The following is a 57415-nucleotide window of genomic DNA, read 5'->3' as shown; positions in this document are numbered from 1 at the left end:
AGCCGCTCCTCCGGCGAGGGAATACCCACTGCCTTCAGCGCCTCGATGCAGCGCTCGTGCTTCTCCTTGCGGGAGACAGTCTCGTGCTCGCCGATCGCTTCGTACATCTGGTCGCGCACGCGCATCAGCGGGTTCAGCGTCATCAAGGGGTTCTGGAAGGCCATGGCGATCCGCCGGCCGCGATAGCGGCGCATCTCCTCGAAGTCGAGTACCGTCAGCTCCGTACCATCGAGCGAGATCGAGCCGGAAACAATGCGGCCCGGCTCATCGACCTGGCCCATGATCGACATCCCCGTCACCGACTTGCCCGAACCGGATTCGCCGACGATGCCGAGCACTTCGCCGCGGCGAAGGTCGAAGGAAATGTCGCGCACCGATCTCACCACACCTTGGCGAGTGAAGAACCAGGTGTTGAGGTGGTCGACTTGGAAGAAGGGTTCCGTCATTGCCCGGCTCCTCTAGCGGTCGAGCCGCGGGTTGTTGAGATCGCGCAACCGGTCTCCAAGCAGGTTCATCGCGACGATCATCACCAGCAGCACCACCCCCGGATAGATGCTGATCCAGTACTTGTGCGAGAAGATGAATTCGTAGCCGCTGGCGATCAGCATGCCGAGCGAGGGCCTGGTGAGTGGCAGGCCGACGCCGAGGAAACTCAGTGAGGATTCGAGCGAGATCGCCGCGGCGATGTTGAGCGTGAAGAGCACGATGATCTGCGGCATGCAATTCGGAAGCACGTGGCGCAGCATGATACGTGTGGGCGAAAGGCGCAGGCACCTTGCTGCCTCGACATATTCCTTGCTGAGTTCGCTCATGGCGAAGGATCGGGCCGTGCGCGCATAATAGGACCATTGCACGATGACGATGGCGAGCACGACCTTGCTGACGCCGTTGCCCAGGATAGCGAGGATCGCAAGCCCGACGAGCAGGGCGGGAAGGCCGAGCATGAAATCGACCGCACGCATGATGATCGCGTCTGTCACGCCGCCACGCCAGGCCGAGAGAAGCCCGAGCCCGGTGCCGAGCACCATTGCGGCGCCTGCCGCCACCAGCCCGACGAAGACGCTGATCCTGATGCCGTAGAGGATTGCGGAAAGCATGTCGCGGCCGAAGCTGTCGGTGCCGAGACGGAAGACGAAATTCGTCTCCTGCTCCAGAGATTTCGCGATGGCGAGGACGGTGAAGTTTTCAGGGAGCGTGCCGTTCGAAACGATCCTGACCTTGCCGCCCTCCGGGTTGTCGACGGTCCACCAGGGCTGGACGATATGCTTCTTGCCGCCTTCCACGGTGGCGCCGGCCGGCAAGTTGCGGATCTGCAGGCTGGCGAGCTTGGTGCCTTCCGGCAGCACGCCGACGCCGAGACAGTTCGCTCCGCAGGACTCGGCCGCGATACTATTGCGGGTCTGTGCCGGTGAAGCAGGTTCGACGGAGGCCGCACCCACCTGGAGGCGGATGTTGGCGCGGACTTCCTCTCCCGGCACCATGCGCTTCGAGCCGGCGGGCTTCAACGCATCGGAAAGCTGAAGCTGCGTCAGGTCGTAGGGGTCCGTTGGCGAGATCAGGGGCGCGAGGAGGGCGCAGACGACGAAAACGAGGCTGATTAGCAGACAGATGATGGCTGTGCGGCTTTCGGCGAAACGCCGCGCGAAATCGTTGAATCCGGTTAGGCTCATGCCGCCCGCCTCAGAATGGATTTCACGCGCGGATCGATGGCCATATGCAGGATGTCGACGATGAAGTTGATGGCGATGAACAATAGCGCCGTATAGGTGAGTTGGGCCACGATCAGCGGACGGTCCAGTACCTTGATCGAGTTGATTAGTAGCTTGCCAAGCCCCGGCCAGGAAAACACTGTTTCGGTGATCACGCCGTAGGCCAGTAGGTTGGCGAGTTCGATCCCTGTTACGGTGATGAGCGGAACCAGCGCATTGCGCAGGATATGCCTGACGACCACCTTACGGCTGCGCACGCCTTTCGCATAGGCGAACTTAACGAAGTCGAGGCGGGAGATTTCCATCGTCGCGGCGCGCGTGACGCGCATCAGCAGCGACATCTTGAGGAGCGCCAGGCTGAAAGCAGGCATGACGACATGCGACCAGCCGTCGAGCGTCCAGAGGCTGGTGGTGATTCCGAAATGGGTCGCCACCTGACCCCGGTCGCCGACCGGCAGGATTGGCAGAGCGATGCCGAAGGCGACGATCAGGAGCATGCCCTGCCAGAAGGTGGGGATGCTGACGCCGATCAGGGAGAAGGCTATGACGCCACGCCCGAGCGGCGATTCCGGTCTAAGCCCCGAATAAAGCCCGGCCGGCACGGAAACGGCAATGGCGATAATGAAGGCCACCAGACCGAGTTCGAGGCTCGCCGGCAGGCGCTGCAGCAGGATGCTGGTGACGGGTTCCTTGTAGACGAAGGAGGTGCCCCAGTCTCCCTGCACGGCATTGCCGAGGAAGATCAGGTATTGCTGCCAGAGCGGCTTGTCGAGCCCGAGTGCGGTGATGGCGGCCAGCCGGTCGGCCTCCGAAGCTTCCGACGAGATCAGGATGTCTGCCGGATTACCGATCAGCCACACTCCGACGAACAGCACGACCGACAGCACAAAGACCACGACCACGCTTTGCAACAGGCGCTGCAGCACGAAGGAGGACATCAGCGGGCAGCCTTCAGATAGGCGTTGATGTTGCGCTGTTCGACGGTCGGCATCGCCCCCGCCGCAAGATCCTGGACCAGCGATCCGAAATGCAACGCATATTCGGCGCATATGCCGCCCGTACTGCCGGTCTCAAGCCGGTTCTCGATCTCAGTGCGCAGTGCCTGGCCGCCCGGGAGTTGTGCCAGTTCGTCCAGGAAGGGCGCCTTGCCGGCTGCTGCGGCCATGGCGGCATCGTGGACCAACTCATGGCCCCTGTGTTTGCCGAGGGTCTCGCCAAGCCGCATCATGGCGAACTCGCCGAAGATCGCCCCGTGCGACAGGTCCAGATTGGTCCGCATCCGCTCCGTACTAACATAGAGGTCGCGCGCCAGAAGCTCGGTCCGCACGAGGATTTCGGAAATGGCGCTGATCACCTCTGCCAGTCCGTCCTCGAACATCTGGTTGGCGCTGCCGTCGGATTCGAACGGGCGATGGGCGGTCGCCATCAGCATGCCGGCGCAGGAATAGAGCTTGTTGCTGTTGGCGATGATGCCGTAGCAGAGGATCGGGTTGATCTTCTGCGGCATGGTGGAGGAGCCGATGGTGCCTTCGATACGACCTTCGTGCAGTTCCCCGTACTCCTCGGAGGAACTCTGGTAGACCTCTTCGGCGATCTTGTGGCAGATGGAAGCCGTCAGGCTCAGCGCATTGACATATTCGCACATATGCGTGCGGATCGCCCGCGAGGGAATGGCCATTTCGCCCATGCCGAGAAGTGCTGCCACGCGTGACTGGAAGGCCGGGCCCTGCCTGCCCAGAGCCGAGAAACAGCCAACTGCGCCACCGGTTATGACGACGAAGGCCCGCTTTTCGGCTTCCCGAAGCCTGTCCGAGGCCTGAAGGAATTCGTCGATCCATACCGCGACCTTGAAGCCGAAGGTGATCGGCACCGCATGACGGTAATGGGTGCGCCCCGCCATGACGGTTTTCGCGTGGGTGCGGGCATGGCGGCCAAGATGGCGCAGGATGTCGGCGAGCAGCCCGTCCAGCACCGCCTGGGCACGCTTGGCGAGCAGCAGCAGTCCGGTCTGGATGACGTTCTGCGTGGTGATGCCCCAGTGGACATAGCCACCGTGCTGTGGGCCGCAGAGCCGGACGAGCTCGTTGATCAGCGGCATGAGAGGGTGACGGGTCGTCCGGTACGACGTGTCCAGCCGGTCCATGTCCAGATACTCGTAACGGCAATGTTCAGCGACCACCTCCGCCGAGGCGATCGGGATCATGCCGAGCTCTCCCTGAGCGAGCGCTACAGCCTTTTCGACATCCAGGAAGGCCTGGTACATGGCCGGCGGAGCAAAAGCGTCCCGCAGTCCCCGGTAGTCGTATTGTGACGTGAGGGCGTCGTTGAATTCTGTACCCATCTGGCTTTCGCACTTTCATGAATGAGAAGGCAAGGCCGGCGTGCCCGCCAGCCTTGCCGGTATCGTCTTATTCGGGGCGCGCGGTGTAGAAGATGTTGGTCAGGTTGGCGTTGGGGTCGTAATGCACGCCATTGCGTACGCCCCAGACGCCGAACTCGTGGTAGAGCGGCACATAGCCGTCGTCCTCGTAGACTTCGGCCACCGCCGCAAGGATCAGTTCTTCCCGCCTTGTGTCGTCCAGCGTCGACTGTGCGTCTTCAAGCGCCTTGTCGGTGACCTTGCTGGAATAACGCCCACGGTTTGCGCCGCCCCAGCCGCGGTCGGGATTTCGGGTGCCGGCGAGGTTGATCATCTGGCTCAGGCCTTCGCCCGTGTCGGCGGCGGCACCGGCCAGATAGAGGCTGAACTCGTAGGCGCTCGCCTTGGTGAAGTAGATACTGAACGGGAAGGTCTCGAGCGTCACGTTCAGCCCGATCTGCGAGAGCATGGCGGTCACCGCCTGAGCGACTTGCGCGCCATTGACGTAGCGGTCGCTGGGGGCGTTCAGCGTCATCGAGAAACCGTTCGGATAGCCCGCGTCGGCCAGCAGGCGCTTGGCCTCCTGCGGATCGTAGCGATAAGGCTGCAGACCGGGATTATGGCCGAAGACACCGTCCACGATGATCTGGCTTGCCGGTTGAGCCATGCCGCCCATCACGGTTTCGGCGATCTGCTCGCGGTTGATGGCGAGGTTGAGCGCCTTGCGGACGCGCGGGTCAAGGAAGGGGTTCTTTCCGTCGGTTCCAGAAACCTTCGGCGTCTTTTCCTGACCCTGGTCGGGCAGCAGGAAGATCAGCAGCGTGGAGGGAATGGACGACAGGTGGTACTTGCCCGAGGACTGGATGCTGTCGATGCTGTTGATTGGCACGGCGTTGATGACATCCACCGAACCGCCGAGCAGGGCGGCGATGCGGGCGCTGTTGTCCGGCAGGGATTTGACCAGCACCGAATCGTAGGCGGCCGGCGTGCCGTAATACTGTTCGTTGCGCTCTAATTCGATCTCAACGTCGGGCGCGAACTTCTTGACGCGGTAGTGCCCGATGCCGGGCGATACCTTGCCGCTGTTGAAGCCGGCTGTCTCTAACCAGTTGTCGTTACCGCAGGTCTTGGCGTCATAGGCCAGCGTGCGGCCGGTCGAGTTCTGGACGATGCCGATATTACTCAAGCTGCGCAGCAGGTTCGGATCGGGTTTCTTGGTGTCTATCTCGATCTTGCCATCGCCGGCATCCTTGATATCGGCGATCGTGGCGATGAAGCTGCTGAAGAGGCCGGGGCTATTGGGCACATTGCGCACCCGGCAGATCGAATAGATCACGTCGTCGGCTCCGAGCGCATTGCCGTCGTCGAACTTCGCCTTCGGCTCGAGCGTGATGACCCACTTGGTATCACCTTGGATCTCCCATGATTTCGCAAGGCGCGGTTCGACGTTGCCGTTGACGCCATTGGTGTAGACGAGCGCGTCCGAGATGTTCTCGCGAAGATCGAAATTGTAGCCGGCGCGGTGGAAATGCGGATCGACCGAGGTGGCGAGCGCGGCGACACCCACGCGCAATTGTTCAGCCGCTGCCGGAAGCGGCACAAGCGATGTCGCGGCTGCGAGCGCAAAGCCAAAAGATGCCAGTGACAAGTTTTTCATAGGTCCTCCTCCCATTTATTCTGTGGGACCGTATCGCCGCACTATCTGGTGAGAAATCGAATTTTTCTGGACTCGATTGAGTTTTTCTCAATTGAACGATAGAGATGGCGGCGGGAGGAAAACACAAATGCAAACAAGGCGTAGGGACCTGCCACCCATGACCTCGCTTCCGGTGTTCGAATCGGTGGGGCGGCACATGAGTATTGCCAAGGCGGCCGACGAACTCTGTCTGACACCCGGCGCAGTTAGCCGGCAGATCCAGAATCTTGAATCATTCCTCGGTTGCGATCTCTTCGAGCGGTCGCATCGAAGGATCACATTCACGCCGGTCGGCGAAGTGTACTGGGACAAGATCCATGTTTCACTCGGCCAGATACGCGCGGTGACGAGCGACCTATCAGTCGGCGTCGAACGGCGACCGCTCGTCATCGGTAGCCCGCGCGTCTTTCTGCAGAAATGTATCATGCCGGTGCTTGGAACGCTTTATGCGCGCCGTCCCGACATCGTCGTAAAATTCGTCACGGGCGGGCATGATGTCGAGGGGGTGGACGGTGCAATCCATGTGGGCGAGGCAATCAGCAAAAAGGGATTCGTGTGCGAGATATTGGGCGACGCTGACCTCACACCGGTCTGCAGCCCTGCCTATCTTCGCCGCGCGCCACCCCTCGATACACCCGACGATCTGGAACGGCATACTTTGCTTCGTTCCGCGGAATTCACCCGCAACTGGGAGCGTTGGCTGGGGCAGCGCGCTCCAAGAATTTTTTCCAGCACGCGCTTCATCGATCTCGAAAGCTCCGGCCTGGAACTGACGGCCGCAATCGAAGGACTTGGCATTGCGATTGTTCGCCAGAAGCTGGTCAAGCAGGAACTGGCGGATGGTCAACTCGTTGCGCTGTTTGAGAAAGACATGGTGCATGAGCACTATTTCTTCATGTTCGCCGATCCGAAACTTCGATCCGACAGTTTCCGATTCTTTCGCAATTGGCTGAGGGACGCGGTTGTGGAATAGAACAGGCCGGTGTTCAGTCCGCGGCGCGCTAACATACCTGGATTCTTCTGGTGAAGGCGTGATCGGATCCGCTCTGGGGAGGCTGGACGATCAAAAGACGAAAACCTAAAAGAGATTAAGCCCAAACCCGCCTCTTGAAGGAGGAGAAAGAATGAAACGCATCGAGATGGAAGTGAGCGGCGGCTGCCAGTGCGGTACCGTCCGCTACCACGCAACCGCTATGCTCGACAATTCGCATCTCTGCCATTGCCGCATGTGCCAGAAAGCCTCGGGCAACATCTTTGCCGCGCTCGTCGCTGCGCCCGATGATGCGCTCACCTGGACACGCGGCAAGCCGAGCGTCTGGAAGAGCTCGGAGCTTGTCGAGCGAGGCTTCTGCGCCAATTGCGGCACGCCATTGTTCTTCCACCACCTCGAAAACGGTCGCACCAACCTGATGATCGGCTCGCTTGACGATCCGCACGCCTTCTCGCCGCTTGCCAATACCTGCACCGAGAACATGGTGGCATGGTTCGAGACGATCACGGGCATAGAAAATACCGGTGCGACCGAAAGCAACGGCGCCGACTGGGCCGCGGCGATCAAGGAGAGCAACAACCAGCACCCCGATCACGATACCACCTCATGGGCGGTGAGGGGGCGTGAAGGCTGAGTCCTATTCCTGCGGTTGCAGGTGCGGCGCTGTCCGTTGCTGCTATTCCGAAAAGCCGTCGTGCCGGAAACCGACGACAGCAACGGCTTACTTTCAAGATGATGCACGCAGGGTGCCTGAAGGTCTGCTCTTTAGCTGCCTCGAAGCAGCCCGTCAGCTTCCGATGTCAGCACTGGTGTCCTGCACCCAGAAGCGGCCATTCGTTCAGCTTCACGGGTAGAGGGCAACTGCGGCTTCGGCCTGTAGCCACTGCACGGTGGCAGCAATCTCGGGTGCTGACTCACCTGGCCGTGTCAGAACGTGATGACGGAAGCCGGCGATCAATGGGCCGAACGGTTGCACCAGTTGGCCAGCCGCGAGTTCATCCTTCACCAGCGCCAGGCTGGCCAGCGCGATCCCTTGCCCGGCGACCGCCGCCTGGATCGCATGGCTCTCATCGGAGAATCGGAGTTGGGCGGGCTCCCTGGGTTCCGGCAACCCAGCTTCGGCGAACCAGCGCGACCATGTCGGATTGTCGGGATGCCGCCGCCGCCATTGGAAGTCGATCAGCGGCCACTGAGCGAAATCGGCAACGCTCGCGACCTTCAGCATCGGGTTGAAGACCGGCGCAAAGCGATCCGCGAACAGGGGCGTGACGGAAAAGCTCGGATAAGGGCCCGTACCATAGCGGATCGCGATATCGACCCCGACGGAGTCGAGATTGACCACTTCGTCGGACGCCTGAAGTTGCAGGTCGATATTCGGATGCAGCGCGCGGAAAGCGGTCACGCGCGGGACGAGCCAACGCGCCGTGAAGGCGATTGTGGCGGAAATCGTCACCTGCGCGCGACTCCGGCGGCGCGTGAGGCGCTCGATTACCTCCGCAAACGCATCGAAGCCGTCCCGCAACACAGGATAGAGCTGTGCCCCGGCATCGGTCAGCACGACCTGCCGGGTACGCCGCTCGAACAAGGCGATCCCGACATGTTCCTCTAGCGCGCGGATCTGATGGCTGACCGCCGTGGGCGTCACCGCCAGTTCGCTCGCCGCCCGCTTGAAGCTGCCATGGCGCGCAGCGGCCTCGAAGGCGCGAAGCGCGGACAAAGGCGGGAGGCGTCGGATCATGGATGAATTCACCTAATCTATCGGATGACGATTTGGAGTTTGTCGTCAGAGCTTTAACGCACGATCTTCCAGTCATCAACCTGGGTATCGGTTAGTTTTTCTTCACCGTAGCCCCAAATGCGAAGGAGTAAAATGATGAAACTGGAACGTGTATTCACCACGCCGGACAATTATGCGCCCTTCCTGCTATCGCAGGGGATCAGGTTCGGCAATCTGCTCTTCATCTCCGGTCAGGCTGGCGCGGGCGAGGACGGAAAGATCGTCGAAGGCGGTTTCCGCGCGCAGGGCGAACAGGCGTTCGCCAATCTGCGTCGCGCGCTGAAGGCCGGCGGATCGAGCCTCAAGGACGTCATTAAGGTGACGATCTTCGTTACCGACATGGGCAATTTCCAAGAGGTGGTCGAGCTGCGCCGGAAATTCTTCTCCGAACCCTATCCGGCCGACACGATCGCCGAGGTCAAGGCGCTCTACAATCCCGACGTGATGATCGAGATCGAGGCGATCGCCGCGATCCGCGATGCGGAGGGCAAGTGACATGGACGCGTCCGCATCCACCGGGGAGCGCGCCGACACGGCGCGCCTCTTCAATCCGCTGAAGATCGGGCAATTGGAAATCCGCAACCGGCTCGCGGTTGCGCCGATGACCCGGGTCAGCGCCACTGAGGCTGGCCATGCCACGGCTCGTATGAGCGACTATTATGGCGGCTTTGCCGAGGGCGGCTTCGGCCTCGTCATCACCGAGGGTCTCTACACCGATCAGCTCTTCTCGCAGGGCTATCTCTTCCAGCCCGGCCTGTCGGATGACGTACAGCGCGATGCCTGGAAGCCGATCGTCGAGCGTGTCCATGCGGGCGGCGCGCGCTTCGTCGCGCAACTCATGCACGCCGGTGCGCTCGGCCAGGGCAATCGCTTCCGCGACGACACGCGCGGTCCGTCGGCGATCCGACCGGCCGGGCATCAAATGGCGTTCTATCGTGGATCGGGGGTGTATCCGCTACCAGTCGAGATGACCAAGGCCGAAATTGACGAGGCGATCGCGGGTTTTGCTGCGGCCGCGGTCCGGGCGTGCGAAGCTGGTTTCGACGGCGTGGAGATCCACGGCGCCAATGGCTATCTGCTCGACCAGTTCCTGACCGAAGGCGTCAACATTCGCACGGACGCCTATGGCGGCGGGGCTGCGGCACGCCTGCGGATCACGCTGGAGACGGTCGAGGCGGTTCGCGCTGCGGTTGGCCCGGACTCCACTGTTGGCGTGCGGAGTTCCCAGGGCAAGGTCAACGACTTCGTCCACAAATGGCGTGGCGAGGACGAAGCAGCCGAAATCTACGGCCTGCTGGGCCGGCTTCCGATCGACTATCTCCACACCACCGAGTTCGAGGCGTGGCGCCCAGCCTTCACCGACGGCCCCAGCCTCGCCAGCCTAGCCAAGCACCATAGCGGCCTGCCGGTACTGGCGAACGGATCGCTTCATGATCCTGAGCGCGCGACCGAACTACTATCTGAGCATCGGGTTGACATGATCACGCTCGGCCGCGGCGCGCTGACGCATGCAGACTGGCCGCATCGCGTCGCGCAGGGTACAGCGCTCGCCGAGTTCGACCGCCGGATATTGTCGCCCCTCGCCGACCTCGACAACGCCGATCGTGTCCAGTCGACTAAATAGCATCGGTCCAGCCGAAGCATTCCCGCGCGACGACCCGGTAGAGTCCGCTTCCATCGCACCAGCGCCGGAAGCGGACTGTCGGCATAGGGGAATTTGAGACGAGGCCTATTGTAACAACAGGGTCGTTGGTTCTATTCGCCTTCAAGGCGACGTATTATACGAGTGTCCAGCTCTCGGGGACGCTTGCCAGTCAACGAGAGGTCGCACTTGCTCAACCCGGAAGGCGAAGATCAGCTGCGAGGCTGCAGCAGCGCCAAGGCGACCGTCGATGCGGCTAGGACGGCGGTAAGGGTCAAGGGGCCGACAGCGCCGTAGTGATCGACGACATAGCCGCCGAAAACCGCGCCAATACTGATGGCGACCTGAAAAGAGACGACCATCAGGCTCCCCGCTGCCTCCAGCGCGTCAGGTGCTCCGCGGGACAGATTGGTCGGCAGCACCACCGGCGCCATGCCGAACGCGAAGCCCCAAAGTGAAACGAAGGCGAATGCAACGCCTGTATGAGGACCCCAAAGCACCAAGGCGAGCGCCGCAACCGCCATCAGCGTGGCGGTTACACCAAGCGCCAGGCGGATACTTGCGTCGGCCATTCGGCCACCGGCGACGTTACCGATCACAGAGGCGATACCGAACCCAAGCAGCGCCAAGGCAATCGATTCGGTTTCAAGACGCGTCACTTGTTCCAGGAAGGGACGCACATAAACCGAGCCGGCAAAATGCCCTGTCATCAGCAAAAGGATGGCAAGCATTCCCAGTTGAACGCCACGCCGGCCTGTCAGCCGGAACACGTCGGCGAGGCTGTTGCTTGTGCTTGCGGGCAGCGTTGGCAAGCTGAGCGCCTGCAACACCATCGCAAGTGCGGCAAGTCCGGCGGTCATCGCCATGGCGATTCGCCATCCCAGCCAATCGCTGATCAAAGCGCCCATCGATGGCGCAGCTATGGTGGCGAGCGAGACGCCGAGGGTGACAATAGCCATGCCCCGACCTGTCGCATTTGCGCCAACCAATCTCGCCACGACCGCGACTGAAAGCGCCCAGAAACCGCTAAGCGCGATGCCTAGCCCGGCCCGTCCCAACAACAATAGCCAAAAATCGGTCGCTAGCGCTGCAAGAATATTGGATCCGATCGCCAATGCACTAAGACCGACCAGCACCGCCTTGCGGTTCAGTCTGCCAATGAGAACATTGCTCAATAGGGCCGTCACGGCGCCGACGGAAGCGGTAGCGGTGACGACCTGTCCGGCTGTTCCCTCAGTAATCCCGAGATCGCGCGCCATTGGCGTCAACAGGCCCGCCGGCAGGAACTCAGCCGATACCAGCGCAAAGCTGGTTGCCGCCATCGAAAGAACGGCAAACCAAGTCGCGGCGCTCCAGGCGGCTGGCTCGGCGGTATCAAAGTCTATCGCCGCGTCGGCGAGTTCTGATGTCGTGTCCGTCATTGAATTATCTCCTACGTTCGGAGATTTCATAGACGAACTTCCTAGGATGATATGTGTCTTACAATCCGAAATTCATGTCCATTCGTCCAGAACTTGTGCGGCGCACAATGCCCGGTGACACGCTGGTGATGCGCTTGAAGGCGCGAGCGAAAGATGCCTCCGACTCATAACCTAATCGGGAAGCAACTTCGGCAACTGACATGCCACCTTGGCCCAGCAACTCGCGGGCAAGCTGCATCCGCAGACGGCCAAGATAACGTGCCGCGCCTTCTCCTAAGATAGCGCTGAAGCGCTCGGCAAAGATCGAGCGCGACTGGCCTGCCACGGCCGCGAGGCTTTCGAGGGTCCAGTTATGGCCGGGGTCCCGGTGCATGGCTGCCAACACACGGCCGATGTGGGGGTCGCGGATCGCGGCGAGCCAGCCGGTGGTCGAGGCGCCGCTGCAATTTACCCAGCAGCGGATAAGCCGCGCTGCGAGCAAGTCTGCCATACGCGATAGGACGGTCGCGCTACCCATCTGAGGCTGTGAAGCCTCCGCCGTCATCGCCGCCAGCAGGGGACGAACGATCGGGTCATTGCCGGCTACATCGCAGCCCTTGATCATTGGCGGCATCAAGGCGATCAAAGGATTAAGCGCATACGCGCTCAAAGTCATGGAGCCGCAGAAGAGGGTGCTGGTCGCACCCGTTCCTTCCCGCACCACTTCGCAGACGTTGCTGCCCAACCTTGTTATCTGACAGCTTTTGAGGCAGTCGCCCTCAACATCTGGCGCGCTGGCTAATCGATGCGCGATACCTTGCGGCAGCAGCACCAGATCTCCATCGTTCAACTCCTGCCACCCTTGCGCTTCGGTATGGATCCAGCACGGACCCTGGCTCACGAAGTGAAAACGAAGTAACTGTTGTTGCGGAAAGGCGATGCTCCATGGATGTCTGAGTTCGCAGCGCCCATAGTTGACGCCACTCAAGCGAAAGTCTTGTAGCACTTCGCTTAGCGCATCCATTGGGATATTTGACGGCGACAACGGTCGAGACGAATGGTCAAGCATTTAGTCAATTTAGGTCTCGAGCGTCTGGCATGCAAGCACGATCGTATCGCGAGGCGATTGTTTCCGGCAGCGGTATTTTCTGTGAATTCGAGCGTGATCGCGGCCAGCACCGGCCTCTCTCATGCTGTCAGCCGATGGATTACGGGTTCCTTGGCCATATTGTAGGGATCGTAGCCGGGCAGTCCGGCAACACCGGCGATGGAGCCAAAGTTGATGATGCGACCATCACCGCTGGCTTTGAGGTAGCGGTAGGTCCTGGAAGATTAGTGCGAGCCTTTTGCGGGGTACCACCTGTACTATCCAAGCCGGCGCCAGCTTTCGGCGGCATTCAAGCTCGTTGTGGATTCGCTTCGCCATCGCGCCTGAAGCCGTCAGATTCGAGCGCGTAGGATCGTGAGCGGCCCCTTCCGGAGGTTCGGGCGAGGGAGATGTTCACACCGGAATTTCCAGCAGAGCGGCGGCGCGCCGCCTCCTGGTCGTCATCAACTAAGGTCAGCGTCGTTAAGAGCTTTGAGCGACTTCGCCGAAACGACAGTCGTTGAGCTGCATGATACCGGTCAAAGGGTGATGCGATATTGGCGTCTCGCGTCATCCTCCGGCGACCGCTTTGGGGTCGAGGTGAAATGCGTCGCAGGAAGTCAAGAGACTCCGGGCGCCACAAAAGCCAGCAGCGGCTCCATATCGTAATTATCTGCCGCTTTCAGCGCCTCAATATAGGCGGCGCGTCTCTCGCTCATCTTTTGAAGATCGGAGCCCGATGTCCAGTCGATAGGTTCGGCTCCATATATCTTTTCAAGAACGACGTCCGCCATGATGCGCGCATGCCGGCCATTACCGTTCGGAAACGGATGAATGAACACCAGCTTATGATGTAGCCGGACAGCCGCCTCGATCGCAGAGTACGTGTTGTTATCAGCCCAATACCGGGCATCATCTATGAGCCCCCGCAGTTGGGCTCCTATCTGCACGGGATCGATACCAATGTTTTTCCCCGTTTTGCGAAATGTGCCCGCCCAATTCCAAACATCGCCAAAAAGCCGCCGATGAAGCTCGATTGCAAAATCATCGGTCAGAATATCTTTTCGGCGCATACGAGAAATCCAGCGCAGCCCAGAAGCGATGTTCGCCTGTTCGAGCTCGTCCAACTCACTCTGCGTTTTAAGATGCTTGAATTTCAGCCCACCGACTTCGTTTGGGTCGAGAGGGGTCGCACCATCGGGATATTCGAACTCAAAGGTCACTTATCCTCCCAGAAATCGGAGGGCATCTGGTACATCAGCTCATTCATCAGGCGAGCGACTTCCTGCTGGGTCCGGTTGTGCGAAACAGTTTGGTCTTCCAGCGCCATATGCTTTGCGGCACTACCGACGATCGCTTGTGCTTTTTTCCTGGCCTGGGCGATGATGACATTTTCGATCGTCTGAGGTGGGACGAAGGCGTAGACGAAGCGGCAACCCATCGCTTCGGCAGTCGCCTCCATGGACTTCAGGGTCACACCGCCATCAAGCTCGGCTTTTTCGGCCTGCGCGATACGCGCGCGCGTGACGCCCATTTTCTTGGCGAGCTGCGCGCCCGACATGCCCAAAGCTTTACGCACCGTTCGGATCCAGCCTTCAGCCGGTATCTCGATATCGTTTCCAAGCGCGGTATCTACAATCGCCTGATACTGCCGACGTACGGTTTGCTTCACGCTCATTGGATACCCATATGTTGACGGATTAAGTCGTTTCGTCAACACAAAACTATACATTCAAAGGTAAAGCGTCAATATATCTATTGACGATCTTGGTGGAGCCGACAAGTTAGCCCAGCCCCCACGACAGACGCATTATGCTGGAAAGTCAGCCATGCCGTAAGCAGGATTATCGCAGTGGCAGTCCTTACGACCTAGGGCACGGCGTGGTTCTGAGGACGGCATACGCCCACTTATTCGTCGCTCATTGCCGGAGCCCAATGCCGATCAGCGTTTTGGGCTTGATATACAGATCGGGGGCTTGAAGGCTGCGCTGCGTCGCTCTTGAGACGGCAGGAAGGTCAGTTGCACACCATCGTGACCGACATTATGAGCCCAGGCTATTCGCCAGAAAGTGCTCGAGGAACTTCACTTCAGCAGAAAGACTTGGTCGGCCCTTTAACCAATACCGGCTTGGACGCCGGTTGGCGATCGTGTCGCGCCGGCGCGCGTTAAAGCGCATCAAGCCCGTGGAATGGTCGGTTCCCCGGGATTGTTGCGTCAGCTGCAATTATGAACTGCGAAACTCGGCCGTTCTCATGGACGGCCGACTATAGCACTTTCGCAATGCAGATCGGGAATGGACCCGTTCAGAATTTCGCAGGAGCACACAATGAGACTTTATCATCATCCGCTGTCGGGTCACGCTCACCGAGCCCGCCTGTTCGTCTCGCTGCTTGGCTTGCCTCACGAACTGGTTGAGGTCGACCTGAAGGCAGGTGCGCACAAGAAGCCTGAGTTTCTGAAGCTGAACCCGTTTGGGCAGGTGCCGGTGCTGGAAGACGATGGCGTTGTCATCTCCGATAGCAACGCCATCCTGGTCTATCTCGCAAAGAAAGCTGCCCGGACCGATTGGCTTCCAGAAGACGCTCAGGGCTCCGCCGCTGTTCAGCGCTGGCTTTCGGTTGCCGCCGGCGAAGTCGCCTATGGCCCTGCGGCAGCACGGTTGATTACCGTCTTCGGGGCCAAGTTTAATCCTGAAGAAGTTATCGGCCGCGCCTATACACTGCTGGGTCGGCTCGAAAGCCATCTCGCCGATCGTAACTGGCTTGTTGGTGGTGGGCCAACGATCGCGGATGTTGCGATCTACAGCTACGTGGCTCGCGCGCCGGAGGGGAATGTCGATCTCTCCACCTATCCCGCGGTCGATGCATTTCTCCGTCGTATCGAAGCTCTACCGGGCTTCATTGCCTTCGTTCAAACGCCCGCCGGCCTTGCCGCCTGACGCCTGATCCGGGCGTGCGGCTACGTGCGCCCGTTCCATTTATTTTGGGGAGACGGAAATGAGCAAGACTTTGACGACGTTGCCCGTCTGGCACGAGGGCGAGCTGTTGCTTCAGCAGAAGGTGGGCGTCGCCGAGCGGATGGCTTCTGTCGGCCAGCGCGTAATCCGCGACTTCATGCCCGATCAACACCGCGATTTTTACGCTCAGCTGCCTTACATCGTTGTGGGCAGTGTCGATAACCGTGGCGATGCCTGGGCGACCTTCCTCGAAGGTCGGCCCGGGTTCATGTCCTCTCCGTCGTCAACCATCCTGAACATCGCGGCAAAAAGCGATGCCAGTGATCCCGCTAGCGAAGGTATATCACAGAGTCAGCCAATCGGCCTTCTCGGCATGGAGATGCACACCCGCCGCCGCAATCGTATGAACGGGATCGTCTCCACCTCACCCGAAGGTATCCGGATTGATGTCGACCAGAGTTTCGGAAACTGCCCGCGTTACATCCAGCTGCGTGATTTTGAATTCGTTCGTGATCCGGGCGAAACCTTCTCCGGCACGATCGAAGATCTGCCCGCGCTCGATGATGCTGCACGCAATATGATCGTGTCGGCAGATGCGTTTTTCGTATCGTCTTATGTCGATCGCGAAGATCGGCGCCAGGTCGACGTGTCGCATCGCGGCGGCAAGGCTGGCTTCGTTCGCGTTGCAGATGACGGGACGCTGACCATTCCCGACTTCGATGGCAATCTCTTCTTCTCTACGCTCGGCAACATCCTGTTGAACGGCAAGGCAGGGCTACTCTTCATCGATTACGCAAACGGCGACATGCTGCAGATGACGGGTAACGCCGAGGTCATCCTGGATTCGCCAGAGATCGCCGCCTTCCAGGGTGCCGAGCGGCTGTGGACCTTCAAGGCACGCCGGATCGTTCGCCGGCGCAACGCCTTGGCGCTGCGCTGGGCCTTCCGGGAAGACGGATGGTCTGCGAACTCGTTGATGACCGGCGACTGGGCGCGGGCCGCCGATCGGCTGCGTGCCACGGAGCTCGCCAATCAGTGGCGCGCCCTGACGGTGACGAAGATCGTCGAGGAAAGTGCTTCGATCCGCTCGTTTCACCTGCAGCCTGGCGATGGAGCGGGGTTGCTGCCGCATGTTGCTGGACAACATCTGCCTATCCGCTTGACCGTCCCGGGCGTCGACAAGCCTGTCATCCGAACTTACACTTTGTCCGCCGCTCCTTCGGACGGTGTCTACCGCATCAGTGTCAAGCGCGACGGCCTTGTGTCGCACCACTTGCACGACGTCATTCACGTTGGCGACACCATCGAAACGCGCGCGCCAGCCGGCGATTTTACCATCGATGCCCGTGCTACTCGGCCGGCGGTGCTGCTTGCCGGCGGCGTAGGGATTACGCCCATGCTCGCCATGCTGCGCCACGTTGTTTACGAGGGGCTTCGCAAGCAGCGCATCCGTCCGATCATCCTTTTCCATGCGGCGCGTTCCAAGCAGGAGCGGCCGTTCGACAGGGAAATCGCCGAGCTTGTCAATGCAGGGCAGGGGGTCGTCAGGCTCATCCGGGTCTTGAGCGACGCAAGTGGTGCGGAAGAAGGCGCAGACTACGACGCCATCGGGCGCATCGACATGGCGCTGCTTTCCCGCCACCTGCCGTTCAACGATTATGAGTTCTACGTCTGCGGGCCGCCGCAGTTCACCCAGGCGCTCTATGATGGGTTGCGAGGCTATAACATCGCAGATGGTCGGATACACGCGGAAGCCTTCGGCCCTTCATCCTTGAAGCGAACGATCGACACCGGGGTGACCGCGCAGAGCCGCCGACCACCATCCACAAAGCCAGTGCCGGTTGCCTTCATGGGGTCGTTGAAGGAGGCGCACTGGACCCCTGAGTCGGGCACCCTGCTGGAACTTGCGGAAGCGCGCGGCCTGAACCCGGAGTTCAGTTGCCGGCAAGGCAGTTGCGGAACCTGCCGCACAAAGCTCACCACGGGTGCGGTGACCTATATCAGGGAGCCAACGGCGGCGATCGCCGAAGGCGAAGTGTTGCTGTGCTCGGCCGTCCCTGCTGAACAGGAAACCGACGAGGAAAACAGGATCCAGCTCGAACTCTAACGCTCGTCATTGATGCGTCCGACGCAAGAGTATCTTCCTCTTTTTTCGACGTTCATCATTGGGCAAAACCGAAGCATCTTGATCGTGACGAAAAGGATAGCCTTTCGTTACTAAAATCAAGGAGATAGATATGTCACGCACTCCCACACCTGCTACTATAAGGGATGCACCGGAAGCTTCCCGCCCCATCCTGGAAGCCATTCAGAAGCAGATCGGCTCCGTGCCGAACATCTTCCGGCTGGTGTCGAACAGCCCTGCCGCTTTGAACGGTCTGACCGCGCTGCAAGGCGCGCTCGGAAAGGGGAAGCTGGCTCCGGCCACCCGCGAGCGGATCGCACTGACCATGGCCGAGGCCAATGGCTGCGACTACTGCCTGTCAGCGCACACCTATACCGGCGCAAAGTTCGCCAAGCTGGACGAGAGCGAGATCGAAGCGAACCGCCGCGGCACCTCGAATGATCCGAAGGCCGCCGCCGCTGTCGAATTCGCCCGCGCCCTTGTCGACGCTCGCGGCTCTGTGGCACTCGGCGGAGTCGAAAAGGTTCGCGCCGTCGGTTACAGCGATGCGGAAATTGTCGACATCATCGCGCATGTCGCGCTGAACACGTTCACGAACTACGTCAACGAAGCTCTGAACACAGAGATCGATTTCCCCCGCATCGATCGCCTTGCAGCATGACCGACTGACGGGTGGTCGACTGTCAGCGGCCACCCAACCACCCGTTCTTAAACCCCAAGGGATTGACCCATGTCTCGTCCGCCACTTCCTCCTTTTGATGAACAGACTGCCATTGAAAAGGTCCGCCTAGCCGAGGATGGCTGGAATAGCCGCGATGCCGCCAAGGTGGCGCTCGCCTATACGATCGACACGCGCTGGCGCAATCGCGCGGAGTTTCTGATAGGCCGCGCAGAGGCTGAAGCCTTCCTGACGCGCAAATGGCACCGTGAGCTGGATTACCGCCTGATCAAGGAGCTTTGGGCGTTCCAGGGCAACCGCATCGCCGTTCGCTATGCCTACGAATACCGCGACGACAGCGGGCAGTGGTTTCGTGCCTATGGCAACGAGAACTGGGAATTCGCCGAGGATGGGCTGATGCAGGCGCGCCACGCAAGTATCAATGAACACCCGATCACGGAAGCGGACCGCAAGTTCCGCTGGCCGCTCGGTCGTCGGCCGGATGATTATCCGGGCCTGAGCGACTTTGGTTTCTAGGCGAGACGCGCATTGCAGAGATCACCGCCATGACAGGATTCAAGCTTGACGCGCGAGCACGGTTATCGATTGAGCTCGCGCTCACCGCCGCCAGCGGTGATAGTGTTTTCATCCGACAGCAGGAGAAAGATGCAAAAGCGCTCGGCATGACCGGGGCGGAAATCGACATGGCGCGCAGCGGCTCGAGCTTCGATTTCCAGCTGTCCAGAGCGATCGCTTTGGCGCTGACGATAAACGATGAACGACGCGCGCGCGCCACGAGAGCAGGTCTGGGCGCTCAGGTCTGCGCGGACATTGAAACGATGGCCACCTCGTACATGGACCGGTCCCTGTTGAAATCCGCATAGCCTCCGCCGACCCTGGCGTCATGTCATTGCAAACAAATCTCGAAACAGTCTTGCGAGACGTGTTGCGAGATTGATACAAACTTATTTGCAATGGTCGTGTTCAATCAGCACGAGCGATCTTTGGGGGGCGAATGGATCGATGGCAGGCGATGAGAGTCTTCGCAAAGGTTGCGGAAACCGAGAGCTTTGCTGAGACCGCGCGCCACATGCATATGAGCGCGCCGGCGGTGACGCGGGCCGTTGCAGCGCTTGAGGATCTCATCGGCGCACGCCTGTTTGTTCGCACGACGCGCTCCGTCAAGATGACGGAGGCAGGGACACGGTATTTCGAGGATTGCCGTCGGATATTGGCGGATATCGCGGAGGCAGAGGCGGCAGCCGGTGGCTCCTACGCTACTCCGACTGGAACCCTGGCAATCACGGCATCCGCGCTGTTTGGGCAGATGTACGTGTTGCCTATCGTGACCGAGTTCTTGAATGCCTATCCGACGATCCGCGCCAGGACGCTGTTTATCGATCGCCCCGTCAACATCGTCGAAGAAGGGGTGGATGTCGCCGTTCGTATAGGCCATCTCCCCGACTCAGGTTTTACAGCTATCAAGGTCGGAGCCGTTCGGCACGTCATATGCGGATCCCCGAGCTATCTCGACCGGCATGGCGTGCCAAGCACGCCTGCGGACCTGAAGAACCATCGCATCGCGGCTTCAACAAGCGCCTGGGCTTCGCCGGAATGGCGCTTCGCAAACGACCAGCGTGTGACGATCGAGCCCATCCTTCAGTGCAATACGAACCAAGCCACGATTGCGACGGCCCAGGCAGGTTGGGGATTGACCAGGGCCCTGCATTATCAAATCGGCCCGGCCCTGCTTGCGGGGGAGTTGCAGATCGTTCTCAGCGACTATGAAGAGCCGCCAATGCCCATCCATATCCTTTATCCGGAAGGGCGGCACGCGCCTGCCAAGGTTCGGGCCTTCGTGGACATGGCAGCGGCACGCCTCCGGGAAAACCGGCTGCTGAACTAGCACCACCGTCGGTTCGCGCGCAGACGTGGCGCCACATCGAAAGGCTCCTGGTGGAAATCGCCAGTCACACCTCGATCAAAATCTTGCCGAAGGATTGGCCGCTTTCCTGCGGCCTCATGCGCGTCTGCGATTTAATCCGGCGGTAGCTTCATCGCAATTGCGGGCCTGTACCCCCGAAGCGATGCAGGCCGTGATCTCGTCAGCCCCTTGCAGAACACTCGTCTCGGGCATGGGGTAAAAATAAAACGGCGTCAGGCAAAGCCGCCGAGAAGGGCAGAGACAAAGGGGATCGAGATCCTCGCACCCGCATCTTGGGTCATAGGCACGACGCTACGGCCTCCCGAGCTAGGCACGCAACCACAGTGTAGATGTTGGCCACGATAATTATCTATTGGCTCCTGGATCGTCCGCGCCGGTTTGGTGAGTTGCGACGCTTGATGGGAGATCCAGCCAACGTTCGCTGACGATCCAGCTCCGGGCGCTGGAAGCGGACGGGATTATCGAACGCACGGGGTTCGTAGAAGTCCTGCCGAGAGTTGAATATGGCCTGTCCGAGTTTGGCAAAACCTTACTTCGGTCATGTTGGCCATGAGGGATTGGGGTTACTCGTCCAGGGACTAACTTCGCGCGGATCAGGAAGGCCGGGATCGATCCTACTCTTTGCTTAGCTCTTTGGATGATTGCGGTCATTGTTTCACATATCGTAATTATCACTTCCAAATTGAGCGGATTATCGTTTTCTCGTGGATGGATATGTTTGTCTCCAGGCCAGTCGTAGCTGGCACCTCAAACCCGAAGGAGACCTACCATGACACGCCTGATCACGACCCTAATGCTGGCAACCGTTAGCTTTGCGCCAATGTCCTTTGCCTCGTCGGCCACCCCCAACCAAGCAGCCATCACGCAGCAGGCTCCCGCAACCGTCCATTACCGGACGGCAGCGATTGATGGCGTGAACATATTCTATCGCGAAGCCGGTCCGAAAGACGGCCCAGTGGTCGTCCTGCTGCACGGCTTCCCGACGTCTTCGCACATGTTCCGCAATCTGATCCCGCTGCTTGCGGATCGCTATCGTGTCATTGCTCCGGACTATCCGGGCTTCGGCCAAAGCGACGCTCCCGACCACACGAAATTCGCCTATACGTTCGGCCACTATACCGACCTTGTGGACGGTCTGCTCGATCACATCGGCGCCAAGAAGTATTCCATGTATGTCATGGATTACGGCGCGCCCGTCGGCTATCGCCTCGCCCTGAAACATCCGGATCGCGTGGCCGCCCTCATCGTCCAGAATGGGAATGCCTATGATGAAGGCCTCCGCGAATTCTGGGATCCGATCAAAAAATATTGGGCTGATGGGACGAAGGAAAACCGCGAGGCGCTTTCCGGTCTCGTGACGCTGGAGATCACGAAGTTCCAGTACACCGACGGTGTCAGAGATCTGACCCGCATCAGTCCAGACAACTGGGTTCATGATCAGGCACTACTTGATCGTTCCGGCAATAAGGACATTCAGCTGGATCTATTCTATGACTACAGGACCAATGTCCCGCTCTACCCGCAGTTCCAGGCTTTCTTCCGCGAACGTAAACCCCCGACGCTTATCGTGTGGGGCAAGAACGACAAGATCTTCCCCCATCAGGGAGCACATCCCTATCTCCGCGACCTTCCGGACGCCGAACTGCATCTTCTGGACACCGGACATTTCGCACTGGAAGACAAACTGGTCGTGATGGCACCGCTCATTCACGGCTTCCTCGACCGGAAAGTCGCAAAAGGTAATTGAATTCGAAGCCGCGCAGCTCAGGCAGCTGCGCGGCCTTGTCGGCGCTCGGCTGGCTCGTCGGCCAACCCGGATTCGCGCCACGGGCGGATCATCTCTTTCACGTTATTACGAGCGCCATCCTGACAAATCGGCCCAGCAACGGTCGATCCCAATAACCTGCCCGCTTATGCGGCCAGACTCTTCGATCGCTATCGCGCTCATCCCAAGGTGCTGAGGTTAGCTCGTTGGCATAACCATGAGCGGGACTCCCCCTCCGCAGACCGCTCTGATGCGGCGGCCGAGAAGATCGCCACTATTCGCGCTGCCCAAAAAGCCGGTGAGCAAAACAGCGCTTACGACTCGAAAGATGCGCTGCGATATAATCAGTGGTGCTCTCAGTACTCGTTAGCCAATCAGCCCTTCACTCGCGATGCCCTTCGTCAGCTCCAGCGCCTGACGCTCGAACAGTCCACGATAGATCCCGCTCTTGCGCCGGATGAGACTAACATGAGTACCTTCCTCGGCGATTTGTCCGTGGTCGAAGACCAGCAGCCGATCGAGCGCGCGCACCGTCGACAGGCGGTGAGCGACGACCAGTGTCGTGCGTCCCTCCATTAGCCTCTCCATTGCCTGCTGGATGAGCATCTCCGATTCCGAATCGAGACTCGAGGTCGCCTCGTCAAGGATCAGGATCGGCGCATCGGCCAGGAATGCGCGGGCGATGGCGATGCGTTGCCGTTCGCCGCCGGAAAGCTTGATACCGCGTTCGCCGACAAGCGTCGCATAGCCCTTTGGCAGCGCCTCGATGAAATCATGGGCGCTGGCAAGCCGCGCAGCCGTTCTGATCTCCGCTTGCGTGGCCGTCGGCCTCGCATAGGCGATGTTTTCCGCCAGCGAGCGGTGAAACAGGATGGGTTCCTGCTGCACGATGGCGATCTGGCGGCGAAGAGAGGTCTGCGCTACCTTGGAAATATCCTGCCCGTCGATCGAGACCGTGCCGTGGTTGACGTCATGCAGACGCTGGATCAGCTTGATGAAAGTCGTCTTTCCGGAGCCGGAATGGCCGACGAGTCCAACTCGCTCACCCGGTTTGATGGTGACCGAGAAGTCCTTGTAGAGCGGAGCATGGTGGTTGCCATAATGGAAGGTGACATGATCGAACGTGATCAGGCCGGCCGTCACATGGAGAGCTGGCGCGGCGGGAACGTCCTCCACGCCCAAAGGCTGTGCATGGATGGTGACAAGCTCCTCCATGTCGTTCACCGAACGCTGCAGGTTGCGGATATGCATGCCGATTTCACGCAGATAGCCCTGAAGGATGAAAAAGGCTGTCAGGACGAACGTGATGTCGCCCGCATTGGCCTTGCCGTTAGCCCAGAGCCAAAGGGCAAGGCCCAGCACGCCGCCGCGCAACAGGCTGAGCAGCGCATTCTGCGAGGTGCCATTCAGGGTGCCCCGCGTCCAGGTGCGCCCTGTGCGATCCTGCCACTTGCGGGTGACCGAGGCGAGACGTTTGTCCTCCCGGCCTTCGGCGCCAAAGGCCTTGACCACGGCATTGCAGGTCACCGCATCGGCGAGCGCGCCGCCGAGGCGTGTATCCCAGCTATTGGCCATGCTGGCCATCGGCGCAACATAGCGCAAAGCCATTGTCGCGGTGAACGCGATGAAGAATACGGATCCGGCGCCGACCAGCAGTCCCATCATTGGCCAGTACCATGTCATCAGAATGGTCGAGCCGATGAGCATCACCAGCGATGGGAAAAGCGCGACGAAGACGGTGTCGTTGAGCAGGTCGAGCGCCCACATGCCGCGTGTCACCTTGCGAACAGTGGAACCGGCAAAGCTGTTGGCGTGCCAATCGCTCGAAAAGCGCTGGATATGGAAGAACGAGTTCGCCGCGATCTCCGACATCGACTTCAGCGTGAAGCCGATGATGGCGGTGAACGTGGCATGCCGCAGGATAACGGCGCCGACCGACAGTACCATCAGCCAACAAAAGGCGTTGAAGGCGCTGTTCCATATTGCAGCGTCGCTGGCCTGGCCGGACACCACGGCGTCGACCAGTCGGCCGGAGAACAAGGGCGTGAGCACATCCGCAAGCGTCGACAGCATCGCTGTGAACAACATGAAGGAGGCACGGCCCGGCTGATGCTTCCAATGAGCCCAGCAATAACGGAAAACGCTGCGAAAAGCACCGCCGCGGCGGGATTTGAAACCAAGAGCCATTGATGTATCCGGCTTTCGCCGGCTCCGTCATAGGGAAAAAAATGTCCGCGCAAAACCGCGCGAAATGGTTTGGTGAGGAACGATCGACGGGAAGGTTAGCACCAGTCCATCAGGTTCTGTCGCATTGGAAAACGCTGGCGGCTTCAGGCGATATTCGCGGAAGCCACTGGGGAGTTGGAAAAAATAGCCATCGAAAACTCCCTAGAACCGTGTTGAATGATTATCAATCCTAGATTGGTTGGGCGCGCAGGCCAAGTCAAATCCGGCGAAATTTTCGGCGAATCTTTGAGATGCGGCATACTTGCAACATCAGCCAGGTCGTAAGCTCCCCCGAAAACTTGGTAGTCACCAAATGGGGGCGGGCCCGTCGGCATGACGATGACCACGAGCCATTACCGATCACGTGTCCGCAAGCCTGAATGGTGCAGTTCTTCAGGATTGGCGATAGCCGAAGCGACTCGATGGGAGCGGGATTGCGATGAGCGCATGCACGGCGGTCAACTATCTGACCTCGCTGACTGGATAGATCCTGAGGATACCCAGGCTGTGATCAGTCGTGATTGCTGCAATACCCGCTTCATATGCGGCGCGGACGATCGCCTCGTGCAATTTCTCGGGTTCGATCTCTCCAGTAAGGACGTCCAAACACGTTCTCACCGCCGTGAAGAATTCTTCACCATCGTCGGTAGGCCATTCCTTCAGCAACAGTCGGGCAGCCTCGCGAGCGGTACGGATCACCTTGCGATCTTTCCCTTCGGCAAAACCAAGAATTATCGTTGGGAACCTTCTCAACATATCCAATCTCATTGCCCCTAAACTTCGCGGGACGGCAGTGCCAATGCCGGGCCATGGTTCGGACCGGGGTTGACCACACATGCTCGTCAACCATCTTCCGCATCGTTTCGACAAACGTGTCGCGTATCCTTCCCACCTCCGCTGACCGAGTTAGCCAGATTGACTTCCAGCTCACGGGCTGCCGTCTCAAGGAGTCGCTTGAATTCTTCGGAGATCACGCCATCTGCGCGCATCACGATGGCGATTAGTGGATCACTAAGAGCTTCGGATATCGTTAGCTCATCGTTCTTTTCGGCAGTTGCGCCAACGGAGCAATAACATCCCGAGGAAAATAGCACTTTCATGGACGTACCTTACATTCGGCGTGTTCGGAGAGAGAGCGCAGCTCGGCCTGATGGCTCTTGAGGTTCAATATCCATCGGCGTCCCCGTGCGATCGAGTGTCTCGAAAGGCATTTTTGGGCAATCTGCGGCACGGCAAGGCCGACGACAGATGGGTTGTGGACGGTGGCCGGTGGGGCGTGAAAGGCGTCGTCGGCTGTGACTTGGGTGGCGCAGTGGCAGACGGGACATGCGTCCTCATGCACCGCGACCAAGGGACCTGCCATGCGGTAGCCTGCCGAGCGGCCCACATGCAGATGGGGCGGCAGGCCGGCTTCCGATGTTAGGCAGACCGACAGGAGATCTTGGGCCGGACGAGAACCGTCGCCGGCGAGAATGAAGAACGGATTGTTAGCGTAGTCTGCGATTAGCCGTAGCGCCGAGGCGCCTTCCGCAAATTCCGGCAGCGCGAAGACATTCGCCGAGAAACGCGCGGCCAGATGGGTCGCCAGCCTGTCTGTCTTCAGCCAGCCGAGATTCGCCTCGCTCGCCCATGGGAGATGGTTCAAGTTGTTCTCGTCGATACGTTCCGCATCGACGAGAAGGAAATGGCGCGCGCCTATGGCCGCAAGCTGGATGGCAATCTGCGAGCCCAAGCCGCCGCATCCGATGATGACGAAGTCGATTTCGCGAAACCGTGCGAAGTCGCGTCGCCGATGGCAACGAGGCGTCAGGAAGGCGTCGTCGTGATCAACTGCGGCGGCGACATACTCGTCCTCCGCCGGCATATCGGAAGCCTTCAGTGAGACGCCGCATGCAGGCCTAGTAACAGTGGGGCTCTGTTCCTCGACAGCATCGGTACTATTGCCGGCAAACAGAGCCCCCCTGCCGCGCGACCCAAGGTTGCGGGCGAAGAAGTTCGGAAAATCGACGGGCGCACGGACCGCCGCTGACAATCGTCTAGACCGATAATTGATCATCACATTGCCTCCATTTCGCTGGGCGCGATTCCGCGGATCGTCGCGGCGGAGCGATCGCAATCCTTGCCCACCGCATGGTCGGCGGCTTTCGGGATCACGTGGAATTTTCCGTTGTACCAGAGGCTGATATTGTCGCCGCTGTCATCGATCTGTCGCCGGCCCATCCGAGGATCGATCGGTTCCTTGCCGCGCAGGAGCATCTGTCCGATATCCCAGGCTTGGCGATCGAGAACTCGCTGGCGCTCGGCGAGATGGGCCTGGCGGTGCGCGACAGGCTCTTCGGCAAGCAACCGGCCCACGAGCTCTAGGATCCGGCCACTCCAGGAAGGAATGGCGGCGATGTCTGGGAGGTCGAGGAGGACATCGCCGCCGAGACGTTCGATCCCTTTCCGAGCGATGTCGATGAGCGGGACTTGCCGCGCGGCATAGGCGATTATGAATGCCGTTTTCCGGGCGCGGCGCTCAGGATCCGCCTCGGTGGATAGGCATGCCATGCGCATGGCGCACTCCCAGGGAATGGTGTAGGCCGTATGCAGGATGCTCTCGAGCGTCTGTAGGTCGTTTTTGTATGGGGAAACATATTGGAACTCCCCAGGCAGGGATGCCGCCGCCGAGGTCGTATAAAACCCAAGCAGGATATTCGCCGCCTCGTGAAGCAGTTGGGCTGCGGTCGCGGCATGATCGCCGTCGCGCAATCTCTCTCTGGAAAGAACGATGAGCGCGCTGCCCGGCAATTCGTTCGAACTCGAAAAGGAACACTGCGGTTCGCGCCGCACGCCAACGTGAAGCGTGTGCAGGCCGGCGATCAGACGCTGATGGCCGCACTCGTCTAATTCCGCGATTAATGCGAAAGCCTTCTCCAGATGGTCGGCGATGCGATCCAATTCCGCATCGTCCGTGATGGGGCGGTCGGGCCTGGGATAGTCCGGCATGCATTGGCGGATGAGGGCTTGCATGATAGGGCTTCGCGCCGCGCTTTCGATGCGGACGAGGCCGATGCCGCAAGAGAGCCGGCACGCCGGCTGACGTTCGAGGTCAAGATCCGATGCGATCAGATCCGGCTGCAGATAACCGCTGACGACTTGCACATCGGGGCGGGCTGCCTGCCATTCCAGACTGCGCGCGAGCCCGCCCATCCAGGCTGCAAGCGCGGATGAACGGTAGGGGTCGGCACCGACCGGTCCGGCAACCGCTGGCGGAAGCTCCAGCAGACGAGTGTATCCGCCATTTGCAAGATCGGGGAAATAACCTGCCAGCGCCTCTATCCCGACCGAACAATCGGCGAGCTTGGAAGCCGCCGCAAGTGTGCGGCCATACTGGAAGCGTCGCTTCAAAAGGTTGCGAGTTGCCACGCGCTGCAGGGAGACGGTGCTTGCCATCAGGGGATTGCGCTTGAGCAGGAGACGCGCCTCATCTGCTAGTTCTTGTATACGGGACGCGGACATCGGCAGGCTCCGTGGGTTAGTCTTCGGACGGATCAAGGTTCCATCTCGGGCGAAAGTGCCCGCGTTCGGGACGGCTTCGTCCGGCATCGGAACGTTGCGCGTCGTCGGTTGAGAGGCACTATTCCCCAAGGGCGTCATTCGCCCGCCAGTTCCGCGTTAAAAATCCGTAAAAATGACGTAAACAAAGAAAAAGCCTCCGATCGAGGAGGCTTAAATTTGGAAAACGCATGCGCAGCGGTCAGATCGCCAGAGCCGCCTGTACCGCCGCCCGCGCATTCGGCAGGCCTGACCCGAAGAAATAGGCCGCTTCGAGAGCGTCCTCGCTTTCTGCATTCATGCAATCCGCCGTCAGTTTCCTCGTTCCGGGTGCGACAATGGCGTCCAGGCGGGACGCGGCTTTCAGAATGGACTTGACATGAGGACCCGAGAGGCGGTCACCGGGATTGTGGCGGCTCTTGTAGGCGCGCTGAATCAGGGCGCATAGCCCCCCCACCTGCGCCGACGCGCCGGAGGTGCCCCCGAAGGTGGTGTAGTATCCTCCACCGGTGCCGGGATTGGTTCCGAACGGCACGATCGCCGACCATGGATCGGAGCCGTGATCATAGCCGAAAATCCCCGACAGGTCCGTCGTCAGAAGCGAGAAGTGCGAATAGTAGTATTCCCGCATTCGAAAAGCACTGTAGTCGTGCTGTGCGGCAAATGGAGAAAGCCGGTCGAGGCGCAACTGATGCCGGTTGAAGACCTCACCGTCGTCGGAGGGGGAGACAACCGTCAATCCTTCGCCGTAATTGCTGTAGCCCGAACGGAAACCTTCGACGGTAACGGCCCCGACGGCGATGATGCCGTTGTCGTCGGCGGCAAGACTTGCCGGATAGATCAGCTGGCTCTCGCCACTGTTTCCCGCGGCGCAGACGATCGGAATGTGCCGACTGATGGCGAGGATGAGCTGTTTGAGGATATGCCACGGGCGATCCGGATTGGAGCCTTTCTGCGCAGCCTTCGGCTCCAGTTCAGGCTCACCCTGGTCGGCGAAGGCAAGGCGCGTGAAGAGATTGGCGGCATCCTGGTTTTTCCACAGTTCCAAGTCCGCCTTCAGCTCATTCTTCGGATCAATGATGCTGCGTTTTGGATCCGGCAGACCACGCGGCAGGACGATCACGTCCGCCTTCTGATGATAGGCATAAAGAAAGGCAGCGATGAACTGCCTGACATCGTCTTCGAAGGACGTCCTGATAGAGATGATCCTTGAAAAAGGGTCAACGCCGAAATAGGGGATGACATTGCGATTACCGCTCGTACGCAACTCGTCGCCATTGCCGTAGAAGGCTCCCTCCGGTGGAGCGCTTGCTGTGCCTTCTTCCGCAACAACGGCGGGTTCGCCGACGATCAGTCCTGCGCAGCACGTACCATGCGATGCAAAAAGCGATTCCGGATTGTAGAGCCGCCGGAGAACACCCTCCGACGTGGCATATTCGGCGACCAGGTCACTGAGATAATCCCGGTCGTCATTCGAAAGGCCGATATTGCCGAGCGGAGCGATGTTGAGCCCGGCAAAGAAGGCATGCTTTTCTTCGCGGTCAAACGACGTAGTCGTATCGAGTATTTCGAGCACGCGCGCGCCGAAACGATGGGTCGTCAAATCGATTGACGCTTCCCGGTCAAGCCGGGTCGCCAGATTGGGATGGTCCGGAGATACGCCGACATCGATCAGCGCGACCCGCGCGGGGCGCAACGGGCCGGCGGAAGCGATGGCATCCCAGACCGTGCCGGTGATGAGGGGATCGGGGAGCGCGCGTGCGGCGCTCGCATCGAGCGCGGGTGGAGCAGGCGGAGCTGATCCGTATTCCGCGTCGACCACACCAAGCGCAGTCAGGTGCCAGAGATAATAGTAGTTGATCGGCGCGGGCTCAGGCATTTGTGATTGATCCGTCATGTTCATAATCCCCGTTGTGCAGCTGGCGAATTCAGACCCATTCGTCGTGTACGGCCTGGAATAGAGGACCGAACGCGTCGTGGAGGTAGGGAGCGAAGCGTCGGGCGAGATCTCGCCCCGCCTGCGTGTCGCTGGGATAGTGGAGGCCAGCCCATTCACGGTTCTCGGCGACGTTCTGGGCGATGCGGGCTAGCTCGTCGGTGGCCGGATGTTCCGGCAGGATCGTCGAGAACGCGAAGGCGATCGAAAAGCACTGAAACGAGTGGTTGCTGGGATAGGACTCGTGGACCGGCACGGCCAGCAACGGCCGCAGCATGGGCTCGAACTGATTTGGCCGCAGCCGGTTAAACTGGCTCTTGTAGATCAGCCCGACATATTCGCAGGCCGTCAGGATCGCCTGGAAAAGGCCTTCCGTCTGCTCAAAACCGCCGAGATCCTCGATATGCAATACGCGGGTGAATTCCGCCACGGAGATCGTCGACTCGACTTGGATATCGGGCAGGCGCCGCACACGTTCGCGGTCACGGCGTTGCATGGAGAGCAGCACCGTCGTCTCGAGACGGGTATAATCCGGGCCGGGTGGCGGAAGTATATCCAGCACTTCCCAAGTGAAGCGCCGCGCCGCGGTATAGGCATTGCGTGACGGCTGCTGGTGCAGCCTGCGCAGCTCGAAGTAGGGGATAAGCTGCGACACGCCGGGGCTGGCGCCGTCCATGGGCGACTTGTTCTTATTCTTATTCTTATTTTTGTTTTTGTTTTTGTTCAGCGACGCCTTGTTGAGCACCGACTTGTTCGCCACGCTCTTGTTGAGGACCGAGGCTACGGCCATCGTCGCCATCATGGGTCCGGCCAGGGGCGATGCATCCTCATCCGTGCCGAGGAAAAGCGCAGGTGCGGAGGCTGCATCAGGCGCAGCCTGCGATGCACCGGCGAGAGGACCAGCGCTGGCATCGTCCCTGGGCTCGCATGGAAGGACCGTATCCGGCTCAATCCTGAATTTATATCTGTTTAGAAACAAAACAATTTTTGATTGCGATTCCTGGATAGTCTCCGCTTCCATTGCAGCCTCCTTGCGCGATGATATGAAGAATTGTCCTGGGTTCAGCGCAGCTTGGCGCCTGCCTTGAGCAGGCCGTCGATCAAGATCTGGCCGCCGCCTGTGTTGAGCAGCGGATAGCCGCTGCCGCGCAAGGCATTGATGGAGAAGCCGCCCTCGACCACCTCAAGACGCTGCAGGTAATGGCGCGCGCCGCCGAGATCGCCGGAATGGGCATGACTGGAGGCAAGATAGCGCAGCAGGCTGTTGAAGTTCGGCCGTGACCGCAGGGCTTCTTCGCCTGCAGCTACGGCTGCGGCATGATCGCCTGCAAGCGCTGCTGCAATGCACTTGGTCGTGTCGAAGTAGTATCTGTGCGGGCTGTAGACGCCGAGCTCTTGTACCCAACGCGCCATGGCCACGGCCTTATCGGGCTGGCCTGCATAGCAATGAAGCATGGCGTAGAGATCCCAGCTGAGCGGCAGAGCCGGGTTCAGGCGGATTGATTTTTCGAACAGGTTAGCCGCATAGTCATATTCGCCGAACAGGAACGAATGGACGTGGCCGACGAGCGCGAGCGACACGGAATTCTGCGGATCGAGCTCCAGCGCCTTGCGCGCATAGACCTGGGCTTCCTCGATCAGATGCGCGTCGAGCGCGTTGAAACGTTGGCCGACCTGGAAAGTTCGAATGAATGACAGCCAGGCAAACGTCGATGACCGCGGCTGATACTGGATCTGTTCTTCCAGGCGCCGCTCCGCGTTATCTAAATCGCCGCGGGACAGCCGAAAGATCGCATTGACGGCGTCGATCAGGAGGCCGTCTTGCGACAGTCGGCCATCGTTTGCCTGGATCTCCTGGAAATAGGCCAGCTGATCGACGGCCTGGCTGATCAACGCAGCAGCGGTACCGAACTCGCCTCGCTCAAACTGCGTGCGGCTGATTGCCTGACTGCCCAGCCAATGAATACGGTTGTTGATCAGATGCTTCATCACCAGTTCGATCAGCACCATGTCACCGTCAAACGTCAGGCGAAGCTGTAGAAATATCGGAAGGCTGATCTGCTGTTCGCGCTGTTCAATATCCGGCAAGGTGAAGGAGAGGTCGGTGACGCCAATGCCCAGTCCGTCGATGATGGCTTTTGCAATGAGGTTTTGGAACCGTGTCGCGGCAATTTGTCCGCCCTCTCCGGCACCCACCACGATGGGGGACTGAAGGGCCATGATCCATTGCCAGCCACCGTCGCCTGGCCCCCGATATGAGTTGCTGCTGGCGATTTCCAGGGCTTTGCCTTGTCTCGGCATATCCGGGGCGCCTGTTAATGGCAGCAGGGCGGAATGTTTGGCGATATCGCGGCTCGGCTGCTGTCGCGGCTCGAATACATCGTGAACTTGTCCTTCATCGAGCCGGCGATACCAGTTCTGCCGTTCCAGCGCCAACCAGTCCTCGAACTCCGGATCGCGGATGTCGATACCTTCGAGCAATTCGTCGGTGATTTGGTCGGCCGACCGCTCCATCCGAACCACCAGGTCGGTGTCGAGTACGAGTCGGTCCATATCCAGCCAAACGGTATTCTTATCCGCGATCAAAAGGTCACGTGCCGGCCCCAAAGTCTTATGAATGTCCAAAAGGGCCTGGCGCAGACTAGCTGCAGCCTGGTCGTCGGAGCGATCGCTCCACAGCTTGTCCCTAAGCCAGATTCTCGAGCGCGAGCCCCGAGCGGACAATGCAAGCATCGCCAGAAGAGCCTGGGCTTTTTTGGATTTCGGAGTAACCGGCCGCCCTCCAGCGTCCACAAGGGCAAAAGGCCCGAGCAGGAACATCCGAAACGGATTTTGCTCCTTGTCCATGCGATCCACAGGCCCCGCCCCCGTTGCCTCCGACGCGCTCGTTTGGCAGCCCGAAGACCTAGCATCCGCAGACCAGTCTGCCATAATTGCGGCGCCAGGCAAGCCACCGGGAAGGGAAATCGGGATTCCGAAAGGCATATTGATGCTTTGGCGATGGTCGAACTGAAGCATAACCGGCTGAATTCCTCTGGGTAATTTCGCAAACCGGCCGTAGCACCCTACCGTCAAAGCAGCGTCAAAGGAGAGACACCCCCAGACGCGCTCGGCGAAATAGGTCGCTCCGTCACGCCCGTCGATTAGATCACGGATGATGGCTTCAAGCGCGCGTGAACCCCGCTTGGCCGCATGAATGCGACCTGCGCGTGCGACCGGTCAAGGACCCGTGCTCCCACCGGATGCCGTTCGCTCACATAGCTGTCGAGCAGACCAACCGGCGCATCGCCGCGGATCGTGGCAGCCAGCTTCCATCCCAGGTCCATTGCGTCCCAAGCCCCAAGGTTAAGCCCTTTCCTCGACGTCTTCATAGAAGTTCTCCAGCGCAATGCGGCCCGCGGCGGTAGAAGGCTTCGATGGTGGGCGCGAAAAGGCCGCGCACACCCGCCTTCAGCCATTGGCTGGCCGAAATCTACCACGGTTGTGCGACAGTATGGAGATGCGCGATAAAGTTTCAGTCCGAAAAGTAGTACGGATGAGAGCAAATGGATCCGGGCGATGCGATTCATAAAGCAAGTGCGAGCTGCGGTTTGTCTTTCTCATCATCATGGTCGAGGGACGATAGGGTCACGCCCAGCAGTCGGATTCCCTTCGGAACAGGAAAGATCGGCAAGAGCAACAGCTCCGCAATGGCAGCGATTTCGACCGCGCTCGTAGCCGGTACGGCTGCGGTCTTGCTCCTGGTAATCTGGGTGAAATCTCCCCACTTCACCTTCAGCGTCACGGTCTTACCGCGAATGCCGTTGGCCTCGCAGTAGCGCCAGACCTTGTCGATCAATGGCTGCAAGGCAGCGCGGGCGGCTTCGAGATCATGAATGTCCTTCCGAAACGTATCCTCGGCGCCGATGGATTTGCGGACGCGATCCGGCTTCACCTCGCGCTCGTCGATACCGCGGGCGATCCAGTAGAAATATGGTCCCGATTTCCCGAACTGCTGCTGCAGGAAGGCGCGATCGCGGGCTTTCAGATCCGCGCCGGTCTCAATCCCGAGCCTCAGCATCTTCTCAGCTGTCGCGGGTCCGACACCGTGGAATTTCTTGACGGGCAGGGCCTCGACGAAGGCTGGACCCTGCTTCGGCGTGATGACAAACAATCCGTCGGGCTTGCGCTGGTCGGAGGCCATCTTGGCGAGGAATTTGTTGTACGAAACACCGGCCGACGCTGTAAGTCCGGTCTCGGCCCTGATCCTCGCGCGAATTTGCTCGGCGATCTCGGTTGCGAACTCCATGCCCTTGAGGTTTTCGGTGACGTCGAGATAGGCTTCGTCGAGCGACAGCGGTTCGATCAGGTGCGTGTATTCGGAAAAGATCGCATGAATCTGCTCTGAGACCGCCCGGTAGACGTCGAAGCGGTGTGGCACGAAGATCAGCTCTGGACATTTGCGCCTGGCGGTCACCGAGGGCATCGCCGAATGGACACCGAATTTGCGTGCCTCGTAACTGGCGGCGGCGACCACGCCCCGCGCCTCCGGATAGCCGACAGCGACCGGTTTGCCGCGGAGCTCCAGATTATCGCGCTGCTCGACAGAGGCATAGAACGCGTCCATGTCCACATGCAGAATCTTGCGCACGCCACCGGCAGGTGAGGGAACCACATCGGTTCCGCTCCTGCCATCGCCGTCCGGCTCCCGCGCGATCAACATGCATTTCCTTTCACTTTACGGCTATCCATCTTATCCGAACCTGCGCCGGGATTGAGCAGCAGTGAGCGAACGATCCTGGCATCGCGAACGACCACCCTCTCTGCCGCCCATCGAAATTTGGGGATAGGATCGTGCGGATGATCGCGTCCCTATCCCGCTGTATTTGATCAGCGAATCCTCAAGCACGGAGCCTCGTCCACAAGTTGAATGACCATTCAACCCAGAAGAGTCGCTCGAGGGTTGATTGACTCCTGTTCGGTTTAAGAACAAATAGGGAACATATCAGCAGTTTCTACCGTTGCAAGCCCGAGGAGGTGCCATTTCGCATGCGTGACCGCGCCGTCAACCCTATCATCGCCGAGCTGCGCGAACGCATCGAGCGGCTGGAGGGCGGGGTGGTTCGTGGTCGGGCGACACTTCCATTCGCCGTTCCGGCGATCGACCGCCGGCTGCCGGGAGGCGGGCTGGCGCTGGGTGCGCTGCATGAGGTTGCTGGCGGCGGCAATGGCGCGATCGATGGCGCCGCGGCAGCACTGTTTGCCGCCGGGATCGCGGCGCGTACCAAGGGCAAGGTGCTCTGGTGCGTGACACGGCCGGACCTCTTCGCACCGGCACTTGCCCAGGTGGGCCTGCTGCCTGGGCGGGTCATCTATGTCGAAGCGGGTGACGAGAAGGCACTACTTTCCTGCATTGAGGAGGGACTGCGCCATGGCGGGCTTGGCGCTGTCGTCGGCGAACTGGCACGGCTCTCGATAACAGCGTCCCGCCGGCTGCAGCTTGCCGCCGAAAGTTCAGGCACGATCGGCATCGCCATCCGCCGCTGGCGGCGGCAGACCGAGGCTTCCGACTTCGGGCAGCCGACCGCATCGGTTACACGCTGGCGCGTCTCGGTATTGCCGTCTTCTCCCTTGCCGGTTCCAGGCATCGGCCGCGCCCGCTGGCTGCTTGAACTTATCCGCTGTCGCGCCGGTGAAAGTGCTGATTTTGAAGTGGAGGCCCCAGATGCCAAGGGTCGTATCGCTCTTCCTTCCGATGTGGTCCACGGATCGCCTCAGACGGAGATTGGGCGACGCCGCGCCTCCGCCTGAGACGCCGCTCGTCCTAATCGGCCGCCAGCAGAGGCGGCGCGTCGTGCTGGCCGTCGATCAGGCAGCACGCGCGGCCGGCTTGCGGATCGGGATGCCGGCAACCAAGGCGCAGGCACTGGTGACCGGCCTCGTCGTCATGGATGCGGATCCGGCCGCCGATACCGAGGCGCTCGAACGTCTGGCGCTCTGGGCGCTGCAACGCTATGCGCCGATCGTTGCCGCCGATCCGCCTGACAGTCTGGTGATCGACACGACCGGCGCCGATCACCTGCATGGCGGCGAGGAGCTGATGCTATCGGGCATGGTCAACCGCTTCTTCGCCTCGGGCATTGCCGCACGCGCGGCAGTCGCAGACACCTGGGGTGCCGCCCATGCCAGTGCGCGATTCCGGGCCAACCCGACGCTTGTCGTTCCGCCGGGTAGGCAGGCTGACGCCATCCGAGATCTGCCGATCGCCGCGCTGCGGGTCGACCCAGCCATCGTCGATGGTCTTCGGGTTCTCGGCTTCAACACGGTCGGCGAACTTACGAGCCAGCCGCGCGCCCCGCTGGCCCTTCGCTTCGGGCCGGAACTCGGCCGCCGTCTCGATCAGGCGATGGGACGGATCGCCGAGCCGATCGATCCGGTGCGCACGCCGGAGCTGGTCGAGGTCCGCCGTGCTTTTGGCGAGCCGATCGCCGCGGCCGAGACAATCGCGCGCTATACCGCCAAGCTCGTCGACCAGCTCTGTCACGCGCTCGAGGAAAAAGGTCTCGGCGCCCGCCGCGTCGATCTCTTGTTCCACCGCGTCGACAGCTCCTATCAGGCCATCCGGGCCGGAACCGCGACGCCGGTTCGCGACGTCAAGCGGCTGACGCGGTTGATCACCGACCGGATCGAGACCATCGATCCCGGCTTCGGCATCGAGATCATGTCGCTGACGGCGACCCATGCCGAACCGCTCGTCGCGCGGCAGGTGATCTCGTCGCTGGTCGAGGAACCGGAAGCCGATGTTTCCGGGTTGATCGACATCCTTGGCAACCGCATCGGCGAGAGGCGGCTCTATCGTTTCGCGCCGGTTGCCAGCGATGTGCCCGAGCGTTCCGTTACCCGCGTGGCGCCGATGATGCCGGACAATGGCGAGACCTGGCCGGATCACTGGCCGCGACCTGCCCGACTGCTCAAGCATCCCGAGCCGATCGAAACGATGGCGCTGTTGCCCGATCATCCGCCGGTCAGCTTCACCTGGCGGGGCACTCGACGCCGCGTCAAGCGCGCCGATGGTCCCGAGCGCGTGTTCGGGGAGTGGTGGAAACGCGATGCCGAACTGGTCGCGGTCCGCGATTACTTCCAGGTCGAGGACGAAGCAGGCGAACGCTACTGGATCTTTCGCGCCGGTGACGGTGAGCACAGCGAAACCGGCAGCCACAAATGGTTCCTCCATGGGATATTCGGATGACGGCAACTGAACGATATGCCGAACTGCAGGTCACCTCGCACTTTTCGTTCCTGCGCGGAGCGTCCTCCTGCGAGGAACTGTTCGCGCGGGCGGCCGGACTCGGCATCGAGGCCTTGGCGATCGTCGATCGCAATTCGCTCGCCGGTATCGTCCGCGCTCATCAGGCGGCCAGGGATACCGGCGTCCGGCTGATCGTCGGCTGTCGCCTTGATCTCACCGACGGTCTGTCGGTGCTTGTCTATCCGACTGACCGGCCGGCCTATGCGCGGCTCTGCCGTTTGCTGTCGCTCGGCAAGAAACGCGCCGGCAAGGCGAAATGCCGCCTCGATTGGGCAGATCTCGTCGCCTATGGCCAGGGGCTGATTGCCGTCTTCATCCCGGACCACGCCGATGAGACCTGCGCTCTCAACCTGCGTCGCCTGCGCGAGGCCTTCGGTGATCGCGCCTATCTGGCACTGACGCTGCGCCGAAGGCCGAACGATCAACTGCGTCTGCACGAACTGTCGAACATGGCGGCGGCGGCGCGGGTGCCGACGGTGGTGACCAATGACGTGCTGTTTCACGATCCCGAGCGACGCATCCTGCAGGATGTCGTCACCTGCATCCGCCACAACATCACGATCGACGATGCCGGCTTTAGGCGTGAACGGCATGCCGATCGCTATCTAAAACCGCCGGAAGAAATGGCGCGGCTCTTTAACCGCTATCCGGAGGCGCTTGCCCGCACCATCGAAATCATCGAGCGCTGCCGTTTCTCGCTCGACGAACTCGCCTATCAATATCCGGAGGAACGCTCGCATCCGGAACTGACACCGCAGCAGACGCTGGAGCAACTCACCTGGGAAGGGGCGGCTGAGCGTTATCCCGAAGGCCTGCCGGACAAGGTGCGCAAGAACCTCGAGCACGAGCTGCGACTGATCGAGAAGCTCGAATACGCACCATACTTCCTGACGGTGAACTCGATCGTCCGCTTTGCTCGCTCAAAGGACATTCTTTGTCAGGGCAGGGGATCGGCCGCCAATTCCGCTGTCTGTTATGTGCTTGGCGTTACCTCGATCGATCCGGACCGCAACGACCTGCTGTTCGAGCGCTTCGTTTCGGAACAGCGCCGCGAGCCGCCCGATATCGACGTCGATTTCGAGCACGAACGGCGCGAGATCGTCATGCAATGGGTGTTCGACACCTATGGTCGCGACCATGCTGCTTTGTGTTCGACCGTCATCCGCTATCGCTCGAAGGGGGCTGTCCGCGACGTCGGCAAGGCGTTAGGCCTGCCGGAGGATATGACGAAGATGCTGTCGTCGCAGGTCTGGGGCTGGGGCGAGGATGTCGGTGCCAAGCATGCCGAGGATCTCAATCTGAACCTTGGCGACCGGCGCCTGCGCCTGACAGTGGATCTCGCCCGGCAACTGATGGGCGCCCCGCGCCATCTCTCGCAGCATCCCGGCGGCTTCGTGCTTACCCGTGACCGCCTGGATGAACTCGTGCCGATCGAGCCGGCGGCGATGGTCGACCGCCAGGTGATCGAATGGGACAAGGACGACATCGACATCTTGAAATTCATGAAAGTCGACTGCCTGGCGCTCGGCATGCTCTCCTGCATGAAGCGCGGCTTCAATCTGCTTGGCGAGCATAAGGGCATCACTGTCGATCTGGCGACCATCCCGGCGGAGGATCCACGCACCTATGCGATGATCAGAAAGGCCGACACACTTGGCACTTTCCAGATCGAAAGCCGGGCGCAGATGTCGATGCTGCCGCGGATCAAGCCACGCACCTTCTATGACCTCGTCATCGAGGTGGCGATCGTCCGCCCCGGCCCGATCCAGGGCGACATGGTGCATCCCTATCTTCGTCGCCGTGAGGGCAAGGAGAAGGTGGATTATCCCAAGCCCGAACTGGAAAAGGTGCTCGGCAAGACGCTCGGTGTGCCGCTCTTCCAGGAGCAGGCAATGCGCGTGGCGATTGAATGCGCCGGTTTCACGCCGGGAGAGGCCGATCAGTTGCGCCGCGCCATGGCGACCTTCAAGCATACCGGTGGGGTATCGAAATTCGGGAAAAAACTGATCGCCGGCATGGTGGCAAACGGCTATGAGCCGGAATTTGCGGTAAAGACGTTCAAGCAGCTCGAAGGCTTCGGCAGCTACGGATTTCCGGAAAGCCACGCGGCCTCCTTCGCGTTGATCGCCTACGCGTCCTCCTGGCTGAAATGCTGGCATCCCGACGTTTTCTGCGCCGCTCTCCTCAATGCCCAGCCGATGGGTTTTTACGCACCGGCCCAGATCGTCCGCGACGCCCGCAATCATGGTGTCGAGGTGCGCCCTGTCTGCGTCAACGCCAGCCGTTGGGACTGCACGCTGGAGCCGACGGACGACGAAGACCGGTTTGCCGTTCGATTGGGTCTGCGCATGGTCAAGGGTCTTGCCAATGCCGACGCCGCGGCGATCATCACCGCACGCGCCGACCAGCCCTTCGTCTCGGTCGATGATCTCTGGCGCCGCGCCGGCGTGCCGGCGGCCTCGCTCGTTGAGCTTGCGGAAGCCGATGCCTTCCAGCCGTCGCTGAAACTTGCCCGGCGAGAGGCGCTCTGGGCGATCAAAGCGCTGCGCGACGAGCCGCTGCCACTGTTTGCCGCCGCATCGGCTCGGGAGAACGCGACCGTGGTGGAGATCGATGAGCCGATCGTGGCGCTCAGGCCGATGACGGCAGGCGGCGAGGTGGTCGAGGATTATGGTCATGTCGGGTTGACACTACGGAGCCATCCGCTGTCATTCCTGCGTGCCGATCTCAACCGCCGGCGTATCGTCACTTGCTCAGAGGCGATGCAGGCGCGCGACGGCAAGTGGCTGGAGGCCGCCGGCCTTGTTCTCGTCCGCCAGCGGCCGGGCTCCGCCAAGGGTGTCATGTTCATCACGCTCGAAGACGAGACCGGCATCGCCAATCTCGTCGTCTGGGTGAAAGTGTTCGAGAAGTACCGCAAGATCGTTCTCGGCGCAGGTATGATCGGCGTTTATGGCCGCATCCAGCGGGAAGGGGACGTCGTGCATCTGGTCGCCCACCGGCTGATCGATCTGTCAGCGGAACTCGCAAGCGTTGGCGATCGGGACATGGCGTTTCCGTTGCCGCATGGGCGTGGCGACGAGTTTCATCATGGTGCGCCGAGACCCGATCCACGCGGGTTGTCGAAGGGGCTGCGTCCGAGGGATATCGTGGATCCCTATCTGCATCTCGAGGCGATCAAGGTGAAGACGCGGGATTTCCGGTGAGGGCAAAGAGAGGCTTGGTTCGAATTCCATCAAGGCGATGTAGATCGCGCCCGCAGAGAAAAGGCAGCACCGGTAGAGCGCTGACTGTTCGAGGTTTATGCGAGATCGGCGGACAATTTTGAATCTTACGCGATCTTCACGGAAAAATCGCTTGCCGTCATCATGCTTACGTGTCGACTACTGGGAAGCGGTCCCGGCTTCAGCCGGACGGCCGTTCGGACCGTGAGTTTCCTGCGCCCTCAACACCGACGTTTCAGCTAGACCATCATCGAGACCATCAAGAAATGACCATCTCGCCTCCTTTTCTCGGCTTTCCCGATCGCCTCGCCGATGGCCGCAGGCCGCGTGCCGTGATCTTCGGAGCCGGTCACGGCAGCACCTATCGCGGCAAGGACAGCAGCGGCTACGCCTTGGCCGCCGACGCCATTCGCGCGGCGAGCCAGGACGATGCCGCGCTCGTCGACCACTGGGATTTCGATCTCGCCGGCCCGCTGTTCGACGGCAAGCCGGCCTGCTGCATCGACGCCGGCGATATGCCGACCACCATGCATGACAATGCCGGCAACCAGGCCCGGATCGAGGCGAAAACGCGCGAGGTCCTGACATTGCCGGCCGTACCGATCCTCCTCGGTGGCGACGATTCCGTGCCCATTCCCTTCCTCGCCGGCTTTGCAGATCACGGGCCGGTCTGGATCCTGCAGATCGACGCCCATATCGACTGGCGCGACGAGTTGCATGGCGAACGCTGCGGCTATTCGAGCCCGATGCGCCGGGCGAGCGAGATGCCGCATGTCGTTGGAATCGTGCAAGTCGGTCTGCGTAGCGTCGGCAGCGCGCGCGTTGCCGACATCGAAGCGGCGCGGCATTATGGCAGCCGCTTCGTGACGGCCCGCGAGATTCACGCCCAAGGCGTCGAAGCCGCTCTCCGGCATATTCCGGAAGGAGCGCGGGTCGTGGTCACTCTTGATTGCGACGGCCTCGATCCCAGCATCATGCCGGGCGTGGCGGCGCGTACGCCCGGCGGCCTCACCTACACGCAGGTGATCGACCTGATCGCAGGCCTTGGCAGGCGCGCCAGGATCGCAGGATTCGACCTTGTCGAGCTCTATCCTCCCGCCGATATCGACGGCCTGTCGGCGCTCATCGCCGCGCACCTTTTCGTCAACGCGATCGGCGCCATTGTCCGGCAGATTTGAAATCGGGTTCCTGTCGCAGCGCTAACCCTGAATATCGATGCGCTATCCCGCACGGGCGGATCGATGTATTCGTATGGAACGAATCGCTGCTTCGGTCTGCCGGCATATGGAAACTTCGCTTTACTTGCCCGTCAAAGGCTTTCTCGAGAAGGCAGGTTATATCGTCAAGGGCGAAGTTGGCGGCTGCGACATTGTCGGCCTCAGTATTGACGATCCGCCTGTTGTCGTAATCTGCGAGTTAAAACTGAGCTTCAATCTGGAGCTCATACTGCAGGCCGTCGACCGGGCTGCCGTTTCAGATGAGGTATGGATCGCCGCCAGGGTTTCAGCCAAGGGCAAAGGACGGGAGGCCGACAAACGGTACCGTGACCTATGCCGCAGGCTCGGCATCGGCATTATTGTCGGTTCAGTATCGCCGATGCCGCGAAGCAATCCGAAACGGCGTTCGAAGCTCATGCGCGAACACCAGAGACGGCGCGGTGATCCAGCACTAGGTGGGAGCACACGCGCGCCAGTTATGACGGCGTACCGCCAGCAGACACTCGGCTGCGCAGCAGCACTGGCGTCAGGACCGTTGCGCGTGCGTGAAATCAGATCCAGCGTACCGGATGCCGGGAAGATTTTGCTTTCGAATGTCTACGGCTGGTTCGAACGGCTCGACAGAGGCGTCTACGGCTTGACAGACGCTGGACGGGAAGCACTCCAGCGATGGCCGCAGCCGGACTGCAGGCCGATCAATAGCCAACCCGGCCTTACTTTCACTCAACAATAGGCCTTATGCCCCCGAATCGAAAACATAGTCTATCGTTCGAGTCCGCTTAAGACTGTGGGATCAAATCCTGCCCCCGCAACCACTGATACCGACACTCCTGCGCCAGCCCGGCCGGGAGTGTTCTGTTTTTGGCCCGCCCATTCGAGGATAGTGCCGAGGTCGCCATGCAGCGTCGCGGCGATCTCGCCGCGCTTCGGGCCGGGCGTGAGCGCGATGCGGTCGATCAGGGCACGGATCGCGTCGGACATTCATCCGAACCTTGCCAATCTCAATCGCCGCCGCGTGGAGCGCGTGTCCGACGCCCTCTGCGGTTCGCTTCCGTTCAAGGCGAGGGACGCACACAGTCGGTTTCCCGAAAAGAGCCTGTCGCCGCATTGAAAGGCGACTCGGCTATGGTCACCCCATCTTGAGATGATGCCCAAGGAACGGGAAAGATCGGGTGTCGCCCTAATCCCAGAGATTGGCATTCTTCGGAAAACCAGGGCGCTGTACACGCACGACGCAGAAGCGTTGGCCAGTGGGGGCTTGCATCACCACCCAGCGATCCAGCCGGTTCACGACTTTTGCTCCAAGCTTCTCAAGGCGCGCGACTTCCGCGGGAATGTCATCGGTCTCAATGTCTATATGGACACGGCTCTCGTGGTCCACCTGCTGGATTTGCACGATGGGTTCATCGGGCGGCGTCGCCAGCATTCGGTAGCTGTCGCGGCTACCCGGGTGGTTGAGGTCTACTGGGCGACCCAGTGCCTCGGCCCAAAAGCCAGCGGCGGCATCGACGTCAGGCATCTTACAATCGATCAGCAAAGCACACAGGCGGGAATAGTGCATGTCAGTCCCTCCATCGGTCGTTCAATTCATGTCCAGAGAATAGACGCATTTGCCGAAAATCGTCCAGAAGACTGACGAGGTGACGCGGATGTTCAACACACCCGAAATGACCACCTTAAGAACGCAGCGATGGCGCGATCGACTTTTGCCGCCGTCGAGGAGACGTTTGTAGAAACGCGCGAACGGACCTATATTGGCCCGATCGGTACGTATCGCCAAATCTCCAACCTGTTCGCCCGCCTCACCCTCTGGACGGAGTCTTTTCGGCCTAAATCGACAGCGGCATAACCGCCGCCGGCGAATGATAATCTCGCACCTAATTACTTAACCTTTTCAATACCGAACATCAGGATATCGATCGCGTTATCGACGTGTTTGGACAACTGTGCGTCAGTTGGCATCGGCTGATTGAAGAGAAGACGTCCCATTTGGAGTTCCGTGAGGATCATGCCGTGAAACTGTCGAGCAAGCGATCCTGCATCGCCGCTAACGATAGGTGAGTCCTCCTGCAAGCGCACAAAGAGCCTGCTCAGCCCCAGGTAATCGCGACGGAAGTGGCGGCGCTCCTTCGCACGCTCCCCCGCCCTTTCTTACTATCGATCGCCAACAATCCTTCTCCGCGAGGTTCAGGCACACGGCACCTGTGCCGCAAACCAATGCTACCAGTTGACCGCGCTACGCAGCGTATTGTATCTACCTGATCCGTTTGGCACAATTTGCCGCGCGCCAGATTGGTGCCAATTGTATCATCGGGCTAGGGTCAGCCCGCGCCACTCAGGGGCTCGGGTTTCGCCGTCCAATTGTCCGTGGAGGTATTCCCATGACCGCGCCCGCCGCTGATACGGATCGCCCGTTGGTGCTGGTCGTCGATGACGACGATGAGGTGCGGATGTCGCTTCAGGAGCTCATGCTGTCCGTTGGTCTCGACGTCAGCTGTTACGCCTCGCCACGCGAATTGCTGGAATCGGAGTTTCCCGAACGGCCCGGCTGCTTGGTGCTCGACGTTCGCATGCCTGGATCGAGTGGTCTCGACCTTCAACATCAACTCGCTTCAAGGGGAAACGCAAAGCCCATCATCTTCCTCACTGGCCATGGCGACATTCCCATGTCGGTGCAAGCGATGAAGGCTGGAGCCATCGACTTCCTCACGAAGCCGGTTCGCGACCAGACTTTGCTCGATGCGGTGATAGCCGGTATCGAGCGGGATGTCGCACAGCGGGCACAAGCCCAGACTGTTAAGCAGCACGTCGAGCGGTTCGCGACCCTGACGCCCCGCGAACGGCAGGTCCTGCGCGAAGTCGTGCACGGCCGGCTCAACAAGCAGATCGCCTTCGAACTCGGCATCAGCGAGATCACCGTCAAGCTCCACCGTAGCAATGTGATGCGCAAGATGCGGACGATTTCAGTGGGGGAGCTCATCCGCGCCTGGGACGCTCTGCCCGCAGACCTTCGCGAAAAGCCTCAACCATAGGCCTTGGTATGGTTACAATGTTGAGCGGATTCAGCGAGACCTAGGGAGACGGCCTGGGGGGCGCAGCAGCAACGAAGGCCATCTATTTGTTCGAGTCGCCCGTCATATTTCGCCGCGTCATGTAGCGGCGCTCCTTTGGACATTATCCGGCAGTATGTCGAGACCCAAAGGTCGCGCCGCCCTTCCTCGTTGCCGCGCGCGGTTCCGATGAAATCGTTGATCGTGCCGTTGTACCTGAGCGAAGTGACACGGACGCCAGCTTGCGCCCATAGGCTTCACCTTCGTCGCGTCGGACGTCGTTCTCATCGACAGTCAACGGTTAGGCGCGTCCTCACTTGGGCGGGCTGTCGCTCCGGCCGCCATGTGCCCACACCTGGCGCTCTTCGGCTATCTGCACGCACGGCGAACCCAGCCCGTGCCGGAAAATCGCAGCCTCAGGCTCGTTTCGATGAAGATTGCCAATCACCTGGTATATCCGACCTGTACTTCGGCATCGGATGGCCAACGCTTCCGTTCGATAGGCTAGCCCGCCGGACTGACGCATTCTCCTCGGCATAGATCCAACGACCACAAGGGAGAAAGCAAGTGCGAGACATCATGAGAGCCCTGGCGCTCGCCGCAGTAATTGGCGTATCAGGCAGCGCGCTCGGGCAGCCGGCGGATCCGCAAACGAAGCCGACGATCGTGCTTGTGCACGGGGCTTTCGCGGAGTCTTCGAGCTGGAACGACGTCATTAGCGAATTGAAGCGAAACGGCTACACGGCCATCGCTGCGGCCAATCCGCTTCGCAGCGTCGCCGGAGATGCAGCGACAGTCTCCGCCATCGTCCGTTCGATCTCCGGACCGGTCGTGCTGGTAGGCCATTCCTATGGCGGGCCGGTCATCACCGAGGCTGCCAACGGCAACGCCAATGTGAAAGCTCTGGTCTACGTCGCCGCCTTTGCGCCGGAGACCGGCGAATCCAGCCTTACGCTCTCGCAGAAGTTCCCAGGCAGCACGTTGGCGGGCGCGATCGCGACGATCGCCCTGCCGGATGGGGGCCAGGATCTTTACATCCAGCCGGATAAGTTCCGTCTCCAGTTCGCCGCAGACGTTTCCGAAGATCAGGCCCAGCTGATGGCGGCGACCCAGCGGCCCGTGACGCAGGCCGCCCTTGCCGAACCTTCGGGCGTCGCCTCGTGGAAGAAGCTTCCTTCCTACATGGTCTACGGTTCGGAGGATCGCAACATCCCGTCGACTATGATGAGCTTCATGGCGAAGCGCGCGAATGCGGTGAAGGCTGTGGTCGTCGAGGGAGCATCCCACGCGATCATGGTTTCACATCCCGACGCAGTCGCCTCGCTCATCGAGGAAGCCGCATCCGCAAAGTGAATATCTGGATCTGGCCGGCCGCAAGGGCCGGCATTCCATTAACAACGCAATATCGGAACGCAAAACAGGAGAAACGACATGAAAATCGTCGTCATCGGTGGAACCGGGCTGATCGGGTCTAAGACCGTGGAGAGGCTGCGTAAGAAAGGCCATGAAGTCCTGGCCGCATCGCCGAATTCCGGCGTCAACACCATAACCGGTGAAGGTCTGGCCGAGGCTCTTGCCGGCGCGCAAGTGGTCGTCGATCTGGCGAACTCGCCGTCATTCGAGGAAAAGGCCGCTCTGGAGTTTTTCGAGACATCCGGGCGTAATCTCTTCGCAGCTGAAAAGGCAGCAGGCGTTCGTCATCACGTCGCACTGTCCGTCGTCGGCACCGAGCGGCTGCAGGAAATGGGCTATTTCCGCGGCAAGATGGCTCAGGAGAAGCTGATCAGGAGCTCCGGAATTCCCTACACGATCGTTCACGCCACGCAGTTCTACGAATTCATGGGCGCCATCGCCCAATCCGGAACCACGGGGACGACTGTTCGACTGTCGCCGGGCGCCCTGCAGCCGATTGCAGCCGATAATGTCGCCGATGCCATGGCCGACGTGGCCCTGGCAGAGCCCTTGAACGGCATGATCGAAATCGCCGGTCCGGAGCGGGCACCTCTCAGCGAATTCGTCACGCGCTTTTTGAAAGCGACGAACGACCCGCGCAACATCGTGGTCGATCCGCATGCCCGCTATTTCGAGGTGGAGATCGACGACCGGACGCTCGTTCCGGACGAGGGAGCCCGCCTCGGGGCAATCCGCTTCGAAGAATGGCTCAGCCATTCCACACAACAGAAATAGTCAGTTCCAAACGAAGATCCTCTCGGTTCACCGATCCGTCGGATCGAAAACCGTTGGCCAGACATGGAGATGAAAATGATCAAGGCATTCCTGTACGCGGTGACGCTAGCCGCCGCTTCCGTGACCGCAGCAATGGCCAATGATGAGGCGGCAAACGTAAAGGTCGTCTACGACCAGCCGCTTCCAAACGCGCCCGGCAAGAGCATCAAGGGCGTACTCGTCGAATACGAGCCAGGCGGCACTTCGCCTGCTCATACGCATCCGAACTCCGCCTTCATCTACGCGACGGTTCTCGAAGGGGCGATCCGGAGCCAGGTCAATGACCGGCCGGTGGTCACCTATAAGACCGGCGAGAGCTGGTCGGAATTTCCGGGTGACCGCCACAGCTTCAGCGAAAATGCCAGCACGACGGAGCGTGCTCGCTTGCTTGCCGTGTTCGTCCTCGACACGAACGAGACCAACCTGGCGACCTACGAGAAATGAGTTCAACACAAGGAGAAAGCGCATGAACGCCAGGCAAAAGGAAACGTTGCCGCGCCGCGCGTGAACTATGCGGAGCTGACGCTTGCTGGTCATGTCGAAGCGGCGTGGGCCCTACAGTGCCACTTCGGCCGTGCCACCCACGCCAAGAGATGGTCATCATGCTACAGGGACATCTTGATAAACTCGCGAGCGATCCTCTCGCCTGGCTCATCCTCCTCGGGCTGGCTGGAATAGTCGTATGGTATCTGCTCTCGCCTCGACGTGCGAACCTCCGGCTGGTCGTGCAGATCGCCTTCTTTGCCGCGATGACCGCGGCTCTTATCGAGAGCGATATTTCGCCCGGCCGATTTCAAGACTATCGATTTGAAGACACTCGAGCGATCTTCGTCATCGTGGCGAAACTGCTGTGGTGGCTTCATCTGGCATGGGCCATCATCGGCTTCGTCCGCATCTATCTCGTTCTTGAAGGAAGGCCGCGCGAAGCCCGCCTTCTGCAGGATATCGTCGTCGGACTGGTCTATCTGTGCGTGATGCTATCGGCTCTCGCCTTCGTGTTCGGCGTTCCGATCGGAACGCTGGTTGCTACATCCGGCGTGATTGCTATCGTCCTCGGTCTGGCGCTCCAAAACACCCTCGGTGACGTCTTCTCGGGCATCGCCCTCACGCTCGGGCGCACCTACTCTTTGGGCGATTGGATTCTCCTTGCGGACGGAACGGAGGGACGCGTCATTGCCAGCACATGGCGGTCGACACACGTTCTCACCGTGGCAAACAATGTCGTCGTTCTGCCCAACGGCGTGCTTGCCAAACTCGGATTGACGAACATCAGCCAACCCGATGAAACGCATCTCCTTAGAATGACCGTCCGCGTCGCACCGACCAGAATGCCCTCCATCATTGAAGACGTTATGCAGTCGGTTTTGGCCGGCTGCAATTCGATCGTCAAGGAGCCGCCTCCACAGGTGGCGCTGAAGGGCGTGGACGCTGTCGCCCTGGAAATCGAGCTGCTGTTTCGGGTGACGAGCCCGTCGCTGCGGACGCAAGCCCGAAACGAGGTGATCGATCTGTTTTATCGCCAATGCAAATCCGCCGGACTGCTGTTGGCGATGCCACCGTCGGCAATCGCGTTTATGAACGAACTGCCGACGGAGGAGGGCGCCAGGCCGCCTGAGATCACGCCGCTTAGCCTCATTGAAGCGATTCCGGTTTTCTCACACCTGACGAAGTCCGAGAAGGAACTCCTGGCACAATCAAGTGCGGTCCGCGAGTTTCAGAAGGGTGAGATCATCGCTCATCAGGGTCAAACGCTGCCCTCGCTGATGATTATTCGTGCCGGGATCGTCGCAATGCGGAACGACGAGCAGGAACAGAGACGTCTTTCGCCCGGAGACTTCTTCGGCGAGACGGGCCTGCTTGCGGGAATGGGCGAGGTTTGCACGCTGCAGGCGCTCACTCCTGTCACTGTCTACGAGATCGATCAGCAGAGCTTCGCGCCGCTGCTCGAGGCCCGTCCGGCGATAGCAGAGAAGATAGCTACAACGCTCGCCGCCCGTGCCGATGACGTCCGTCATCTGCCCCTACCCGCAACAGGGCAGGAGCGGAGCGCCCGCGCGCTCCTTAAGGCAATACGGGCGATCTTCCGCAACTGACATCTCCTGTGCCAGGATGCTTCTTGAGGGAGTTGATCGTTGCTGCGGCGCGTCGGCGCAATTTGAGGCGCGAGAACCTATTCCTCAGGACAGGTATTTTTGTCGCTTGGTTCCAGGTACTCTGCTCACGCAGGAGCGCCGGGCCTGTTTCACGAAGAGAGGCACAACACCATGAAGCGTGGTGGGATTAAGTTTGAGTATGATTAGGTCAGCCGGGATGTTGAGGACAAGTGCCGGACGAGGCGCTGATCGTCCCGGGCCTGCTTTGTCCAACAGGAGCAGCCCATGATGCGCCTCTGGTCGCACCGCCCCCAATTCCTGCACCTGGGGCTTTTTGTTGTGGCCTATATATTGGGATGCGGATTTGCTCAGTCGCTTGCAATCGTACCTGGAACAGGTATTTCCATTTGGCCTCCGAGCGGGCTTTTCATTGCTACGCTTGTCCTGGCCTCCGGGTACAGCTGGCCATGGTGGGTGCTGGGGGGCTGTCTGGCTGAGCTGTTCAGCAATTTCTTGTGGTTCCACAGTCCGCTGCCCGCGGCCGTCCTGATCTATATCGGCAACGCTCTTGAAGCAGCGGTCGGCGCGTGGCTCGTGAACCGGACCTGCAGGCGTCCGGTTCGGCTGGAAACCTTGCAGGAAGTTCTCGCATTCGTCGTCCTGGCCGCTGGAGTTGCGCCAACCATTGGCGCGACGGTGGGAAGTGCGACTCTTGCGTGGTTTGGCATACAATCGCAAACTTTCGCGGCGGCTTGGCCTTTATGGTGGATCGGGGATGCCACCGGGATCCTGATCGTAGCGCCACTGGCGCTGGTCGTGTTCCAGAACTGGCGCGGCAAGTCCCAGCTTTCGGCCGCGCGATGGATGGAGGCTTGCGTCCTTGGGCTGATCTTTCTTGGTGTCGCCGCCCTTTCCTTGAGCGGTTACCTGCCCTTCGCCTACATCATCATGCCGCCTCTTCTTTGGGCCGCGGCGCGCTTTGAGTTTCGAGGCGCCGCCGTCGCCTTGACCCTCCTTGCTCTGATCACGGCGGTATTCACAATATCCGGCGCCAGCCAATTTGCCGGCGATCCCGAGTCCCAGAAGCACAAGCAGATCATGCTGCAGCTTTTTCTAGCCATCTCGGCATTTTCGGCGCTCATCGTAGCCGCTATATCCAGGCAGCATCAGCTGGCGCTGCTCACATTGCGCCAAAGCGTGGAGGCATTGCGCGACCGGGAGCGGGAGCTCTCGCAGCTCGTGGATATGGTCCCCGTCCAGATCAGGCGTCTGACGCCCGAAGGCAAGCCGACCTTCTTCAACAAGCGCTTGCTTGACTTCTTCGGTTTGAACGACGTAGCGCAGTTGGATAGGCCAGACATGAGCCGGCTGGCGGCAGCCATACAGACTCTCGTCCATCCCGAAGATGCGGCGTGCCTGCTCGAGACAGTCCGCCACTCCCTCGCCACCGGCGAGCCCTACGCCATGAAGTATCGCATGCGTCGTGCGGACGGCGCATACCGCTGGGTTGATGGCCGCGGGGAGCCGTTGCGGGATGAAGGCGGCGTGATTGTGCAATGGTACGCAATTTCCATCGACATCGACGACGAGGTGCGCGCACAGGAAGCATTGCGCCAAAGCGAGCGGCAGCTTCGGCAGCTCATCGACGCCGTGCCCGCTCTGATCTGGAGCGCGACGCCTGAAGGAACGCCGTCCTACATCAACAAACGGCTCATGGATACGGTCGGCGTCACCCTGGAAGACTTGACCGCGCCGGACGCGTCGCGGTCCCTGGCCGATGTCCATCCCGAAGACAGGCAGGCGGTGGGGCAAGCGCTGACGCGCTCGTTCGAGACGGGTACCACCTTCGCAATGAAGTATCGCCAGCAGCGGTCAGATGGAACCTATCGCTGGACAGAGGGGCGTGCGGACCCGCTGCGCGACCCGGACGGCCGGATCGTGCAATGGTATGGCGTCTGCCTCGATATAGATGACCTGGTGACCGCTCAGGAGGCCTTGCAGCAAAGCGAGCGCCGCTACCGTGACCTCTTCCACTATATGCCGATCGGGCTCACGCAGGTGGACGCCAGCAAACTGGTTCCCTTGTTCAAGGAGTTGCGTGCAAAGGGAGTGACGGAACTCCAAACGTACATTGACGAGCACCCCGAATTCCTGCCGCGCGCACTGGAAGCTCTGGAGGTTGAAGAGGTCAACCAACATATCATCGAGATGTTCGGCGCGAAAAATGCGGAGGAGATGCACCTGCCAATTACCCGCTACTGGCAGCCGAGCATTTCCACCATACGCCGCTCGATTGAGGCGCGTTATCGCGGCGAGGAGGTCTTCCGGGAAGAGACCCAGGTGGCGCGAATGGACGGCAGCGTCATCGACGTCCTGTTCACCACCGCCCGTCCCGGCGCTGTCGCCGACAAGAGTCTGGTCGGCTTTATCGATATCACAGAGCGCAAGAAGGCAGAGAAGGCATTGCGTAACCGGGAGCGGGAGTTCTCGCAGCTCGTCGACATGGTTCCGAGCCTTCTCTGGCGATTAAGCCCGGAGGGCGAACCGGTCTTCTTCAGCAAACGCATGATCGAATTCTTCGGTTTGGACGTAGGGGATTACGATAGGCCGGGATCAAGCGGGCTAGCTGCGGCCATTGCGGCTCTCGTCCATCCCGATGATGCAACCCGGCTGGCGGAGGCGCTCAACCACTCATTCGCTACAGGTGAGGCCTTTTCCCTTAACTATCGCCTGCGTCGTGCGGATGGGATTTATCGCTGGATGTCGAGCCGCGCGGAGCCGCTGCGGGATGAGAGCGGACGTATCCTCCAGTGGTACGGCCTCTGTCACGACATCGAAGATCAAGTGCATGCCGAGGAGGCGCTGCGCGAGAGAGAACGCTTTCTCTGGGAGCTGGTTGAAACGCTGCCGGCCTTGATCGATTGTGTCGCACCGGATGGCGAGCCGGTCTATCGCAGCCAGCAGTTGCGCGAATTCCTCGGGTACGAGCTTGAAGAATTGGACAGCAAGGGAAAATCCCGGTTAGCCGGCGCACTGGATGCCGGTGTTCATCCCGACGACATCGCGGGAGTTAAGGAGCAGTACGCCCATTCGTTGTCCACCGGCGAGCCGTATGCGCAGAGGCATCGTCTGCGGCGGTTCGATGGAGAATATCGCTGGGTCGAGACGCGCGCCGCCCCGATGCGAAACGCCGAGGGCGCCATCGTGCAGTGGAATGTCATCTGCCTGGACATCGACGGTGAGGTTCGAGCGCAGGAAAAGTTGCTTCTAACGCAAGAGAGTCTCGCACGCGCGAACCAGGCGGCGAGTCTTGCCGAGCTCTCGGCATCCATCGCCCATGAGGTCAATCAACCGCTGTCGGCCGTGATGAACTATTCGAGCGCCTGCCAGCGTTGGCTTACGGCTGAACCGCCGAATATCGAGCGGGCACAGAAAACGGTGGAGCGGATCATTCATAGCGCAAACTCCGCCGCCGATGTTGTCAGTCGCATCCGCGCCTTGTTCAAGCAATCCGCAGACACGAGGGATTGTACGACGCTCGACGGTGTGATCGCCGAGGCGCGCGATCTCCTGGCAGAGGAGGCATCACGTCGCCGCGTCCGCATGGATATAGCGATCGAGCGCGCGCTTCGGCTTGTCGCGTTCGATCGTGTCCAGATTCAACAGGTTCTGATCAATCTCATCCGCAACGGCATGGATGCGATGGCTACTGTTCCGAATGACAGGATTCTTCGGATACGTGTAAACCAAGTTCTGGACGTGGTTCGGATCGAGATCAGCGACTCCGGCCGGGGCGTCCAATTTCCCGACAGAATATTCGAGCCGTTCTTTACGACGAAAGAGCAAGGGATGGGTATGGGGTTGGCGATCTGCCGTTCAATTGTCGAGGCACACGGTGGACAGTTATGGACGGAGAAAAACCAACCGTATGGCGCGAAGTTCATCTTCACGTTGCCGGCTGAAGTGAACAGTCTCCATGACGACATATCGTCAATGCGGATCCAGAATGGATGACGATGGGCGCATTCGGAGGCGCCCGGCCACGGGGCAGTCAGTCGTTCGAAATCGAGAAACAAGATCGGAGCGCGCCCGCCATGATGCGCAAACAGGGGCCGCCGTTGGTGGTGGGCAGCGTTTTGGACGAATTCGTTGCCGCAGAGCTGCGGGGTCATGCAGCAAATCGACAGAAGGAACGTTATGCAGGAGAGAGTGGCGGTGGAAATATCTATAACTCGCTCGCGCCGGGCGAGATGGAGTAGAGTATGAGCGAAGAAAAAACTGTCGTGGCGATTGTTGATGATGACCCACGGGTACTTGAGTCGCTGGAAGAACTTCTGGAGTCCGCGGGCTACGTGGCCCGCAGCTTCTCGTCGGCGGGATCGCTCCTTGCTAGCGGACTGTCGGGCGTGGATGTGCTCATCACCGACATTGGAATGCCGGGCATGGACGGCTTTGAACTTCGTGATCTGGTGAGGGAGGCACATCCGGAACTGCCCGTGTTCTTGATCACTGGCCGCCACGAGATAGCGGATCAGGGCCGTGCCCAAGGCATTAGCGGATTTTTCCGCAAGCCTTTCGATGGCCGGGTACTACTTGCGGCCATCGGAGACGCCTTACGCGATTGAGACGGGCCGGACCTGTCTAGCTTTCACATCCCTGTGATGGCCTTCGCTTCGGTGGCCATGAAGTCGCAGAGCAGCCTCACGCGCAAGGGGGCGGTGCGTCCGAAGGCATGCAGGGCATTGAAGGGAAGCTTGGGAAGCGCGATCTCTGGTGCGAGATCGACCAGTGTCCCGTCTTTCAGTTCGCCGGCCACCAGGCATCGCAGAAGATATGCCGCGCCGAGTCCGCTCAGCGCCGCCTGGATCAGTGCCGTTCCTGAATCGCAATTGACGCGCCCGGAGGGGATGAAGGTGGTTCCATCGGCCAAACGCACGGACGTTGGTATGCCGCCCATTGCAAATCGAGCGAAGGGCAGGCTTGCCAGAGCTTCCGCCGACTTTGGACTGCCCCAGGTCTCAAGGAAACGCGGGGAGGCAACCACTGCCATCGGCAGATCTAACAGATGCCGAACAATGAGGTCCCCTTGTGTGGGATCACCGACGCGCAACACGACGTCGTAATCCTCCCTGATCAGATCCACGAACCGGTCCGTCAGTCCGATATCCAGATGCAGGTCCGGATAGGCGGCCGCAAAGCTGGTAAACAGCCGGGGTAGCAGCAAGGGCGCCAGCTCGCCGGGCATGCTGATGCGCAGGCGCCCGGATGGGGCAGCCTGCGACCTGATCGCCTCGTCGCTCGAATCCAGATCTCGCAAGAGCGGCGCAACGCGTTCGAAGAAAATCTGGCCGTCCTGCGTGAGCATTAGGGCGCGGGTGGAGCGCAGGAAGAGCCGTGTTCCGATTTTCTTTTCCAGCCGCGCCACGCTCTTCGAGACCGCAGATGGCGTTGTGTTCAGGTCGCGTGCAGCCGCGCTGAAGGAGCCGGCCTCCACAGTCCGAACAAAAGCCATCAGTCCCGACGTCTCACTCAGCAGATTTGGCATTTGCATCTCCGCGGCACAAATCATGTGCCTGACTGCATTCTAATGGCGCGAGGCGAGCGGGTTTATCTCAACCTCAACGGAAACGGAGATAAGCAATGCAGCATCTGAAAGACAAGGTCGCCGTCATCACGGGCGGTAACAGCGGCATCGGCAAGGCAACTGCGCGCCTGTTCGCGCGAGAAGGGGCGCAGGTCGTCATCACCGGCCGGCGCCAGGACGTCGTCGATCAAGCGGTGAACGAAATCGGCCATGGCGCTGTCGGTGTCGTTGGTGATGTCGCCGACATCGAACACCATCGAACGCTTGCCGAGACGGTGAAGAACCGCTTTGGCGGCCTCGACATCTATATAGCCAATGCCGCGATCATCAGTCTCACTGCTTCCGGCAATGTGACGCCGGAAGACTATGACCGGCATTTCGCCATTAATACGCGCGGCGTGTTCTTCGGCGTGCAAACGATCGAGCCGGTGATCCGCGATGGCGGCAGCATCATCGTCACGAGCTCGCTGGCAGCAACCAAGGTTCTGCCGGATCACACCGTCTATGCCGGCTCGAAAGCTGCTGTCACCGCGTTCGCGAAGAACTGGGCGATCGAGTTCAAGCACCGAAGGATCCGCGTCAATATTTTGAGCCCGGGACCGGTCGATACCGCTATTCTCGGAAAACTTGGAGTTTTGGAAGCTGATCGCCCGGCATTCGAACATCACATGGCTTCGCTTATCCCGGCGGGCCGCTTGGGACAGCCGGAAGAACTGGCGCGCGCCGTTCTCTTCCTCGCCTCCGAGGCGGGAAGTTTCGTCAACGGTATCGAACTGCATGTCGATGGCGGCATGACTTTGGCTTGAAGGACCGATGTGAGTTCGCGGGAAAGCGCGATTTGCGCGACGCACCAAGCTATCCGGTGCGTCGCATCTGCGCCGAAAGGGTCGGCCGAAAGACTTCATGCGGTGACGGCTGTCTTCTGAGTTGCTGCGCGTTGATGGCTTTGATCGCCTACGCCCACGTTTCGGCGTCGATTACGGCCTTGGCAAACGCCTCGGGTGCCTCTTGTGGAAGGTTATGGCCGATTCCGCCCGAAACCAGCCGATGCGCGTACTTTGCCTTGAATTTTCCCGCATACGCTTTGGGGTCGGGGTGAGGAGCGCCATTGGCATCGCCTTCCAGCGTGATCGCCGGGACCTCGATGTCGGGGGCGTCGGCAAGCTTGGCCTCATACTTGTCGAAGCGCTTCTCGCCTTGGGCCAGGCCGAGACGCCAGCGGTAGTTGTGTACGACGATCTCCACATGGTCTGGATTGGAAAAGGCCGCTGCGCTCCGGTCGAATGTGGCGTCATCGAACGTCCAGCGAGGCGAAGCCAGCCGCCAGATCAGCTTGGCGAAGTCGTTGGTGTATTTCTGGTAGCCTTCGCGGCCGCGATCGGTGGCGAAATAGTACTGGTACCACCATTGAAGCTCGGCCGACGGCGGCAGGGGTTTCTTGCCCGCGCTCTGGCTGCCGATCAGATAACCGCTGACGGATACGAGCGCCTTGCATCGATCCGGCCAGAGAGCCGCGACGATGTCGGCAGTCCTGGCTCCCCAGTCGAAGCCGGCGATGGTCGCCTTCTCGATCTTGAGGGCGTCCATCAGCTTCACGGCGTCGAGCGCGAGCGCCGACTGCTGCCCATTGCGCTTCGTCTTGTCGGATAGGAACGTGGTTGCTCCGTATCCGCGCAGATATGGAACGATTACCCGATGACCATGATCTGCCAACAGTGGCGCGACCTCGGCGAAGCTGTTGATGTCGTACGGCCAGCCGTGCAGCAGAAGAACGGGTGACCCGTCAGAAGGCCCGAGATCGGCGTAGGCGACGTTAAGATCGCCGGCGTCAATGCGCTCGCTGGCCTCCAATGTCGCGCCCTGCGTTTGGCCAGCTTTCGCTTCTTCGGTGCCCTGAGCCGCTCGGGCGCTCTTTCCGGGTATTCCTGTTGCCATCAGCCCGAGGGCGACGCCGCCGAGGGACCGGCGTGTCAGGTTCGCAAGTTCAATGTTTTCCATGACTACGTTCTCCGAAAGTGGGTGCTTGTGCCGCGCTGCCTCAGAGGCAGGGGTCTCAATGCCAGTACTGGACGCCAGGAGTTTGAGACGGTAGACGGACGGTCGCTACTGAACGAAGGTATCGGTCATACGACGGTATATCGCCCACGGTACCATCGGCCAATCCGGCCAAATCGACCGTGATTGGCAGTCTGAGGGATGCACGCGGCCACCTTGAGGCGAGGTCCGGGCTATCCCGGACCTCGCTAGATGAGCCGGATCTGTGGCACGCTCGGCTACCGCATTTTTCGCCGCAGCAAGGATATGACGATGCCGTAAACCGCTGATTCGGCAAGCGATGGCAGACGTGTATCCGGCTTAACCCAATGACGATCAGTAGTCCCAGAAGACCGGTACCCAACGAAAGGCGTTGCCGTCGACTGCGACGTGGCCAACAGAGGGAAACGGCATATGAGTTGCCACCAGCAGTTCGCCGCTCGCTGCCAGCTCCTGCAAAAGCCGGACCCGAACGCGGGCGGCCTCCTCGGGGTCATGTTCGAAACCGTTGTGCCAGTCGGGGTGATCGAAGCCGACCGCGAACACGGCGTCGCCGGCAAACATCAGCCGGTCGTTGCCTGAGGCCACGCGGACCACGCTGTGCCCGGGGGTGTGGCCGCCGGTCCGAGAGACGACGACGCCCGGCGCCACCTCGTGCTCATCCTCGAACAACCGCAGCTGGCTCTGGTACTCTTTGCTGAACCGCTTGGCGGCCGCCCGAAGCGCGTCCGGGAAGCCCGCCGGCATCGAGACGCGCGAGAAATCGGGCGACTCCCAGAATTTGACCTCGGCAGCGGCCACATGGATCCGCAGGTCCGGATTCAGCCGTTCCTTCACCCCGTCGACGAGCAGCCCGCCAACGTGGTCCATGTGCATGTGGGTCAGCACC

Annotated in this window: 51 protein-coding genes and 4 pseudogenes (1 of these 55 cut by a window edge); 28 read left to right on the top strand and 27 right to left on the bottom strand. The window is 60.5% G+C overall.

Annotation, left to right across the window (positions count from 1 at the left end):
- The 5 genes from BN1800_RS24270 to BN1800_RS24250 form a co-directional block, all read right to left on the bottom strand.
- Nucleotides 1-446 carry the 5' end (the start) of an ABC transporter ATP-binding protein gene (locus BN1800_RS24270; protein ID WP_087001499.1) on the bottom strand. It extends 523 nt beyond the left edge of the window, so the window shows 446 of its 969 coding nt (coding positions 1-446); the start codon lies at nucleotides 444-446; the stop codon falls past the left edge of the window.
- A 12-nt stretch (nucleotides 447-458) separates the two neighbouring features.
- On the bottom strand, nucleotides 459-1670 hold the full coding sequence (locus BN1800_RS24265; RefSeq protein WP_027513197.1) for an ABC transporter permease: 1212 nt from the start codon (nucleotides 1668-1670) through the stop codon (nucleotides 459-461).
- A complete protein-coding gene (locus tag BN1800_RS24260) occupies nucleotides 1667-2647 on the bottom strand; it encodes an ABC transporter permease (protein WP_087001498.1) in 981 nt (326 codons plus the stop codon). Before BN1800_RS24260 ends, BN1800_RS24265 begins: the two co-directional genes overlap by 4 nt.
- Nucleotides 2647-4050 (bottom strand): class-II fumarase/aspartase family protein, encoded by a 1404-nt coding sequence (locus BN1800_RS24255; RefSeq protein WP_051336816.1) that lies wholly within the window; start codon nucleotides 4048-4050, stop codon nucleotides 2647-2649. Before BN1800_RS24255 ends, BN1800_RS24260 begins: the two co-directional genes overlap by 1 nt.
- Before the next feature lie 67 nt (nucleotides 4051-4117).
- A complete protein-coding gene (locus BN1800_RS24250) occupies nucleotides 4118-5725 on the bottom strand; it encodes an ABC transporter substrate-binding protein (protein WP_087001497.1) in 1608 nt (535 codons plus the stop codon).
- Between the two features lie 127 nt (nucleotides 5726-5852).
- Between BN1800_RS24250 and BN1800_RS24245 the strand changes: the two genes are divergently transcribed.
- Both BN1800_RS24245 and BN1800_RS24240 read left to right on the top strand, forming a co-directional pair.
- The gene (locus BN1800_RS24245) at nucleotides 5853-6737 is read left to right on the top strand and encodes a LysR substrate-binding domain-containing protein (RefSeq protein WP_087001496.1); all 885 of its coding nucleotides are present in this window, start codon (nucleotides 5853-5855) and stop codon (nucleotides 6735-6737) included.
- Nucleotides 6738-6888: 151 nt separating this feature from the next.
- Entirely contained in the window at nucleotides 6889-7389 is a 501-nt protein-coding gene (locus BN1800_RS24240; protein ID WP_087001495.1) for a GFA family protein, read from the top strand.
- A gap of 210 nt (nucleotides 7390-7599) precedes the next feature.
- Here BN1800_RS24240 and gcvA read toward each other — a convergent pair whose 3' ends face one another.
- Nucleotides 7600-8493 (bottom strand): transcriptional regulator GcvA, encoded by an 894-nt coding sequence (gcvA, locus tag BN1800_RS24235; RefSeq protein WP_087001494.1) that lies wholly within the window; start codon nucleotides 8491-8493, stop codon nucleotides 7600-7602.
- A gap of 132 nt (nucleotides 8494-8625) precedes the next feature.
- On the opposite strand from gcvA, the gene BN1800_RS24230 reads away from it, so the two are divergent.
- Entirely contained in the window at nucleotides 8626-9027 is a 402-nt protein-coding gene (locus tag BN1800_RS24230) for a RidA family protein (RefSeq protein WP_425299061.1), read from the top strand.
- A gap of 1 nt (nucleotide 9028) precedes the next feature.
- On the top strand, nucleotides 9029-10156 hold the full coding sequence (locus BN1800_RS24225; protein WP_087001493.1) for an NADH:flavin oxidoreductase: 1128 nt from the start codon (nucleotides 9029-9031) through the stop codon (nucleotides 10154-10156).
- Between the two features lie 230 nt (nucleotides 10157-10386).
- On the opposite strand, the gene BN1800_RS24220 is transcribed toward BN1800_RS24225, so the two are convergent.
- A complete protein-coding gene (locus BN1800_RS24220) occupies nucleotides 10387-11595 on the bottom strand; it encodes an MFS transporter (RefSeq protein ID WP_087001492.1) in 1209 nt (402 codons plus the stop codon).
- 58 nt (nucleotides 11596-11653) lie between these two features.
- Nucleotides 11654-12643: an AraC family transcriptional regulator gene (locus tag BN1800_RS24215; RefSeq protein WP_087001491.1), complete on the bottom strand. Its 990-nt coding sequence runs from the start codon at nucleotides 12641-12643 to the stop codon at nucleotides 11654-11656.
- 267 nt (nucleotides 12644-12910) lie between these two features.
- Here BN1800_RS24215 and BN1800_RS42710 point away from each other — a divergent pair.
- Nucleotides 12911-13009: pseudogene (locus BN1800_RS42710) on the top strand (LysR family transcriptional regulator); the annotation flags it as partial.
- A 272-nt stretch (nucleotides 13010-13281) separates the two neighbouring features.
- Here BN1800_RS42710 and BN1800_RS24210 read toward each other — a convergent pair.
- Together BN1800_RS24210 and BN1800_RS24205 are read right to left on the bottom strand one after the other, a co-directional pair.
- The gene (locus tag BN1800_RS24210; protein ID WP_087001490.1) at nucleotides 13282-13884 is read right to left on the bottom strand and encodes a mobile mystery protein B; all 603 of its coding nucleotides are present in this window, start codon (nucleotides 13882-13884) and stop codon (nucleotides 13282-13284) included.
- Nucleotides 13881-14339, bottom strand: coding sequence for a mobile mystery protein A (locus BN1800_RS24205; RefSeq protein ID WP_087001489.1), 459 nt, complete (start codon nucleotides 14337-14339; stop codon nucleotides 13881-13883). Before BN1800_RS24205 ends, BN1800_RS24210 begins: the two co-directional genes overlap by 4 nt.
- Before the next feature lie 649 nt (nucleotides 14340-14988).
- Here BN1800_RS24205 and BN1800_RS24200 point away from each other — a divergent pair.
- From BN1800_RS24200 to BN1800_RS44030, 9 genes and pseudogenes are all read left to right on the top strand, one after another.
- Nucleotides 14989-15600 (top strand): glutathione S-transferase family protein, encoded by a 612-nt coding sequence (locus BN1800_RS24200; RefSeq protein ID WP_087001488.1) that lies wholly within the window; start codon nucleotides 14989-14991, stop codon nucleotides 15598-15600.
- 58 nt (nucleotides 15601-15658) lie between these two features.
- A complete protein-coding gene (locus BN1800_RS24195; protein ID WP_087001487.1) occupies nucleotides 15659-17725 on the top strand; it encodes a 2Fe-2S iron-sulfur cluster-binding protein in 2067 nt (688 codons plus the stop codon).
- Between the two features lie 130 nt (nucleotides 17726-17855).
- Nucleotides 17856-18404: a carboxymuconolactone decarboxylase family protein gene (locus tag BN1800_RS24190; protein ID WP_087001486.1), complete on the top strand. Its 549-nt coding sequence runs from the start codon at nucleotides 17856-17858 to the stop codon at nucleotides 18402-18404.
- Between the two features lie 69 nt (nucleotides 18405-18473).
- Complete coding sequence (locus BN1800_RS24185) at nucleotides 18474-18938, top strand: nuclear transport factor 2 family protein (protein ID WP_087001485.1); 465 nt, start codon at nucleotides 18474-18476, stop codon at nucleotides 18936-18938.
- A gap of 29 nt (nucleotides 18939-18967) precedes the next feature.
- Nucleotides 18968-19285, top strand: coding sequence for a hypothetical protein (locus tag BN1800_RS24180; protein WP_087001484.1), 318 nt, complete (start codon nucleotides 18968-18970; stop codon nucleotides 19283-19285).
- Between the two features lie 131 nt (nucleotides 19286-19416).
- Nucleotides 19417-20307, top strand: a complete 891-nt coding sequence (locus BN1800_RS24175; RefSeq protein WP_087001483.1) for a LysR family transcriptional regulator — start codon at nucleotides 19417-19419, stop codon at nucleotides 20305-20307.
- A gap of 460 nt (nucleotides 20308-20767) precedes the next feature.
- A complete protein-coding gene (locus BN1800_RS44035; RefSeq protein WP_425299062.1) occupies nucleotides 20768-20899 on the top strand; it encodes a winged helix-turn-helix transcriptional regulator in 132 nt (43 codons plus the stop codon).
- Between the two features lie 216 nt (nucleotides 20900-21115).
- A complete protein-coding gene (locus tag BN1800_RS24165) occupies nucleotides 21116-22093 on the top strand; it encodes an alpha/beta fold hydrolase (protein WP_087001482.1) in 978 nt (325 codons plus the stop codon).
- Nucleotides 22094-22219: 126 nt separating this feature from the next.
- A pseudogene (locus tag BN1800_RS44030) lies at nucleotides 22220-22438 on the top strand (hypothetical protein); the annotation flags it as partial.
- Nucleotides 22439-22477: 39 nt separating this feature from the next.
- Here BN1800_RS44030 and BN1800_RS24155 read toward each other — a convergent pair.
- The 10 genes and pseudogenes from BN1800_RS24155 to dinB form a co-directional block, all read right to left on the bottom strand.
- A complete protein-coding gene (locus BN1800_RS24155) occupies nucleotides 22478-24298 on the bottom strand; it encodes an ABC transporter ATP-binding protein (RefSeq protein ID WP_087001481.1) in 1821 nt (606 codons plus the stop codon).
- A gap of 501 nt (nucleotides 24299-24799) precedes the next feature.
- Nucleotides 24800-25105, bottom strand: coding sequence for a DUF982 domain-containing protein (locus tag BN1800_RS24150; RefSeq protein WP_087001480.1), 306 nt, complete (start codon nucleotides 25103-25105; stop codon nucleotides 24800-24802).
- Nucleotides 25106-25179: 74 nt separating this feature from the next.
- On the bottom strand, nucleotides 25180-25437 hold the full coding sequence (locus BN1800_RS24145; protein WP_084606689.1) for a hypothetical protein: 258 nt from the start codon (nucleotides 25435-25437) through the stop codon (nucleotides 25180-25182).
- The gene (locus BN1800_RS24140) at nucleotides 25434-26393 is read right to left on the bottom strand and encodes a ThiF family adenylyltransferase (RefSeq protein ID WP_087001479.1); all 960 of its coding nucleotides are present in this window, start codon (nucleotides 26391-26393) and stop codon (nucleotides 25434-25436) included. The genes BN1800_RS24145 and BN1800_RS24140 overlap by 4 nt, the downstream gene beginning before the upstream one ends.
- A complete protein-coding gene (locus BN1800_RS24135; RefSeq protein WP_087001478.1) occupies nucleotides 26393-27976 on the bottom strand; it encodes an aKG-HExxH-type peptide beta-hydroxylase in 1584 nt (527 codons plus the stop codon). The genes BN1800_RS24140 and BN1800_RS24135 overlap by 1 nt, the downstream gene beginning before the upstream one ends.
- Before the next feature lie 100 nt (nucleotides 27977-28076).
- Nucleotides 28077-29771, bottom strand: coding sequence for a S8 family serine peptidase (locus BN1800_RS24130; RefSeq protein WP_087001505.1), 1695 nt, complete (start codon nucleotides 29769-29771; stop codon nucleotides 28077-28079).
- Nucleotides 29772-29802: 31 nt separating this feature from the next.
- The gene (locus tag BN1800_RS24125; RefSeq protein ID WP_087001477.1) at nucleotides 29803-30831 is read right to left on the bottom strand and encodes a phosphatase PAP2 family protein; all 1029 of its coding nucleotides are present in this window, start codon (nucleotides 30829-30831) and stop codon (nucleotides 29803-29805) included.
- Between the two features lie 41 nt (nucleotides 30832-30872).
- On the bottom strand, nucleotides 30873-32828 hold the full coding sequence (locus tag BN1800_RS24120; RefSeq protein ID WP_087001504.1) for an SARP family transcriptional regulator: 1956 nt from the start codon (nucleotides 32826-32828) through the stop codon (nucleotides 30873-30875).
- A 71-nt stretch (nucleotides 32829-32899) separates the two neighbouring features.
- A pseudogene (locus tag BN1800_RS43475) lies at nucleotides 32900-33166 on the bottom strand (FAD-dependent monooxygenase); the annotation flags it as partial.
- A 209-nt stretch (nucleotides 33167-33375) separates the two neighbouring features.
- A complete protein-coding gene (gene dinB / locus BN1800_RS24110) occupies nucleotides 33376-34512 on the bottom strand; it encodes a DNA polymerase IV (protein ID WP_087001476.1) in 1137 nt (378 codons plus the stop codon).
- Nucleotides 34513-34838: 326 nt separating this feature from the next.
- Here dinB and BN1800_RS24105 point away from each other — a divergent pair, with 326 nt between their 5' ends.
- The 5 genes from BN1800_RS24105 to BN1800_RS24085 all read left to right on the top strand — a co-directional run bounded on the left by BN1800_RS24105 (nucleotide 34839) and on the right by BN1800_RS24085 (nucleotide 42272).
- Nucleotides 34839-35600, top strand: coding sequence for an ImuA family protein (locus BN1800_RS24105; RefSeq protein WP_087001475.1), 762 nt, complete (start codon nucleotides 34839-34841; stop codon nucleotides 35598-35600).
- A complete protein-coding gene (locus BN1800_RS24100; RefSeq protein WP_087001474.1) occupies nucleotides 35515-37038 on the top strand; it encodes a Y-family DNA polymerase in 1524 nt (507 codons plus the stop codon). The genes BN1800_RS24105 and BN1800_RS24100 overlap by 86 nt, the downstream gene beginning before the upstream one ends.
- Nucleotides 37035-40304 carry an error-prone DNA polymerase gene (locus BN1800_RS24095; protein WP_087001473.1) on the top strand — a complete coding sequence of 1090 codons (3270 nt, stop codon included), beginning with the start codon at nucleotides 37035-37037 and terminating at the stop codon, nucleotides 40302-40304. Before BN1800_RS24100 ends, BN1800_RS24095 begins: the two co-directional genes overlap by 4 nt.
- Before the next feature lie 284 nt (nucleotides 40305-40588).
- Entirely contained in the window at nucleotides 40589-41500 is a 912-nt protein-coding gene (locus tag BN1800_RS24090; protein WP_087001472.1) for an agmatinase, read from the top strand.
- 106 nt (nucleotides 41501-41606) lie between these two features.
- On the top strand, nucleotides 41607-42272 hold the full coding sequence (locus tag BN1800_RS24085) for a DUF2161 domain-containing phosphodiesterase (RefSeq protein WP_087001503.1): 666 nt from the start codon (nucleotides 41607-41609) through the stop codon (nucleotides 42270-42272).
- Between the two features lie 29 nt (nucleotides 42273-42301).
- Here BN1800_RS24085 and BN1800_RS24080 read toward each other — a convergent pair whose 3' ends face one another.
- From BN1800_RS24080 to BN1800_RS44025, 3 genes are all read right to left on the bottom strand, one after another.
- Nucleotides 42302-42520: a hypothetical protein gene (locus tag BN1800_RS24080; RefSeq protein WP_027513226.1), complete on the bottom strand. Its 219-nt coding sequence runs from the start codon at nucleotides 42518-42520 to the stop codon at nucleotides 42302-42304.
- Nucleotides 42521-42719: 199 nt separating this feature from the next.
- Nucleotides 42720-43100, bottom strand: a complete 381-nt coding sequence (locus tag BN1800_RS24075; RefSeq protein ID WP_087001471.1) for a VOC family protein — start codon at nucleotides 43098-43100, stop codon at nucleotides 42720-42722.
- A 320-nt stretch (nucleotides 43101-43420) separates the two neighbouring features.
- The gene (locus BN1800_RS44025; protein ID WP_087001470.1) at nucleotides 43421-43618 is read right to left on the bottom strand and encodes a TetR/AcrR family transcriptional regulator C-terminal domain-containing protein; all 198 of its coding nucleotides are present in this window, start codon (nucleotides 43616-43618) and stop codon (nucleotides 43421-43423) included.
- A 302-nt stretch (nucleotides 43619-43920) separates the two neighbouring features.
- Between BN1800_RS44025 and BN1800_RS24060 the strand changes: the two genes are divergently transcribed.
- A complete protein-coding gene (locus BN1800_RS24060) occupies nucleotides 43921-44571 on the top strand; it encodes a response regulator transcription factor (protein ID WP_037143803.1) in 651 nt (216 codons plus the stop codon).
- 206 nt (nucleotides 44572-44777) lie between these two features.
- Here the strand turns inward: BN1800_RS24060 and BN1800_RS44020 are convergent.
- Nucleotides 44778-44881: pseudogene (locus BN1800_RS44020) on the bottom strand (lipase); the annotation flags it as partial.
- Nucleotides 44882-45168: 287 nt separating this feature from the next.
- On the opposite strand from BN1800_RS44020, the gene BN1800_RS24055 reads away from it, so the two are divergent.
- The 7 genes from BN1800_RS24055 to BN1800_RS24025 all read left to right on the top strand — a co-directional run bounded on the left by BN1800_RS24055 (nucleotide 45169) and on the right by BN1800_RS24025 (nucleotide 53533).
- A complete protein-coding gene (locus tag BN1800_RS24055; protein ID WP_087001469.1) occupies nucleotides 45169-45942 on the top strand; it encodes an alpha/beta fold hydrolase in 774 nt (257 codons plus the stop codon).
- Between the two features lie 78 nt (nucleotides 45943-46020).
- Nucleotides 46021-46776 (top strand): SDR family oxidoreductase, encoded by a 756-nt coding sequence (locus BN1800_RS24050; protein ID WP_087001468.1) that lies wholly within the window; start codon nucleotides 46021-46023, stop codon nucleotides 46774-46776.
- A gap of 75 nt (nucleotides 46777-46851) precedes the next feature.
- Nucleotides 46852-47259 (top strand): cupin domain-containing protein, encoded by a 408-nt coding sequence (locus BN1800_RS24045; RefSeq protein ID WP_087001502.1) that lies wholly within the window; start codon nucleotides 46852-46854, stop codon nucleotides 47257-47259.
- Between the two features lie 158 nt (nucleotides 47260-47417).
- On the top strand, nucleotides 47418-48908 hold the full coding sequence (locus BN1800_RS24040) for a cyclic nucleotide-binding domain-containing protein (protein ID WP_027513236.1): 1491 nt from the start codon (nucleotides 47418-47420) through the stop codon (nucleotides 48906-48908).
- Between the two features lie 285 nt (nucleotides 48909-49193).
- Complete coding sequence (locus BN1800_RS24035) at nucleotides 49194-52922, top strand: MASE1 domain-containing protein (RefSeq protein ID WP_087001467.1); 3729 nt, start codon at nucleotides 49194-49196, stop codon at nucleotides 52920-52922.
- 80 nt (nucleotides 52923-53002) lie between these two features.
- Nucleotides 53003-53167: a hypothetical protein gene (locus BN1800_RS41520; RefSeq protein WP_156915367.1), complete on the top strand. Its 165-nt coding sequence runs from the start codon at nucleotides 53003-53005 to the stop codon at nucleotides 53165-53167.
- Between the two features lie 3 nt (nucleotides 53168-53170).
- Entirely contained in the window at nucleotides 53171-53533 is a 363-nt protein-coding gene (locus tag BN1800_RS24025; protein WP_027513238.1) for a response regulator, read from the top strand.
- A gap of 23 nt (nucleotides 53534-53556) precedes the next feature.
- Here the strand turns inward: BN1800_RS24025 and BN1800_RS24020 are convergent, their stop codons facing one another.
- Nucleotides 53557-54453 (bottom strand): LysR family transcriptional regulator, encoded by an 897-nt coding sequence (locus BN1800_RS24020; protein WP_087001465.1) that lies wholly within the window; start codon nucleotides 54451-54453, stop codon nucleotides 53557-53559.
- A gap of 95 nt (nucleotides 54454-54548) precedes the next feature.
- Here BN1800_RS24020 and BN1800_RS24015 point away from each other — a divergent pair, with 95 nt between their 5' ends.
- Nucleotides 54549-55298, top strand: coding sequence for an SDR family NAD(P)-dependent oxidoreductase (locus BN1800_RS24015; RefSeq protein ID WP_087001464.1), 750 nt, complete (start codon nucleotides 54549-54551; stop codon nucleotides 55296-55298).
- Between the two features lie 148 nt (nucleotides 55299-55446).
- On the opposite strand, the gene BN1800_RS24010 is transcribed toward BN1800_RS24015, so the two are convergent.
- Nucleotides 55447-56490, bottom strand: a complete 1044-nt coding sequence (locus BN1800_RS24010) for an alpha/beta fold hydrolase (protein ID WP_087001463.1) — start codon at nucleotides 56488-56490, stop codon at nucleotides 55447-55449.
- Between the two features lie 372 nt (nucleotides 56491-56862).
- A partial coding sequence (locus tag BN1800_RS24005; RefSeq protein ID WP_143534072.1) for an MBL fold metallo-hydrolase occupies nucleotides 56863-57415 on the bottom strand: 553 nt, incomplete at its 5' end.

Origin of the sequence: Rhizobium sullae (assembly GCF_900169785.1) — a bacterium.
Taxonomy (GTDB): Bacteria; Pseudomonadota; Alphaproteobacteria; order Rhizobiales; family Rhizobiaceae; genus Rhizobium; species Rhizobium sullae.
This window is presented reverse-complemented; position numbering and strand designations above follow the sequence as displayed.

Bases quoted from the DNA above. Each gene is read 5' to 3' on its own strand.
- BN1800_RS24265 (WP_027513197.1), bottom strand. From the start codon at position 1,670: ATGAGCCTAACCGGATTCAACGATTTCGCGCGGCGTTTCGCCGAAAGC.
- BN1800_RS24260 (WP_087001498.1), bottom strand. From the start codon at position 2,647: ATGTCCTCCTTCGTGCTGCAGCGCCTGTTGCAAAGCGTGGTCGTGGTC.
- BN1800_RS24255 (WP_051336816.1), bottom strand. From the start codon at position 4,050: ATGGGTACAGAATTCAACGACGCCCTCACGTCACAATACGACTACCGG.
- BN1800_RS24250 (WP_087001497.1), bottom strand. From the start codon at position 5,725: ATGAAAAACTTGTCACTGGCATCTTTTGGCTTTGCGCTCGCAGCCGCG.
- BN1800_RS24245 (WP_087001496.1), top strand. From the start codon at position 5,853: ATGCAAACAAGGCGTAGGGACCTGCCACCCATGACCTCGCTTCCGGTG.
- BN1800_RS24240 (WP_087001495.1), top strand. From the start codon at position 6,889: ATGAAACGCATCGAGATGGAAGTGAGCGGCGGCTGCCAGTGCGGTACC.
- gcvA (WP_087001494.1), bottom strand. From the start codon at position 8,493: ATGATCCGACGCCTCCCGCCTTTGTCCGCGCTTCGCGCCTTCGAGGCC.
- BN1800_RS24230 (WP_425299061.1), top strand. From the start codon at position 8,626: ATGATGAAACTGGAACGTGTATTCACCACGCCGGACAATTATGCGCCC.
- BN1800_RS24225 (WP_087001493.1), top strand. From the start codon at position 9,029: ATGGACGCGTCCGCATCCACCGGGGAGCGCGCCGACACGGCGCGCCTC.
- BN1800_RS24220 (WP_087001492.1), bottom strand. From the start codon at position 11,595: ATGACGGACACGACATCAGAACTCGCCGACGCGGCGATAGACTTTGAT.
- BN1800_RS24215 (WP_087001491.1), bottom strand. From the start codon at position 12,643: ATGCTTGACCATTCGTCTCGACCGTTGTCGCCGTCAAATATCCCAATG.
- BN1800_RS24205 (WP_087001489.1), bottom strand. From the start codon at position 14,339: ATGAGCGTGAAGCAAACCGTACGTCGGCAGTATCAGGCGATTGTAGAT.
- BN1800_RS24200 (WP_087001488.1), top strand. From the start codon at position 14,989: ATGAGACTTTATCATCATCCGCTGTCGGGTCACGCTCACCGAGCCCGC.
- BN1800_RS24195 (WP_087001487.1), top strand. From the start codon at position 15,659: ATGAGCAAGACTTTGACGACGTTGCCCGTCTGGCACGAGGGCGAGCTG.
- BN1800_RS24190 (WP_087001486.1), top strand. From the start codon at position 17,856: ATGTCACGCACTCCCACACCTGCTACTATAAGGGATGCACCGGAAGCT.
- BN1800_RS24185 (WP_087001485.1), top strand. From the start codon at position 18,474: ATGTCTCGTCCGCCACTTCCTCCTTTTGATGAACAGACTGCCATTGAA.
- BN1800_RS24180 (WP_087001484.1), top strand. From the start codon at position 18,968: ATGACAGGATTCAAGCTTGACGCGCGAGCACGGTTATCGATTGAGCTC.
- BN1800_RS24175 (WP_087001483.1), top strand. From the start codon at position 19,417: ATGGATCGATGGCAGGCGATGAGAGTCTTCGCAAAGGTTGCGGAAACC.
- BN1800_RS24165 (WP_087001482.1), top strand. From the start codon at position 21,116: ATGACACGCCTGATCACGACCCTAATGCTGGCAACCGTTAGCTTTGCG.
- BN1800_RS24155 (WP_087001481.1), bottom strand. From the start codon at position 24,298: ATGGCTCTTGGTTTCAAATCCCGCCGCGGCGGTGCTTTTCGCAGCGTT.
- BN1800_RS24150 (WP_087001480.1), bottom strand. From the start codon at position 25,105: ATGAGATTGGATATGTTGAGAAGGTTCCCAACGATAATTCTTGGTTTT.
- BN1800_RS24145 (WP_084606689.1), bottom strand. From the start codon at position 25,437: ATGAAAGTGCTATTTTCCTCGGGATGTTATTGCTCCGTTGGCGCAACT.
- BN1800_RS24140 (WP_087001479.1), bottom strand. From the start codon at position 26,393: ATGATCAATTATCGGTCTAGACGATTGTCAGCGGCGGTCCGTGCGCCC.
- BN1800_RS24135 (WP_087001478.1), bottom strand. From the start codon at position 27,976: ATGACGCCCTTGGGGAATAGTGCCTCTCAACCGACGACGCGCAACGTT.
- BN1800_RS24130 (WP_087001505.1), bottom strand. From the start codon at position 29,771: ATGACGGATCAATCACAAATGCCTGAGCCCGCGCCGATCAACTACTAT.
- BN1800_RS24125 (WP_087001477.1), bottom strand. From the start codon at position 30,831: ATGGAAGCGGAGACTATCCAGGAATCGCAATCAAAAATTGTTTTGTTT.
- BN1800_RS24120 (WP_087001504.1), bottom strand. From the start codon at position 32,828: ATGCTTCAGTTCGACCATCGCCAAAGCATCAATATGCCTTTCGGAATC.
- dinB (WP_087001476.1), bottom strand. From the start codon at position 34,512: ATGTTGATCGCGCGGGAGCCGGACGGCGATGGCAGGAGCGGAACCGAT.
- BN1800_RS24105 (WP_087001475.1), top strand. From the start codon at position 34,839: ATGCGTGACCGCGCCGTCAACCCTATCATCGCCGAGCTGCGCGAACGC.
- BN1800_RS24100 (WP_087001474.1), top strand. From the start codon at position 35,515: ATGCCAAGGGTCGTATCGCTCTTCCTTCCGATGTGGTCCACGGATCGC.
- BN1800_RS24095 (WP_087001473.1), top strand. From the start codon at position 37,035: ATGACGGCAACTGAACGATATGCCGAACTGCAGGTCACCTCGCACTTT.
- BN1800_RS24090 (WP_087001472.1), top strand. From the start codon at position 40,589: ATGACCATCTCGCCTCCTTTTCTCGGCTTTCCCGATCGCCTCGCCGAT.
- BN1800_RS24085 (WP_087001503.1), top strand. From the start codon at position 41,607: ATGGAAACTTCGCTTTACTTGCCCGTCAAAGGCTTTCTCGAGAAGGCA.
- BN1800_RS24080 (WP_027513226.1), bottom strand. From the start codon at position 42,520: ATGTCCGACGCGATCCGTGCCCTGATCGACCGCATCGCGCTCACGCCC.
- BN1800_RS24075 (WP_087001471.1), bottom strand. From the start codon at position 43,100: ATGCACTATTCCCGCCTGTGTGCTTTGCTGATCGATTGTAAGATGCCT.
- BN1800_RS24060 (WP_037143803.1), top strand. From the start codon at position 43,921: ATGACCGCGCCCGCCGCTGATACGGATCGCCCGTTGGTGCTGGTCGTC.
- BN1800_RS24055 (WP_087001469.1), top strand. From the start codon at position 45,169: ATGAGAGCCCTGGCGCTCGCCGCAGTAATTGGCGTATCAGGCAGCGCG.
- BN1800_RS24050 (WP_087001468.1), top strand. From the start codon at position 46,021: ATGAAAATCGTCGTCATCGGTGGAACCGGGCTGATCGGGTCTAAGACC.
- BN1800_RS24045 (WP_087001502.1), top strand. From the start codon at position 46,852: ATGATCAAGGCATTCCTGTACGCGGTGACGCTAGCCGCCGCTTCCGTG.
- BN1800_RS24040 (WP_027513236.1), top strand. From the start codon at position 47,418: ATGCTACAGGGACATCTTGATAAACTCGCGAGCGATCCTCTCGCCTGG.
- BN1800_RS24035 (WP_087001467.1), top strand. From the start codon at position 49,194: ATGATGCGCCTCTGGTCGCACCGCCCCCAATTCCTGCACCTGGGGCTT.
- BN1800_RS41520 (WP_156915367.1), top strand. From the start codon at position 53,003: ATGATGCGCAAACAGGGGCCGCCGTTGGTGGTGGGCAGCGTTTTGGAC.
- BN1800_RS24025 (WP_027513238.1), top strand. From the start codon at position 53,171: ATGAGCGAAGAAAAAACTGTCGTGGCGATTGTTGATGATGACCCACGG.
- BN1800_RS24020 (WP_087001465.1), bottom strand. From the start codon at position 54,453: ATGCCAAATCTGCTGAGTGAGACGTCGGGACTGATGGCTTTTGTTCGG.
- BN1800_RS24015 (WP_087001464.1), top strand. From the start codon at position 54,549: ATGCAGCATCTGAAAGACAAGGTCGCCGTCATCACGGGCGGTAACAGC.
- BN1800_RS24010 (WP_087001463.1), bottom strand. From the start codon at position 56,490: ATGGAAAACATTGAACTTGCGAACCTGACACGCCGGTCCCTCGGCGGC.